The organism is Spirochaetota bacterium, from assembly GCA_004297825.1.
GTDB lineage: Bacteria > Spirochaetota > UBA4802 > UBA4802 > UBA5368 > FW300-bin19.
This window is the reverse complement of the sequence record SCSX01000006.1, coordinates 1-57,671: the sequence shown is the minus strand read 5'-3', so window position 1 is coordinate 57,671 and position 57,671 is coordinate 1. Positions and strand designations below refer to the sequence as shown.

Here is a 57,671-nt window from a genome sequence, read left to right as displayed (position 1 = left end):
TCCTGTAGTCCCTGCCGAGAATGAATACGGGAAGCGGGGTCGCCCTGAAGAGCCCCTTGTAATCATGGGTCTCTCCGCGTTTGTCGCCCGGAATGTGGTCTTTTTTCGTACTCATGTGCTCTGGTTATTCCGCTGGGTTGTGTTCCACGTCTTAGGGCCCTGGCACGAATGGATATGGAAGCCTGCGCCGGGTTTGCCGCTATTTTTATCCCGGACGCGCATTACTTATATTTCGGCGCGACGGACCGCCTCTAACACAAAATAATTGGGGTTCCTTCTCCAAAGATGAGGTAACAGGGATAATTTGCGGGAATTTCCGAATAACTCGCTTTAGACGGAGTAAGATGCCTCTTTTTTAACCAGTATCTCCTTGATCTTGGAGTCACCGGCGGAAAAGTAGATTATGTGGCTTTCAAGTATCTTGTACTCGCTCATGAGCCTGAGGAAATCGTCATCCAGACCGTACTCCAGGAGATCGACTTCCCGCATCCGCGCCTTGTTTATAAATATTGCCTTCATGTCACTCCTGTGCCAAGTGCGTATGCTTCCGGCGCCCTGGGCGAAGAATCGCGCGGAGGGCCGTCACGGTTCAACAAGCCTTTGCTCCGATTCGCGCGGCACTAAACGATCCCGGATGAAAACCCCGGATATCGAAAGACGCCATGCGTTAACATGCTAGGAGGCCGGTCGATATTTGTCCAGTCTTTTACAATTTTTCATTTCCCGGGGTCATTCGTGCCCCCCGGAGGCCGCATCGCGCGCCCGGTTCACCGCGATTTTACATATTTGTAATTGACAAATAGTTTTAACTTTTGCTTTTTTGCCTAGCAGCGCGTCGGATTGGTCCGTCCCGGCGGGGCGCGTGCCGCCCGTTCCATGAATGCCGTGTTTTTTCTTGATTATACCGCGCTCGTATGCACACATTTACTCGCAGGCGCTCGTCCGCCGAGGTGATACATGCCCAAACGTGAAGACATAAAAAAGATACTCATCATAGGCTCCGGGCCCATCGTGATCGGGCAGGCGTGCGAATTCGACTACTCGGGTTCGCAGGCGTGCAAGTCACTCCGCGAGGAGGGCTACCAGGTGGTGCTCATCAATTCCAACCCGGCGACCATCATGACCGACCCGGAGCTGGCCGACCGCACCTACATAGAGCCGATCAACGCCGATGTTGTCGAGAAGATCATCGCGCGCGAGCGGCCGGACGCGGTGCTCCCCACCGTGGGCGGCCAGACGGCGCTCAATGTCTCGCTCGAGCTCCATGAGCGGGGTGTGTTCGAAAAATACGGCGTAAAGCTTATCGGCGCGAATATAGATTCAATTAAAAAAGCCGAGGATCGCGACCTCTTTAAAAAAGCTATGATCGATATCGGTCTCGAGGTTCCCGATTCAATGCTGGCCTCGTCCATGGACGAGGCGTTGCTCGCGCTCGAACGGATCAAGCTCCCCATCATCATACGGCCGGCGTTCACCCTGGGCGGGACCGGGGGCAATATCGTCTACAACAAGGAAGATTTCACGGACCTGGTCCGCAAGGGCATGGACGAGTCTCCGATAAACCAGGTGCTCCTGGAGGAATCGGTCATCGGGTGGAAGGAATTCGAGCTCGAGGTGATGCGCGACACCCAGGACAACGTCGTCATCATCTGTTCCATCGAGAACCTCGATCCCATGGGGATTCACACCGGCGATTCCATAACCGTCGCCCCCCAGCAGACGCTCACCGACCGCGAATACCAGAACCTGCGCGACATGTCGATCCGCATCATCAGGGAGATCGGGGTCGATACCGGCGGCTCCAACATCCAGTTCGCGGTGAACCCGCGGGACGGACGCGTCATGGTCATCGAAATGAACCCGCGCGTGAGCCGCAGCTCCGCGCTCGCCTCCAAGGCGACGGGTTTTCCCATCGCGAAGATCGCGGCGAAGCTCGCGATCGGGCTTACCCTGGACGAGATTCCCAACGACATTACGCGGGAGACCCCCGCGAGCTTCGAGCCCACCATCGACTACGTCGTCGTGAAGATCCCGCGCTGGGCCTTCGAGAAGTTCGAGGGCGCGGACACGAGGCTGGGGACGCAGATGAAATCGGTGGGCGAGGCGATGGCGATAGGCCGCACCTTCAAGGAATCCTTTCAGAAGGCGCTGCGCTCGCTCGAGATCGACCGGTACGGCTTCGGCTCCGACGGGAGCTTCAAGCTCGACGACGCGCTCAAGGGGCTCTCGGAAAAGGTGCAGAGGGATTTCCTGGAACAGGGGCTCGTGAACCCGCGCGAGGACCGCGTGTTCTACCTCGAAAAAGCATTATCGCTGGGCTGGAGCGTCGAGCGCCTGGAGCAGCTCACGCGCATCGATCCCTGGTTTCTCGATCAGCTCAGGGAGATCGTCGAGGCGGGGAAGGAATTCTCGCGCGAATACGAGCAGAACGGACTGGTTCCCGAATCGGTACGACGCATGAAGACGCTCGGCTTCTCGGATATGCAACTGGGATTCCTCTCGAACGCCGCGCAAATCAAGGACCTGCACGAGAAGGGCATACCCTTCAAGAAGGAGCTCTCGAAAACCATCAAGCAGAAGGAGCGCGCGGTGCGCGAGTTCCGCTTTAGCAATGGAATAATTCCCGGCTTCCGGCTTGTCGACACCTGTGGGGGCGAGTTCGAGGCCTTCACCCCGTACTACTATTCGTCCTTCGACGACGAGGACGAGACCCGTGAATCGAAAAGGATGCGCGTCATGATCCTGGGTGGCGGGCCCAACCGGATAGGGCAGGGCATCGAGTTCGACTACTGCTGCTGCCACGCCTCCTTCGCGCTGCGCGAGGAGGGCATCGATTCCATTATGGTGAACTCGAATCCCGAGACGGTCTCGACGGACTACGACACCTCGGACCGATTATACTTCGAGCCCCTCACGCTGGAGGATATTCTTCATATCTACCGGCGCGAGAAGCCCGACGGGGTCATCGTGCAGTTCGGCGGGCAGACCCCGCTCCGCCTGGCCAAGGCGCTCGAAGAAAACGACGTGAAGATTATCGGCACCTCCCCCGACTCCATAGACCGCGCCGAGGACCGCGAGCGTTTCGCCCAGGTGGTGCACGCGCTGAAGCTCCGCCAGCCGGAGAACGGCATCGCCTTCACCGCCGAGGACGCGATCGCGACCGCGAACCGGATCGGCTATCCCATCCTGGTGCGTCCCTCGTACGTGCTGGGCGGGCGCGCGATGTCCATCCTGTACGACGAGAAGAGCCTGGTCGAGTATATAAGCACGGCGGTGACCCTTTCGCCCGAGCATCCCATCCTCGTGGACGATTTCCTCGAGGACGCGATCGAGATCGACGTGGACGCCCTGTGCGACGGGGAGCGCGTGTTTATAGGCGCGATCATGGAACACATCGAGCAGGCGGGCGTGCACTCGGGCGACTCGGCCTGTATCATCCCGCCGCTCTCGATAAACCGCTTCATGATGGACGAGATCGCGAAATCCACCGAGGCGCTCGCGATGGAGCTGGGCGTTATCGGGCTCATCAACATCCAGTTCGCGATCAAGGACAGTCTCCTCTACGTCCTCGAGGTGAACCCGCGCGCCTCGCGCACGGTGCCCTTCGTGTCCAAGGCGACCGGCATCCCGCTCGCGAAGATCGCCGTGAGGCTCATGCTGGGAAAGAAGCTCGCCGATTTCAAGCTCGTGAAGATGAAGGAGACGCCGTATATCAGCGTGAAGGAGGCCGTGCTCCCGTTCAATAAATTTCCGGGGGTGGACACCCTGCTCTCGCCCGAGATGAAATCGACGGGGGAGGTGATGGGGATCGCGGCGCATTTTGGCGAGGCATTCTTCAAGGCCGAGATGGCGGCGGGCGACCTCCTGCCCATGGAAGGGACCGTGTTCCTCTCGATCAACCCGCTCTCGAAGGAGGCGCTCCTGGGGGACATCCGGCTCCTGTACGATAACGGGTTCCGCCTGGTCGCCACCGAGGGGACCGCGCTCTATTTCAACGACAACGGCATCCCCTGCGAGCGTGTGTTCAAGGTGAGCGAGGGACGGCCCAACATTATCGACCTGATCAAGAACGGCGAGATCGACCTGATCATAAACACGCCCACGGGAAAGATTCCCAAGCACGACGCCTTCACGATCCGGCAGGCTGCGCTGCGCTATCACGTGCCCATTATAACGACGATATCCGCGGCGAAGGCTGCCGTACAGGGGCTGCTCGAGGTCAGGAAGAACGGCGAGATCACGGTGAGATCGCTCCAGGAATACCACAAGGAGGCCGATTAAATGGGCGAACAGATCATTCTGAACAAGGACGACATCGCGCGCATCCTGGACGAAACCGCGGACAAGATCCACGCGGAAATCCCGAACCTGGACGAGCTCGCGATCGTGGGGATCCAGACACGCGGTGTGGAGCTCGCCACCAGGCTCCTGGCGCGCCTGGAGCGCCTGTCCGGGAAGAAGATCAGGTCCGGCATCCTCGACATCACGTTCTACCGCGACGACCTCGCGACGCGGGGGGTGCTCCCCGTCATCAAGGAAACCAAGATCGAGTTCAATATCACCAAGAAGACGATACTGCTCGTGGACGACGTGCTCTTCACCGGCAGGACCACCAAGGCGGCGCTTGAAACCCTCACCACGTTCGGGAGGCCGCAGGCGATCCGCCTGTTCGTGCTCGTGGACCGCGGCAACAGGGAACTGCCCATCCAGCCCGATTATTTTGGCTTCAGGGTGGACACCACCCTTGAGGACAAGGTGCGGGTGCGCCTCAATATCCACGACAACACCGAGGACCACGTGAGCCTCACACGCCCCTGACGGGGGCGGTGTGGGAGACGATATCACCAGCCGAATTTTCACGGGATTGTAAAAAATACTCGCCCTCCCTTGAATATCCCGGGTATTGCACTATATTTCACGCATTGTATCTCGAGGGGAAGGCTTATTCATTCCGCGGAGAAACAAACAGAAAAGCGGAAACCATGTGGGGTGAATGGCCATGATGAAGGCAGTAGCGGCGCACCTGGACGATTTCGACAAGCTCCTTTGCAGAAAGGTATCTTTTTTGACCGGGGCGCGTTTTTTCGACCGGATCATGTACCTGCTCTCCGCAAGCGCGGACGGGTACCTCTATATACTCCCGGCGATCGCGATTCTGGTGTTCGACCTGCAGGGGGCGCGGACCGTCTTCGGGGTCACGCTCTCGGCGTTCGGGATAGAGCTCATTATTCAAAAGGCGGTAAAGAACCTGGTGAGGCGCGAGCGCCCGTGCGAAAGCGCAGGGATCCAGTGCCTGGTGAAGCCGCCCGACAAGTTCAGCTTTCCCTCCGGGCATACCGCGGGCGCGTTCCTGATCGCGGCCGTGCTCCCCGTATTCTACGGATTCAGCCCCATCCCGTTATATGCATGGGCCTCGGGGGTCGCGTTCTCAAGGGTGTACAACGGCGTGCATTATCCCTCCGATGTAATCAGCGGGGCAATTCTTGGCGTTGCGTCCGCATATGGCGCCATGTGGGTGATACTCTAGGCATTAAAGGGGTCAGAGCCCCGCAGTACCGGCCCTCCCGCGTATCATGGCAGGAGGGCCTTTCCGGCGAAACCATGATTTCAGCCCTTCCTGCGCGCCTCCAGGTTTTGACGCGCGGCGGGGTTGGGGATGAACGACAGGAGGCCGTCCAGCTTCGCGCAGGAATAATCGGCGCAGGCGGCACAGGTGTCGTGTCCCTTCTCCATCCCGCACAACCGCACGACGCACGACTTGCAGTGGCCGAAAAGCGTATCGGATCCCGAAAGACAGCCGTCGCAGTTTATCTCGTCGATCGTGAACGGACGGCCGAACATCTTCGACCAGAGTTCCGCGACCTTTGCGCGCTTCTCATCGTCGTTTTTTTGCGTCGCCCGGTACACGGGACATGCCGCGCAGTCGAGCCCGCACATTGCAATCATTTCACTCATGATGTTCCTCCCTGTGTGAATATCGGATCGTTAAATTCTTTTTAAATTGCGCATAACGGTCAAAGAAATCTCACTGAAGCATGAAAAGCTCCCGTACGTCCTCGCGCCCCATGATTTCCAGGATTCGTCCCGACAACTCCGTGTTTTCCTCAAAGGGCGTGTCGCGATAGAGGCGGAGCGCATTTGACAATTCCTTCGTGCGTTCCCGGGTCTTCACGACGACCACGTCCGCGATCTTCCGCCGGTGCGAAGCCGTGCTTCCCGCGTCCCCGTCCGGGAGCCACCGCGCGCGGATCATGTTCCCGACTTGAAGCGCGCATCGGCACGGGTTTGCGGGATCGATGAGCCCGCAGCGCGCCTCAAGGAAATTCGCGAGCTGCTTTCGCGCGCGGGAAAGGAGTGCGCGGAAATTGGACTCGCTTACGCCCAGTATCTCCGCGCCGGAGCGCGCGCCCGCCTGGAAGATTTCGCCCAGGATGAAGGCGAGCCTCTTGCGCCGGTCCAGGCAGAGCAGGAGCCCCGTCAGGCAGAGCTCCCGGGCTTCATCGGCGAGGAGCCGATAGTCGGGACGGTTCGAGTCGCGGGTGTCCTCCAGGTCATCCACCGCGGGCGTGAAGGCGTCCTTAATTCGCGCGCTCGCCACGAGCGTTTCGGGGCCCCTGGTCCGCATAGTGATCACGTGGTTGGCGGCGATACGGTAAATCCAGGTGCGTATCGATCCCTTCGCCGGATTGTAAGCCGACAGGTGCGTGACGATCTTCAGCAGTATCTCCTGCGTCACGTCCTCCGCATCGTGGCGGTCGAGCACCATCTTGAGGGCGATGTTGTATATCCAGGCCTGGTGGCGGTAGACCAGCCGCTCGAGCGCGGCGGCGTCCCCTTCGAGCACGCGCGCGACGATGTCCTCGTCCCTTTCGGTCTCGTCCCTGATCTCGACAAACGGGTTGTACATCGTTCCTCCCCCTGTCCCTTATACACAATAAACCCGTGTTCGTGACAATCGCGAGCGTTTTTTTTTGCGCCGGGCAGAGCGAACCGATCTCCGGAGAGCAGCCTCGCTGAAAACCATTACGCAACGATCACGATCCTTAAATTCGTGTTCATTCGCGTCCATTCGCGGTTAATGCCTTTGTATTTTACCGCGGATTTACACGGATTTCCACGGATTTCCACGGATCACGGAAGAGCAGGATAGTCGGTTTTCCACAAACCCGCTCCGCTGAAAACCATTACGCAACGATCAGGCCAACAAAAATCCGTGTTCATCCGTGTCAATCCGTGGCCAATGCCTTTGTATTTTGCCGCGGATTTACACGGATTTCCACGGATCACGGCGATGCGGGGGCCAATACGCCCGTCCATAAAGGATTTGCCGTCCCGCGCGGGTCATGCCTGAATGGCGCTGCGATGACGATACCGGAGGTAACGGCGTGAAGATGACGCTCGGATGCGTGACCTGCAGCGTGAGACAGATAGAGGCACTGCTCGAGCATGCCCCGATCGACCCCGATGCGAAGATGGCCTGCATGAAGGCCGCGCTCGCCGGCCTGGCCGCGTTCGACATGAACCTGTCGCCCCCGGCGGCCGCGGCGGCGTTTCACGCAAAGATCAGAGACCTGCTGGGCGACGAGGACCCCTACCGTGAATTGAAGCGCCGCAGCACGCAAGTCTCGCTCGAGCTTTTTCCCGCGATGAAGGCACGCGTCGATGCGAGCCCGGACCCGCTCATGGCCGCGCTCAGGGTCGCGATCGCCGGGAACATCATAGACTATGGCGCGCGGCAGGGGGCGGGGCGGGCCGATATACTGGAGTCCATGGAGCGCGCCCTGGCGGGCGACGCGGACGAGGACTTCGCGCGCGCGTTCCGGGAGGACGCCGCGCACGCGGAGCGCATACTCTACGTGGGCGACAACGCGGGGGAAATCGTTTTCGACCGGCTGCTCCTCGAGCGCCTTGGCCCTTCGCGCGTAGTCTTCGCGGTACGGGGCGGCCCCATCATCAATGACGCGACGCTGGACGACGCGCGTGCGTCGGGCCTGGACGGGTTGGTGCGCATTGTCACGACGGGGGCCGCGCTCCCCGGGGTGGACGGACGCGCATCGTCCCCCGAATTCCTGGACGCGCTCGCCTCCGCGGACATGATTGTCTTCAAGGGACAGGGGAACCTGGAAACGGTCATCGACGGCGAGCTCGATGGGTTCGCGAAGCGGGGGGCGCGGATGTACTTCCTGCTCAAGGTAAAGTGCGCGTACGTCGCGGCGCGCCTGGGAAAGGATCTTCTCGACATCGCCTGCCTGCCCGCACCGTCGGAGCCTAAAGGACACGGCATCCCACTTTGCCGACAAAAAATCCGCGTTCATCCGCGTCAATCCGTGGCCAATGCCTTTGTATTTTGCCGCGGATTTACATCGACCTGTACCGCCGGGAGCGTGAAAAAAAAGGTCGCTCCTTTCCCGGGCCTTGATTCCGCCCATACGCGTCCCCCGTGCCGGCAGACGATGCGCTGCACAATGGTAAGACCCACACCCGTGCCGGGGAATTCCTCCTGGGGATGCAGCCGCTCGAAAATTTCGAAAAGCTTATCGGCATCCTTCATGTCGAAACCGATACCGTTGTCCTTCACGAAATAGGTATTTTCGATCCCCTGGTTCCATCCCCCCATTTCTATTTTTGGATGGCGCTGCCGCGACGAATATTTGAGCGAATTCCCTATCAAATTTTTAAGAAGCTGCTCGATCATGACCTCGTCGCCGAAGCACGGGGGCAGGGTGCCCGCTTGAAGGCTGGGCTGCCGGTCATCCTCCCGCGGACCGAGCAGCGAGAATATGCGCGTCGACATCGCGGCAATATCGATCGGCTTGAGATCGAACTGGTGGTTTTCCAGGCGGGAAAGCTCCAGCAGGTCGCTTAACAGGTTTTCCATCCTGCGGACCTCGTCCCCGATTATCTTCAGGTAGCGGTGCGCCTCATCGGGGATGAGCCCGCCGAAATGACGGGCGACCAGGTTCGCGTACCCGCCTATGGTGAGGAGCGGAAGGCGAAGATCGTGCGAGACCGTGTAGTTGAACGCCTCGAGCTCCCTGTTCGCCTCCTCCAGCTTCGCGACGGCGCCCGTGAGATTCTCGTTGAGCGAGCGTATTTCCTCCTCCGCGCGCCTGGCCGCGGTAAGGTCGTGCACGAACACCACCACAAGCTCCTCGTCCTGGATGACCACGAGGCGCGCGCGCACCTCGCAGGGAAAGACGCTGCCGTCTTTTCTCATGTTTCTCGTCTCGATGAAAATGCCGTCGCCGGCAAGCCTGTCGCGGACGGCATCCGGATGGATCATGCCGGCGTCCCCGGGGAGCAGGTCCATCACGGTGATGCCGTGCAATTCCTCGCGAGTGTAGCCGAACTGGTCGCACGCCGACTGGTTGCAGTCCAATATGCGGCCGTCCAGGGATTCCAGGAAGACGGCGTCGGTCGACGATTCGAGTATCGTACGGTTCTTGATCTCGCTTCTCTTGAGCTTCTCCTCATAAAGCCGGCGCCCGGCGATCTCCCGCTGGAGGCTCGTGTTCGCGGCTTCGAGCTCCCCCGTGCGCGCGCACACGAGCTCCTCGAGGCGGTCGCGGTACCCGTGCAGCTCTTCCTCGGCCTGCTTGCGGCTGGTGATGTCCAGTACGAACCCGTCGAGGCGCGCCACCTCGCCCCATTCGTCCAGGATGACCGACGCGGTATTGGATATCCACCGGGTCTCGCCGTTCTTGTGGACGATGCGGTGCTCGATCGGGTCCGGGTTCAGGTTGGCGCGCACGTTCCCGAAAAACGCGAGCACGCGCTCGCGGTCCGCGGGATAGAGCATCCGGTGCCAGAGGTCGGGATCGGCCTCGTATTCCGCGGGGGTGTACCCGGTCACCTTTTCGGATTGCGGGCTGTGAAATGCGGACGAAAGCGTCCCGCCGGTGAAGTATACGCTGTACACGTATTCGTTAATATTCCGTATGAGCGTTCCCAGGCGCTCCTCGCTGCGTTGGAGCTCTTCCTCGGTGCGCAGGCGCCCGATTATACCGTCCAGGTTTCTCCGATAATCCTTCAGCATACGGAATACGACATACCAGGCGGACACCAGTCCGGCGGCTGTTCCCGCCGCGGCTCCAAGGAGCAGCCGGTACGGTGCCGGCAGGCCCGGCGCGAGGATAAATTCAAGAAGCTCCACGAGGAGGACGATCGCGAGGGCGCACAGCGCCGCCCCGGCCAGGGCCCCGGGAATGCCCGGGCCCTGCCTGTGGGGGGAAGCGCAGGGATCCCCCCGGAGGGCTGATTTTTCGCGCATGTCGCTGTCGTTCCCATTCCGCATGGGACACCTTCGCTTTCGGCGTCGCGGGGGATAGCACCCCGGAATCGGCAGCCTGGCAATGCGAATACGACATTGTGTACACGGGATAGGGAGATCGTTCCATACCGGGTGCGATATGGACGCCTGCAGAAAATATATGGATGTATCGCTATGAAGTCAAGGAACCGGGCTACGCGTCTCCTAGTGCGGCAAGCTCTTCGTCGAATCGGCGCGTTTCGTCCTCGTGGCGGCAGGTCGCCTCGTCCAGGTCCGCGTAGAGCGATTCGGCGCGCGAGGAGAGGTCGTGGGCGCGGATAGACAATTCCTGGATCCGCGCGCCCTCGCCCAGCCGGGAAGCCTCGATGAGCAGGCGGTTCGTCTCCGCGAGCTCCGTTTCCGCGGCGGCGATTTCCTCTTCGAGCGCGCCGATACGCTTTTCTAGGGGCTTAAGGGTGCGCGACCGCCGGGTGACGATATCGGACCGAATCCTCCGTAGCTCCTTGCGGTTCAGGGCTGCCTCCGATGAAGAGGACCCGTCGCGATCCGCCGCCGCAGACTCCTCCTCCCAGCCGATCTTCCCGAGGAAGTCCTGGTACGTTCCCTCGTGCACCTGCGCCTTGCCCCCCTGGAAGGCCACGATGCGCGTGGCGAGGGCGTGAAGGAACATCTCGTTGTGGGTCACCATGACCACCGCGCCGTCGAAATTGTCGAGCGCCGCGAGCAGGGCGTCGCAGGATTCCATGTCGAGGTGATTGGTGGGCTCGTCCAGTATGAGGATGTTCGCGGGCGCCGCGAGGATCCTCGCCAAAAGCACCCGGCTCTTCTCCCCGCCGGAGAGCACCGCGATCTTCTTGAGCGCGTCGTCGCCCTCGAAGAGCATCGCCCCGCAGATATTGCGCGCCGCCTGCCGCTCGCCCGAGGGCACGACCGAAAGGACCTCGTCCTCGATCGTCATCGTGGGCCTGAGGACGTGCATGTTCGTCTGCGCGTAATAGCCCATCCGCGTATTGGGATTCAGGCTCACCTCGCCGGCCGCCGGCGCGAGGTCTCCCGTCATGAGGCGGAGCAGGGTGGACTTGCCCCTGCCGTTTCGTCCGATCACGCACACGCGATCGTTGCGCCCGATCGTGAGATCGAACCCGTTAATGAGCCAGGGTTCCCCGCCGGAATACGAAAAGGTGATCCCCTGGGCCGTGAGCGTGTACTTGCCCGGGAAGGGGGCCTCCCTGAACGCGAAGTCGAGCGTCTTGATCTTTTTGAGCTTGTTCTGCTTTTCCTGCTTTTCCAGCGCCTTCACGCGCGACTGCACCAGGCTCCCCAGGCGCGCCTTCGCGCGGAACCTGCTGATGAACACCTCTATCTCCTTGCGGCGCCGCTCGTCGTTCACGCGCGTTTTTTCGTAGATCTCCTCGTCCTTGATGATCTGCGTGTAGAACTTGTCCGTCCCCCCGGCGATCTTGCGCGCCTTGCCGCGGTGCAGGCCTATCGTGTGCGTGATGACGCCGTCCATGAATCCGCGATCGTGCGTGATGAGCAGCAGCTCCGACTGCCACTGGTTCAGGAAGCGCGCGAGCCAGCGTATCGAGGTGATGTCGAGGTAGTTCGTGGGCTCGTCCAGGAGCAGGAGGTTGGGGGTCGATACGAGCGACTTGGCGAGATTGAGCCTCACCTGGAAGCCGCCGGAGAGCTCGCGCGGCGCCTTCTGCATGTCGGCCGCGGTGAACCCCAGGCCGGAGAGAATCTTTTCCACCTGCCACTTCTCGTCGCGGTGCGCCTCGGGCAGTCCCCGGCACCCCTCCTCGATGACCGAGGACTCCGAGAAGGTGAGGACCTGGCTCACGTGACCCACGCGGTAATGGCGCGGGATCACCACGGTCCCGGAATCGGCCTGTTCCTCGCCCAGGATGATGCGGAAGAGCGTGGTCTTCCCGTGGCCGTTGCGGCCCACGAGCCCCGCGCGCTCCCGGAAGCCCAGGCTGAAGCTCACGCCGTCGAAGAGCATGCGCGCGCCAAATGACTTGGAAAGGTTATCGACGGTGATCATGGGTTGGACTGTGCAATGGGTTTATCGGCGCTCCAGGGTCTCAAGGCTCCCGGATAGCCCGGGCCCATCCTGAAATCAACCCCATTTTTCCGGCGCGGTCCATTTTTTTTATGGCCGCCTCGCGCTTAAGGGCCGCGCTCCGGTCCGGGGCCCGCTCCTCGTAGGCGAGCTTGAAGGGAAGGCGCGAACGGACGTAGCGGGAGCCCTTTCCCTCGAGGTGCTCGCGCATGCGGGACTCGAGGTCGTTCGTAATGCCGGTGTAGAGGCTCCCGTCCCGGCAACGGAGCACGTAGACCGTCCAGGCCGCGGGCTCCCCGGCCGTCACGGCCTGCGCCTTCTAAGGAATAGGGTGCATGCGCACAGCGCAGGCAGGATGATTTTCAACGGTGCGTTTTGCATGGCGTCCGGCTCCTTTTTGTTTCGGGTCAGGGTATGCATGCGCGAGAAAAATCTCAATTGTTTTTCGGCGCGGAAACGTTTCCGCGCTTTCACCGCGCCAGTCCCAGGCAGATGCGCGTCGCCATCGCCGCGGCGTCCTCGGTGGAAAGAGCTTTCTTGATCGTCGCGTCGAAGTACACCTCAGCCGAGGGCGGAAACTCCGCGTCCCCCGTACGATACGCGAGTACAAGGTAGAGCGCGCCCACTCCCTGGATGCGCGCCCCCAGGTCTCCCAGGGCCGCCTCGCTCCACCTGAAGCGGTCGAGCCGTTTCCGGAGCACGGCAATGTCGTTCCCGATCGATTTCACGAGCGGTGCCGCGGTGCGCGCCAGGAAGGGCCCCAGGTAGAACGCGCCCCCCGGCAACTCGCGGAAACTCATGAGCTCGCCCGTTTCCCGCACCGGCGCGCGGTTCAGGAGGTAGTGCAAGGCGAGCACCCGGTCGACCGGGCGGGCCGGCTCCCCCGATTCCGCGTCACGTGCCGTGAATCCGGGCGGCCGGAGCACGATGACCCTCCCGAAAACCTCCAGGGAAACGGTCCCGTCCGGACACGGGGGTGCGAGCCCCAGGACGGCGCAGCGTTGGGCCATGTCCGCGCGAGCGAGCTCCTCCGCCGCGATCTCCGCGGCGCGCTCGCAGGCACGTTCCCTGTTGGTGCGATGCTCCATGCGCCCCCGGATTCGGTGAAGTGTAAGCGGGTAGTTCCCGGTTCGCGACAGGACCCGGGATATCAAACCCCGCACAGCTCATCAAGCATTATTAGGTGAAGAGGGCTGTCCGCAATTCGCGGTTCGGATCAACAATTGAGTTGAAATATCGGTCCCCATGCCCTTAATTAATCCTGCGAGGATGACACCCCGCATGACGGGAAACGGACCGGCCACATTGTGCCGGGGTCCCGCACTTTTTGGGAATCGGAAGCCGGGAATCGTCCGGGGTCCGATACAACCCGCACAGGAACGGTGAATAAACCCATGAAAACAAGATATGTACCGATTATAATCCTTTTAACGGCAATCCTCTCCTGTGGGGGCGGAGGCGGCGGGGGAGGCGGCGGCAGTACCGATATACAATACTGGACCGCGATTGACTGGCAGACGGTCAATGCAAATTTCTATGCCGGATACACCTACGACGGCCTCGCGCCCTCCTGCTCGGGGGCCCCGGGCACCTACAGCAGCGATTTCAGGTTCTTTTACAAGGAAGGCTCGGTAGACAAGCTCCTGGTTTTTTTCCAGGGAGGTGGCGCATGCTGGCACGGGAGTAATTGCCTGGATACATCAACCTATTCGGAAGAGCTGCAGCTTTACGATAACCAAAGCATCCTTGATATAATCAGCAACGGCGGTGCGCTCACCTACGGTCCCGGCTACGGGGGAATCTTTGATTTCACGGATGACCGCAATCCCTTCAGGGACTGGAACATGGTCTATATCCCCTATTGCACCGGCGACCTTCACTGGGGCGCGAATGACGCCAGCTACACGACTGCCGGTTCCGGCACGCAGACGATCCATCACCGGGGAAGCGTCAATTTCCATCTTGTGCTTCAGTGGATGATCGATACATTCGCCACGGATCCGGATACGGTTTTCGTAACCGGGATAAGCGCGGGCGCATACGGGGCGATCATGAACTTTCCCTTTATCCAGGGAGCATTCCCTTCTTCTCACTTTTTCGTCCTGGGAGACGCGGGAAACGGTATCGTAAACAATAATTTCCAGACTGTCGGCGTCCTTAACTGGGATATCCAGGCTCCAGTATCGACCGACATCCTCGTGGACGACGATTTCACCGCGTTTGACTCGGGTAATATAGAAACACTGGCGCTCTCGGACGTTTATGCCGCGATCGCGAACCACTATACCACCGCGAAGTTCGCGCAGTACACCGCCGCGTGGGACGAAAACCAGTCGTATTTTTTCAATGTCATGGAAAAGATTGCCGCTGCGAATTATACCGAGGCTGATTGGAATGCGGTAAGTTGCACCACGTGGGATTCCTGGAACAACCAGATGAACAGCATGGTGGACGATACGGTGACGGGCGTCACGACGGGCACCTACCACTACTTCATCGCCCCCGGCGACGTGCACACGATCCTCATGGACGCGGACCTCTACCAGACGTCGTCCGCCGGCGTGCTCCTGGTCGACTGGATCAACGCGATGCTGAACGGCACGGCAGGCTTCGTGGACGTCGAGTGCACGGGCAATTGCGGCGAACCCGCCGGGGCGGTGTGTCCCTAGGACATTTCGGCGATGGGCTGTGTCCCGGGTCCCGACTCACTCGTGTGTTACCGGGGCGCGGTTGGGAACGCGGTTAGCCGCACGCATACTGCTGCGCGGCCGATTCCAGGTGGGTGCGGATATCGAAATACGACTTCATATTGGTGATGTAGAAGACCGAGAGGATCGATTTGTCGACGCAGACTATGGAGAGGTCCCTTCCGTTATGAAGGAGGATGCTCTTGATCTCCATGAGCAGGCCCACCCCGGTCGAGCTGAGATCGGTCACGTTCTTCATGTTGATGATGGTGTTGGGGTAGCGGGTCTCTTCAAGGACGTGCTGGATACTTTTAAGGATGATCGAGGCGTTGAAGAAGTCGATGGAATCGGTACAGATTTCGACCTCGATGCAGCCGTCGCGCTGCACCCATACCACCTGACGTTTCATGAGAACCAGCTTTCACATGGATGATAGCATCTGCATTGGGCAGATTATGACTCTTTATATTTTAAACGATTCTGATAAAATGAACAAACATTAATGCACATCTGCCGATACTATTTAATAATTAGTCGATTTGTCAAGAAATGTTTTCCCGGAAGCGATTTTTTTTCGAAGACGGCATATTTTTCCGAATTTTTAAGCCCGGGTGGGCGGAGAAACCGGCTGGTGGAATACTTACCGGCCCTCGCGCAGGGGGCGCTCCTCTTCGGCCTCGATGTATTGTTCCATTTCTTCGCGCGTAATGCTGACCAGGAAAGGCTCCCCGCACATGGGGCAGGCGCCGCGGTTGTCCCCCGTCACGACCGATGAAATCGTGAGCCCGAGCCTGGAGCCGCACAGGAGGCAGGTGCAGTCGGCTATCTTCATTTTTCCCGGCACGAGCATGCGGAGGACCTCCGAAAAAGTGGTTTACAGCGCGCGATTCAGCAATTAGGGATTTCGTATGCCGCGTGCTGTCAAACATTTTTTCCGCGGCGGATAATCCGGGGGGAGGCGGGACGTGCGGGAGGAGACATCCGGGCGCGGTGAAGGGGGGGATCGGCTCAGGGAGCTCGAGAAGCGCGTAAGCGAGCTCGAATCCGTCGAGCGGAAGATGCGCCTTGCCGAGGAGACCCTCCAGGTCTCCGAAAAGAAATACCGCACCATATTCCTGAATACCGGGACCGCGACCATCCTCATCGAAGAGGATACCACCATCGCCATGGTGAACGCCGAATTCGAGAAGCTTTCCGGCTTTTCGCGCGGGGAGGTCGAGGGAAAAAAGAGCTGGCAGGTATTTATCGCCCCCGAGGACCTGGGCTTCATGCTCGAATACCACCGGCTGCGGCGCTCCGGCGAGGAACGCGCGCCGCGGAACTACGAGTGCCGCCTCATCGACAAGTCCGGGGGGGTGCGCACCTGCGCCATGACCGTCGCCATGATTCCCGGCACCGCGCAGAGCGTCGCCTCGCTTATGGACATCACCGAGCGCATCCGCGCGGGGGAGGCGCTCAGGGAGAGCGAGGAGCGCTACCGTCTGCTCGTGGAGACGATGAACGAGGGGCTGGGAATCCAGGACGCGCACGGGGTGATCACGTATGTGAATCCGCGCATCTGCGAAATGATGGGCTACCCCAGGGAGGAGATCATGGGGAAGCCCACGATCGAGCTGCTCGAAGAGCGCTATCGTCCCCTGTGGCAGGCGCAGATGGAAAAAAAGGGCGGCGACCGCTACGAGCCATATGAAGTCGCCTGGAAGGACAGGAGCGGCCAGCCGATCCACACCATCGTATCGCCCAAGCCGCTGTTCGATGCGAAGGGCAATTTTTCCGGAAGCTTCGCCGTGTTCACCGACATATCCGGGCGCAAGAAGGCGGAAAAGGCGCTCGCGCTTTCCGAGGAAAAATTTTCCAAGGCCTTCCGGTCGAGCCCCGTCGCCGTGACCATTACCACGATCGGGGAGGGGCGCTTTATCGACGTGAACGAGAGCTTCCAGAAGATCACGGGCTGGGAACGCGGTGAGATCATCGACCACACGGTGGCGGACCTGCGCATCTGGCCGGACGCGGAATACCGGGTGGACCTGGTGGGACGTCTCCGGGCGCAGGGAAGCCTTCACAACATCGAGGTGCAGTTCCGCGTGCGCAGCGGGGAGATGCGCACCGGCATCTACTCGGCTGAGCTTATCGATCTGCAGGGGACGGGCTGCCTCATCTCGGTGTTCGCGGACGTGACCGAGCAGCGCAGGCTCGAACGCGAGCTCGTGAATATCAGCGAACGGGAGCGCAGGAAAATCGGACAGGACCTGCACGACGATCTGCAGCAGCATCTTATCGGCATAGAAGCCCTTTCCGCGCTCCTGGGAAGGCGGCTTGCCCGCGGGTCCAGGGGGACGGGTCAGCTCGCGCGCGAGATAGGGGAGCTTATTCGCGAGGCGGTCGAGAAGACGAGGCGCCTGGCGCGGGGATTGTGCCCCGTGTACCTGGACGAAAACGGGCTTGTCGCGGCCCTGGGAGAGCTCGCGGCGTCCGTGTCCGGGGCGTTCTCGATCGAGTGCGTCTTCGCGCACGACGAGGACGTCGCCATCACGGACAACACCACGGCCGTCAACCTGTTTCACATAACGCAGGAGGCCGTGGGAAACGCCGTGCGCCACGGCCGCGCGCGGCGGGTGGAGGTGCGGCTCGCGCGCGCCGGGGACGATATCGTCATCGAGGTCTCCGACGACGGGTGCGGGTTCGATCCCCGGACGGTGAGCGCGGGCGGGATGGGGCTGGGCATCATGCGCCACAGGGCGCGGACGATAGGCGGGGGGTTCGATATTCTTCCGCGCGAGGGAGGGGGCACGGTACTGCGATGCACGCTACGTCAAAAATCCTGATAGTCGACGACCATCCCATCTTCCGCAAGGGACTCTCCCAGCTCCTGGGCGAGGAAAAGGACCTGGTCGTGTGCGGCGAGGCCGAGGACGCCTTCGAGGCCGAACGCCTCATCGCGAAGCTGAAGCCGGACCTCGTCATCGTGGACATCACGCTCAGGGACACGAGCGGCCTGGAGCTGCTGCGCCACGTGCGCGAGCGCTATGAAGACCTGCCGGTGCTGGTGCTTTCCATGCACGACGAATCCATTTACGCCGAGAGGGTGCTCAGGGCCGGGGCGCGCGGCTACATCATGAAGCAGGAGATGAGCGGCAGCGTGGTCCAGGCCGTGCGCCAGGTGCTCGCGGGCAAGATCTTCGCGAGCCAGGCCGTCGTGGAGCGCATGCTGGGGCGGCTCGCCTCCCCGGCACAGGGCGGGGGCGACGACCCCGTCGCCGCGCTCTCGGACAGGGAGCTCGAGGTATTCCGGCTTGTCGGCAGGGGATGTGCGCGCAGGCAGATAGCCTCGAAGCTCAACGTGAGCGTGAAGACCGTGGGCACCTACCGCGACAAGATACGGGAAAAGCTCGGAATAGGAAACTCGGCGGAGCTGGTCCGCCGCGCGATCGACTGGGCGAAGCGCGAGGACCGGGAGCCGTAGGGGCGAAGACGAGCCGTTATTGGTAATCGGTCCCATTAATGTGTTGCGCGAATCTTCATAACCAGATATATAGACTGTGTGAATATTTTATCCTTTACCGGCATAGTGGTCTTTACCGCGTCGCTGCTGGAGGGCCTTTACATCATTTCAAACGACGCCAGGTCGGGGGCGAACCGGCTCTTCCTGGCGATCAGCCTGTCGATCGCCGTGTGGCTCCTGGGCGCCTCGTTCGGGTATTCGGCCGGGAACCGGGACCAGGTCGTGTTCTGGGTCAAGCTTTGCTCGCCGGGATTCATTTTCCTGCATGCCTTCATCCTGCATTTCGTGAGCAGGTACACGGGTCTGCTCGGGAACCGCCTGATCTGTCTCGCCTACATCCCCTCGTTCGTTTTCCTGTATATAAGCGTATCGGACCATCTCGTCTTCGCCAATTTTTACCGGGAAGGGAGATACTGGATCGCGGTGCCGGATTATTTCTCGACGGCCTTTTACTGTCTCATGGCCAATTACCTGAGCTACTATGCCGTGTCCCTGGCGATGCTCTACCTGAACATGCGTAAAACTTCGAGCCGCAGGGTGCGCGCGCAAAGCAGGATTATATTTTTTTCCATCCTGGCCACGATCCTGAGCTACAATATCGAACCTTTCCTGGTGCCGCTTTTTTTCGGAAACAAGACCTACGCGATTTCACCCATTTTCAGCGTCATATGGCTCACGGGGATATGGTACGCGATGGCGCGCTACAGGTTTCTGAGGATTAACATCGATTATTTCCAGGGCGCGATACTGGGTGCGCTGAACGACATGGTGCTGGTGGCGGACCCGGAAAAAAGAATTCTTATTATGAACAAGAGCATGTCCGCGCGACTGAATATCGGCGCAAGCCCCGCGGGCCTTGAAGATATCATCGTTGAAAAAGAGATACTGGACCGCCAGATTGGCGTCCTCGCGGAGGACGAAACCGCGCATATCCTCCTGAATTTCAGGACATCCGCGGAATCGACCGCGCTCATGAGGGTGAGCCTTTCGGTGTTCAGTGATAAATTCGGGGACAGGGTGGGGTACCTTTTCGTGGCGCACGAGGTATCGGACGCCCTGGCCGCAGCGAAGCGGAAAAAGATCACCGATCGCGAGCTGGAGGTCATCAAGCTCGTGCTCGCGGGCAACGGTAACCGCGAGATCGCGGAAGCGCTTGATATCACCCTCAAGACCGTCGAAACGCACATAACGAGCGTGTTCAACAAGCTGGGCCTGAAGAACAGGATCGAGCTTGCGGGCCATTTTTTAGGCGAAAATCAGCCCGGTTAGGCGATTTTTTAACAATATTCAAAATATTTCACGCCCTCTCAGGGTTTACCCCGATGACAAAGCCGCGCCCGCGGCTTAGAATCCCTCCGGTTTGTAAGGCTTACCCGAAACCGGTGGATGATTCGAAATGCGCACTTAAAACCAATATTCAGAGGATGGTCCATCATGCGTACACTCATGTTCCTAATCTTGATCGTGTTGCTGATCTTGCCTGTCGCCGCGCGCGCGGAAAAGATGCTGGTCGCCGTCATCGACCTGGAGGCCAAAGGGGTCTCGAAGATCGTGTCCAGCGCGGTTACCGATATTATCCGGTCCGAAATGGTGAAGACGGGGCTTTTCACCGTCGTGGAGCGCTCGCAAATGTCGGAAATCCTCAAGGAGCAGGGCTTCCAGATGACAGGGTGTACGGACCAGTCGTGCGCGGTGCAATTGGGCAAGCTGTTATCCGCGCAGAAGATTCTCGTGGGTGAGATCAACCGCGTGGGCCAGGCGCTCATGATAACCGTGCGGATCGTGGACGTGGAAAAGGGCTCGTCCGATTTCGCGGCAAACGAAAAATCCCCCACCGAGGACGATGTCGACAAGGCCGCCATGGCGATCACCAAGAGCCTTGCGGAGAATATCGTACAGGGCAACCAGGATTATTTCACCCCGAAGAAGACCGCGGGCGGGTATTATACGCGGGCCCTGTTTCCGGGCTGGGCGCAATTTTACACCGATCACGACACGAAAGGTTACGTTTACATGGGCAGCTTCATGCTGGCGACAGGGTTCGCCGCATTCACCTATCTCAATTATGCCGATGCCGCCAAGGCGTACGACGCAGTGCCGGGAGGGGCGGATCAATCGGAGTTCGACAAGAAGTTCAAAGCCAAGAAAGACGCAGCGGGCATGTTCGTGGGCGCAGCCGGGATAATGGGCGCGGTGTTTCTCGTCAACTGGATCGATGTTTTATTATTTTCGAAACCCGATTCATCGAACAAGACGGCGTTTGGCGGGCAACACAACTATGTTGCGTTCAATGCCGGTTATCTGCTCCATGACCCTCGGCCCGAGAAGGCGATGCGGGTAAGCTGTGGAATACGGTTCTGATTCCGGAATTTTAATTTTTTCCATGCGGCACGGGAGGACGATACCATGAAGACCCTGATAAAGCAATTTTCCTGTTTTATAGCGATGACCATAATAGGCGGCATGTTCTTTTCATGCTACATGTTCGAACGCACGAACGAGAACGACCCTAAAAGCCCGAATTACCGGCCGAGCAAATGGAGTGTAACGGTTACAAACGCCCCGTCGAACCTCGAAGAAGAGAGCAACGAATCACGGCAAATCGGGATCAAGCTCGCTTCCATCGCCGACTCCGATTTTACCCTTACGGTTGCGAGCAGCAACGCGGCAATTACGTGCAGCGGCGCTTCTTCCGTCGACCTTGCCTTTACGCCGGCCAATTCCCTCGTCGAGCAGTATGTGACGCTTGCGGCGGTCACCGATCCCAATGCCGTATCGGAATGGAGCACGATCTCGATAACGTCGGAATTTACGAAGGAAGTTTCCTTTAATATAAGGGCAGTCGATAAAGATGCGGTCAATATCGTGTTGAGCGGAAGCGGCACGCTGGCCGAGGGCGGTACGGGAACAATAGGCGTGAAGCTCACAAAAGACCCCGTGAACGAAATTACCGTAAATCTCGTTTCATCAATCCCCGGTTCGGTCTCTTTGGGCTCCTCGTCAGTCGTATTCACCCAGGCGAACTACGGTGTCGTTCAGAATATAACGACCAGCGGAATTGAAGACGCGAATGACGTCACCGAAACCGCGATTATCACCGCGACTGCCCCCGGCCTGGTGGACATGACACATGATATTGCAACGTACGATAATGATACTACGGTAGTCTTTGGCGGCGCGACCTCGGTCGATGAACTGTCCACGGCGACGATAACCGTAAAGCTTTCCGGGAATCCCGGGGTCCAGCGTATCGTCGATCTGTCTTCGTCTATCCCCGCATCCCTGACCATTTCACCCGACCAGCTTACTTTCAACCCAGGGGATGCGACGACGGAACAGGAGGTCACTGTCATCGGTGAGGAAGATGCAAATATGACAGGTGAATCGGTCGTCATCACTGCATCCGGTGCGGGTGTCGTCACGAAGACGCAGTCTGTTTCAACGGTAGATGTGAATGCTCCCATGAGCGCCTCCTTTTCCCCGTCTAATGGCTCCAGCGGCATCGCCCCGGACGCCAATATTGTCATCACGTTCAGCGAAGGCGTGGAAACGGCGGATAACGGCTGGAGCGTGGTTGCGGGCGGAATCACTTACAGCAATCTTTCGAATTTTGCACTCTTATCATGGAGCGGAGATACGCAATTAACGATAAATCCGGCTTCCGATTTTACCCGAGGGTCCCAGGTTGTAGTCGGCGTCAGCGGTTTCATCGCATCATTCGATGGATACACATTCGGTTCCCAGAACATTTCCTATAGGATCGGCACTATTGTTACCTATGATGGAAATACCAACACCGGGGGGAGCCCGCCGACCGATGGTACTGCCAACTATTCAGTAGGGCAAACGGTGACGGTCCTGGGTCAGGGCACGCTTACGAAAACAAATTATTCATTTGCAGGTTGGAATACCCAGACCGATGGGAAAGGAACTACCTATTGGAATCCGCAAACGTTCCCGATGGGTACCAGCAATGTAACCTTATATGCGAAATGGACGTACAATTACAGCCTCCGCGATACCGGACCGGGAGGCGGCCTGGTATTTTATGATAAAGGTTCCTATTCGAACGGCTGGCGTTACCTTGAGGCGGCTGCCAGCGACCAGAGTACGGCGGCGTCGTGGGGAGATAGTACGGGGAACGATTGTGACAGTTACCTGATACCGGGGGCCGATGGAACGGCTGTCGGGACCGGAAACCAGAATACAATCGATATAGATAATTATTGTTCGTCCACCTTGCTGGCGGCACATATTTGCATTAATCTGGTTACTGGTGGATATAGCGATTGGTTTTTGCCGTCTAAAGATGAATTGGGATTAATGTATACGCAGTTAAAAGCGTACTCGGTCGGCGGATTTTCGTCCGGCGTATATTGGAGCTCGTCCGAAAGCGGCACGAATATATACGCCTGGTACTACTATTTTAGTGATGGCAGTACCGGTACGACATTTAAGTCCAATCAATACTATGTCAGGGCTGTACGGGCATTTTAAGGCTGTTTAAGTGCATTACATTGACGTCGATAATAATGCAGGAAAGCACTGATATCGATAACGTTTGACTAAAATATAGAGCTCACACCCCGGCTGTCGTCGGATTCAAACCGCGGCTGCCGGTATTTTTTCCCACTATGCCACAATGCGGTATCGGGCATGGTGTGCAATATAGGAGAAGCCGGGTCGTGGGATACGTGCCGTGTTGTGATTCATCTCGAAATACAGGGGATCGGGATACCCCTTCATCCGAGATGCGCAATGTCTGAATCCCCCGAAATGCCTTCCGGCGATTTCACGCCCCTTTGAAAATATCGGTCCCCCAAATTCTTTAATCCTTTCCCACGCGCCCTTCGCGCATAGGTCTTCCACCTATTGAATAAAAAGCCTATCGCCCCCACGGTTCCAATCCCGCCGCCGATTCCCAAAGCGTGCGAATCGAGTTACCTTGGCGCTCAGGAAATATATTTCACAAGGGGGGACGCATATGAACTACACAGAGGAATATAAGAACAAACTCTCAACCGCGGAAGAGGCGGTCATGCTGGTGAAGTCGGGCGACTGGGTCGACTACGGGCATTTCGCCTGTTCGCCCACGTACCTGGACCCGGTGCTCGCGAAGCGCGTGAAGGAATTGCGCGACGTCAAGGTGCGCGCGGTCTGTTATCCCGGTCTGGCCGCAGTCGCGATGGCCGATCCCTCGCGCCGGTCGTTCACGTACAACAACTGGCATTTTTCCGGCGGGGACCGTATGCTTCACGACAGGGGGCTCTGCAACTACATACCGCTCAACTACCACGAGGGGGCGGACTACTACCGGCACCTGCGGGCCGACGTGTTTATGGTGAAGGCGGCGCCCATGGACCGGTTCGGCTATTTCAATTTCGGGCCTTCAAATTCGATCACCCGCGCCATCGCGGAGAGCGCCTCTATAGTGATCGTGGAGGTGAATACGAACGTTCCGTACTGCCACGGCGGCCACAACGAGGGCATCCATATCTCGGACGTTCACTGCATCGTCGAATCCGACAACGCGCCACTCATAAGCGTGCCCGCCGCCGCGGTGAGCGAGGCGGACCGGCGTATCGCCGAACGCATTATCGCGCAGATCGAGGACGGCTCCTGCATACAACTGGGGATCGGCGGGATGCCCAATGCCGTGGGCATGATGATCGCGGACTCCGGACTGAAGGACCTGGGCGTGCACACGGAGATGCTCGTGGACGCCTATGTGGACATGTACGAATCGGGCTGCGTGACCAACCGCCGGAAATCGATCGATCCGGGGAAGATCGTCTACACCTTCGCGCTCGGGAGCAGGAGGCTCTACGATTTCCTGGACCGGAACCCCTCCTGTGCGAGCTATTCGGCGGACTACACGAACGATCCCGTGCGCATCGCGTTTAACGATAAGGTGGTTTCGATCAACAATGCGGTCGAGGTCGACCTGTACGGGCAGGTGGCCTCCGAGTCCAGCGGCACCAGGCAGATATCCGGTACCGGCGGGCAGTTCGACTTTGCCTTTGGCGCGTTCCATTCGAAGGGCGGGAAGTCATTCCTGTGCCTGTCCTCCACGAAACAGGACAAGCAGGGGAACATCCTCTCGCGGATCCGCCCTACGCTTGCGCCCGGAACCATCGTGACCGTGCCGCGTACCATCGCGCAGTATATCGTCACCGAGTACGGCATCGCGATGCTCAAGGGCAAGAGCACCTGGGAACGCTGCGAGGCGCTCATCGAGATCGCGCACCCGAGCTTCCATGAAGACCTGATACGCGAAGCCGGGGTCATGGGTATCTGGACAAAGGGACACAAGGAGGACGCGCTGGTCGCGTAACGGGAAACGGACCGGTCAGGGGGGCGTTCGTGCGTGCGTGCCGTAGAGACGCGATTAATCGCGTCTCTACGGCACGCACGCACGCCACACGCACACCCCAAATACGAAAATCTGCGCGCTGCTGAATTATTTTTTAATCCGCACCGACGGAAACCTGCGCGCGTCCGTGTGCGGAAGAAAGAGGGCCGCGGTGTAGTGGTCCATGTACGCGGGGTCGGCGCCCGGGTCGATGTAGGTCATGCGCGCGGCGAGCTCCCGCTGGAGCGCGCGCTCCCGTTCCGATACCAGCGCGCGGTAGCTTCCCAGGAGCGACGCGTTCCCCAGGTAGGTGAACCGGTCCCGGGGGAGATCGGGAAGCAGCCCCACGGTGATCGCGTGCTCCAGGTCAAGAAATTTCCCGAACCCTCCCGCGACGTACACGCGCGCGAGGTCGCCGAAATCAAGGCCAAGGTGCGAGAGGACGAGCGTGCAGGCCGCGTAAATGGCCGCCTTCGCGCGCACCAGGTTCCCGATATCGTTTTCCGAAATGGACACGGTCCGTCCGCCCGGCGCCTCATCCGCCAGCAGGTAGGACGCCTTTCTGTCCGAGACCGCGACGCGCCCCCGCGCGGGCTCGCGTACGAGCTTCCCCGAGGGATCGAGCATCCCGGCACGGAAGAGCTCCGCGACGAGCGCGATCATGCCCGATCCGCATATTCCCCGCGCGGGACCGCCGCCCATCACGTTCGCCGCCGGTTCCCCGCTTTCCGGGTCGACCGTCACGCGGTCGATCGCGCCCGGCGCCGCCCGCATGCCGCTGTCGATGCCGCCGCCCTCGAAGGCCGGTCCCGCGGAACACGCGCAGGTCATGAGGAATTCGCGCCCCCCGACGACGAGCTCGCCGTTCGTGCCGATGTCAAGGAAAAGGGAAACCCCTTCGCTCTGTCGCGCAACGCCGCTCGCGAGCAGTCCCGCGGTAATGTCGCCGCCCACGTAGCTTCCCACGCAGGGCGACAGCGCGAGCGCCGCCCCGGGATTGATGCGGATCCCGGCGTCGTGCGCGGCAAGCGGGGGGACCGATAATACCGTGGGCGTGTAGGGTGCCAGCCGGATGTATTCGGGGACGAGTCCCAGGAGGAGGTGCGTCATGACCGTGTTCCCGGAGATGACCGCCGCGTTGATTTCCATCGGATGTATTCCCTTCGCCTCCGCGAGCGCGCCGATTATCCCGTTGATGGAATCCCGCGCGGCCATTGCGAGCTCGTCCAGCCCCCCCGGCCGTGACGCGAAATTGATCCTCCCGATCACGTCGCGCCCGAAGCGTATCTGCCCATTGTACGCGCTCCTTGAAGCGAGCGGTATCCCCGATTCCAGGTCCACGAGGAGCGCCGCGACGGTAGTGGTTCCCAGGTCCACGGCAAGCCCGTAATTTCCCCGGGAAGAGCCCGCGCGTACCGCGCGTATCACGCGGGGAAATCCTTCGCGCGTAAGGGTCACCGCCAGGTTCCCCTCTTCCGCGCGCAGCTCGCCGGCGAGCGCGCGGAGGGCGCCGGTCGAGAATCCCAGCCCGTTTGCAAAGCCTTTCGCGGCGAGCGCCCTGAGGGTCCGGTCCATGTCCGAAAGCCCGTCGTCCGCGCCGGGTGCGGGTACGCTGAGTCGGATGATTGCGGCAAGGGGTCCGTCGGGATCGAGCGGTGCGGGCAACTCCTCGGGGGCTCCCGCCCCGTCCATCGCGATGAGGGCCGCTTCGTGGGTGGCGAGCACCTCTATGACGGCCGGCCCGTCGGCGACAAGCGATGCACAGGCGCGCACGGTCCCGGGATCGTCGGGGCTTTCGGTTGAGGGGAAAGAGTCGTTATGCGCGATAATTCCGTCCGCCACCCGTACCGCGCACTTGCCGCAGGTGCCCTTTCCCCCGCAGGGGAGGTCTATCGAAACGCCCGCGGCGCGGGCGGCCTCGATGAGTGGGGTGCCCGGCGCGGCTTCAGCGGAAAGGTTCGCGGGCATGAAGAGGATTCTGGGCATCGCGCTACGCCTTCACGTGCGCCTTCACGTAGCTTTCCAGATCCGATGCCTCCTGCGGTCCCACGAGTACCTTCCAGCCGGGAAGGGCCTCCTCGAGCTCGCCCGAGATTTGGGCCACGTAGCCGGGGATAATGATGTCTCGGCGCATAATCTTTTCCTCGATGCCCTCTTCTCGAATGAACTTCGCGATCGAGGTCGCGCCGAACTTCCCGGCGGCCCACGCCGTAAGCACGCTCATGCCCTCGCACTCGGGCACCAGGAGCCAGGCGCTTATCCCGCTGTTCTCGATCTCCGCCGAAACCACGAAATAGGTGAGCGAGAAGTTGGTGGTGACGAAAACCGGCGAATCCGGGCCCGGCTCCCCTATGGGATAGAGTTTGGGCTCCACCTGGATGGGTTTCTGCGGGTCGGTGAAGACGTTCTGGCGGAGCGTCATGAGCGGCGCGATAAGGGCCGGATCGAATGAGGGAAGCACTATTACGCCGTCGTATTTCGCGATCCCGGTCACCGCGCGCGCCGCGCCGTCCAGGAGGTCCGCATCGTCTATGAACGAGATAAAGGGAAGGCCCAGGGACTTGATATTGTCCATGATCGCGGCCCGCCGCGCGATGGAGTTCGTCTGGAATTTTTCAAGGAGTGAGTGCGTGGAAAAGTTGAGGAGCAGGGCGTTTATCCCGCCTTCGCGAAGCTCGCCGGCGAGCGCCGCCAGGGAATCCAGGTCGGGCGCCGTCAGGGCGAGCGCGCAGTGCGCATTGCGCGCGGCGTCGGCCAGGATCCGCGGGTCTGCGGGTCCCACCGGCGCGAGCACGCTTCCGGATCCCTTCAACACGCCTGCGGCCGCGGCGAGGACCTCCGCGCGGTCGCTCCTGAGTACCAGGGGAAGGCCGCATAGTTCAAACGCGCGTCCCGCGCGCGCGGTGAAGCCGGTCGCGTCGCCGCCCCGGTCGTCCAGCGCGATCATGTCGATGCCGAACGTTTCGCCCACGCGCGTGAAGCGATACGCGCGTATCGCTTCCAGGGCGCGATCGAATTCGGCTTCGGGCGCATCGGCGGGCACGGCTACGGCGATTATCGTGCGGTTCACGAATGTTTTCTCGTGGCGATAGAGCACCGTCTCGCCGCCCGTCACCAGCTTTCCATCCGGGCCCAGTCCCACACTGCGCACGGGGGGTTCGCCCGCCTCGCCCAGGACGCGCTTCGCCTCGTCCGAGGCGTATGGGCAGGCGGCGAGCTCCGCCTTTTTCGCCGCGAGTTTCATCGCGAACGCGAGGCAGGTATTCGATCCGCACTCCCGGCAGTTTGTGCCGGGGAGGAGCTTTTGTATCTGCAATCCTGTAAGGGCCATATTCTTCTCCTTGATAATAAAAAAATCAGCGCTGCTGTTGCGACGTTGAGACGTCCCGGCTACATCACTCCACGACAGATGAGCCTTCCCGATATCTTCATGGCCGCACCCGCCCGCCGCGTTCCGTGAGGCCCGCGTCACGGATCGCGCGTTCGATCTCCGCGTAGAGGGCTTCCGTCCATCCAGGCAGCCCGGAGCGGACGGGAATGCCGTTTTCGAAACGTTGGGGGCCGATAATTACTTTTATTTTTCCCGGGCCCGTGCGCGCCGCGAGCGTGAACAACTCCTCGATGGCGCGGTCTCCCACGGCCAGGCAGCCCTCGGAATAATCACGCCCGTGGATGTAGATGTCGCTCCCCGGATTTGTCCTGCCGTCCGCACGCGCGTTGGCGAGGTCGGTGCTATTGGGATAGTCGAGCTTGAGGCCCAGGTAGTAGTCGCTGTTCGGCTCGAGCTCCATGACGCCGTAGATACCCTCCGGCACCTGCAGGTCGCCCTCGCGGAGCTTTGGCCCCAGGGTGCCGCTCGCGGCGGTGACGGTATAGGTGTGCACGAGTGTAGTGCGTATCGGCCCCCGCGCCCACAGCTCGAGTACGCGCTCCTGTTTGTAGGCTACCAGGTAGGCCCCGTCGGGGGGATATGCCTCTCCCGCATCCGTGAAGCGGCGCAGCAGCCTCGCCTCGGCCCCGGGACCGATATCGGCGAGCACCTCCTCGACGGTCCTGGAGCCCTTGAGCGTTTTATAGATCGATTTCCAGAACGACATGCACGAAAGGTGCGGCAGGGAGCACGCCGCGGCAAGGAGCACAATCGCGAGCCGTCCCGCGGCCGATACGCGCGGAGATGTGCGGGGCCGGACCGGCATGTCAGCGCCTGTTCATGAATATGTTGACCGCGACGAGCGCGAGGGCGAGCGGAAAGAGCACCTTTGCGATAGTGCGGAGCCGGGTGTCGCGCTCCCGCACGCGCGGCTCGTCGAGCCCCTTGCGGGGCCGAATCACGGCCACGACGGCAAGCGCCGCGAGCACTATGATTGTGGCGATGGTGAGCACGTGGGGCATATTCCTCCTGTGGCGCGGTCTTACGGGACCCTGTCCCGTAAGACCCATGCATGATGTCATAGCACCCCTGCGCATCCAATTATCAAGCAATTTTCAGATAAAAGCGGGGTGTATCTCATGCGGATCATGGACGATTGCGGATGATACCAGAGCGCGATCACGAAAAATTATTCCCTCGCGTAACTATAAGGTGCTCAGGCGCCCCAATCCTCCCGTACAGTACTTCAACCGGGTGCGGCTGCACGGCTGAATTCGAGCCGGCAGGAGGCGCCTGAAATTTTGGGAGGATATATGAGTACCATATCATCCATCGCCGGAGCTATGCCGTTCGGTCGGGGTCAGAGCCCTTCGGGAACCCGGCGTATGGTCGTCGCCGCGGTCGTCACCGCGGCGTTCATGCTTTCATGCGGGGGGCCCAACCTGGGCGGCCAGGGAAAACGGGCGGAGAAGATGTACGCGCCCCAGTACGCGGCCCAATCGAAAGACGCGAAGGCCGGCAAATCGGCGCCCAGGATGGACATGATGAAGGAGCGCGCGAAGGACGAGACGGAACTCAACACCGAGGAATACGACAGCATTAAGGAAAACGAATTTCTCGACGCGCAGAAGAACCCGCTCTCGACCTTCTCGGCCGACGTCGATACGGCCTCGTACAGCAACGTGCGCCGCTTCGTGGCCCAGAACCAGATGCCGCCCAAGGGCGCCGTCCGCGTCGAGGAGATGCTGAATTATTTCACCTATGAATACCCGCAGCCCGGGAACGACGCCCCCTTCTCCTTCACCACGGAGCTCGCGCCGTGCCCCTGGAACCAGGCGAACAGGCTCCTGCTCATAGGCCTCCAGGCGAAGAAGATCCCGGTCGAACAGATGCCGCCCTCGAACCTGGTGTTCCTCCTGGACGTTTCGGGCTCCATGAACGCCGCGAACAAGCTCCCGCTTCTGAAAAACGCGTTCAAGCTGCTCGTGAACCAACTGCGCGCGAAGGACCGCGTGGCGATCGTCGTGTACGCGGGCGCGGCGGGGGTGGTGCTCCCCTCGACGCCCGGCGACAAGAAGGATATGATCCTCGACACCCTCGAAAACCTGCGGGCGGGCGGCTCGACCGCGGGCGGCGCGGGGATACAGCTCGCGTACGCGGTCGCGAAGGAGAACTTTCTCCCCAACGGAAATAACCGCGTGGTACTCGCCACCGACGGCGATTTCAACGTGGGTGCCTCCAGCAACGACGAGCTCGAAAACATGATCGTCGAGAAGCGGAAGGACGGTATTTTCCTCACCGTGCTCGGTTTCGGTATGGGGAACTACAAGGACGCGAAGATGGAGAAGATCGCCGACAAGGGCAACGGCAACTTCGCCTACATCGACACCATCCACGAGGCGCGCAAGGTGCTCGTCCAGGAGATGGGCGCCACGCTCTACACCATCGCGAAGGACGTGAAGGTCCAGGCCGAGTTCAACCCCGCGCGGGTGAAGGCCTACCGGCTCGTCGGTTACGAGAACCGCCTCATGCGCGCCGAGGAATTCAACGACGACAGGAAAGATGCGGGAGAGCTCGGTTCCGGGCATTCGGTGACGGTACTGTACGAGATAACGCCGGCGGGGGCGCAGATACAGCTTCCCGGTGTCGATCCGCTCAAGTACCAGGCATCGAACCTCACCGATGCCGCGAAGACCGGGGGCGAGATCATGACGCTCAAGTTCCGTTACAAGCCCCCGAAGTCCGACCAGAGCATACTCCTTACCACCGTGGTGAACGCGGACGAGGTGCAGCCCGGGAAGGAGAGCGCCAATTTAAGGTACGCCGCGGCGGTGGCGCAGTACGGCATGCTTCTCAGGGACTCCCCCTTCAAAGGAAGCTCGAGCTACGCGGACGTGATCGAGCGCGCCCGCGCCGCGCAGGGGCGCGACGCGGAGGGCTACCGGGCCGAATTCATTCGGCTCGTGGATGCGACGCGCGCGATCGCCGGGAAATAACATACGGGCGCGGAACACAAAAACGAAGGCGCGGATATATATCCGCGCCTTCGTTTTTGTGGAGCCGGAATTCGTAATTACGCCACCTTGACCTCGATTCTCCGCGGCTTCACGGCCTCGCTCTTTGACAGCGTCAGGGTGAGCACACCGTTCGCCAGGCTCGCCTGAATCTTTTCGCGGTCGATACCGTCTCCCAATTGAAAGGAGCGGCCGTATTGGTAACGCCCGAATTCCGTGTACCTCAGGTTTTCGGGATCAACGTCCGCCATCTTGCCGCTGATCCTGAGCTCGTTGTTTTCCACGGTTATTTCCAGGTTTTCCCTGCTCACCCCGGGCATGTCGGCCTTGATGACATACTCGTTCGGGGTTTCGTACACGTCCGCGGCCGGGCTGATCATTATCGCTTCGCGTGCCGTCGCGGTCTTATTATCCGATACAATTACGTTCGACATATCTTTCCTCCTTTAATGAATTTCGATCTTCTTGGGCTTCGCGTCTTCGCTCTTGTGGAGCCTGATTCTGAGTATGCCTTCACTGACCGATGCCTCGATACGTTCGTGGTCCACGCCGTACGGCAGCGTCACCGATTTCTTGAAGCTTCCGAACATGCGCTCCTTGCGGAGGTAAGGCTGGTCCTCATAGTCGGCCTTCTTCTCGCCTTCGATGACGATGCTCTTGTCCACCAACTGAAGATTAAGGGACCCGGGGCTTACCCCCGGCATCATCGCGGTGATTTCCACAATGTCGTCGTGTTCCGCCAGGTTTACGCGCGGGAACTCCGCCCGCCCCGTGCTTACCGGGTACTCACTGAAAACCCTGTCGGCCAGGGTGCTGAGCCCGTAGAGATCCTCGAGAATTTCGTAAGTGCTGTACATATTCTGCCTCCTGTTCGATCGTTATTGCAGTTCGATTTTGATGCTTTTCGGCTTCACCGGCGCTTCGCAAAAAGCGGCTTTTCACTCCTTTTTGCAAGTCCCCATTTCATGATGGACCTCCTCTCTACCCAGTGTATGTTAGCACTCATCTATAATGAGTGCTAACACTAGTAATATACCAAAAGAACATAAAATCGGCAACAATCGGGGAGAAATTTTTAGGAAAATGCACAAAATTCGGGATTCAGCTTAAACGGCCAGGGATTAGAGGATTTGGGGGCCGATTCGCGGGAAGCCAGGGTGTTATCCGCCTGAAATTGAGCAAAGCTGGGGAAAAAATGAAGAATCGATCCCCGCGAATCCCACCGGGCACGCTATCTGCCTGCCGCCGACATGCGCGCCCGGGCGCTTTCCAGCACCGCCTCGATGCGGGTGCGCAGCTGCTCGATGTCGCCGGTGGAATAATCGGTGACGATTTTTAGAAAGGGCAGTCCGTGTTTTTCCATGACGTGCTTCCCCAGCTTGTGCGATTCGATATTGTAGGAATGACAGGCGTGCAGGACCACGTCCACCACCACGTCGGGCTTGAATTGGGCGACTAGGCAGTCCATGGTGTCCAGGCGCCGCCGGTTCGGCGTCATGCAGGAACAGGGGATTTTCAGATAGCGCCGGGCGAGGGCGGCCAGCGGATTGCCGGTGTTCTCCTCTATGTCGTCCATGAAGCATTTCATGCCGGTGCAGTTGTCGATCGCGTTCACTACGCCGCCCGCCTCCTCGATCACCCGGAATACCTTCGTGGCATCCCCTCCCAGGGGACTCCCCGTCACGAGCACGCGGGGCGCGCCGGGCGCGCCGTGACACTCGTTGCGCGCCACGCGCTCTTCAAGCCGCGCGAACGCGGTATCGAGCAGGGGCTTTAAATCGCGCCCGGATGACGGGGTAGCGGTGAAAATGATATCGTAGAGCTCGCTCCATCCTATCGCCGACGGCACGCGCGACGCGTAGGAAAAGAGCTTTCTCATCATTCGGTTCTTTTCATTGGTGTCCTTGATTTCCTCTTCGATACGCTTGTCGGTTATGGTCGTCTTAAAGGTATTCTCGAGGAACGCTTTCAGCTTGCCAATCATCGCCGTCCAGTTCTGCTCGGCCTCGGCGGCGTCCGGGACCTGGGGGAGGTCCATGACGTGGAGCGGCTTATACCCGGTGATCAGCTCGAACATCTTTTTTTTACCGTCACAGGTCGTCTCCGCGATAACGGCGTCCGAAAGGGAAAAGAAGGGGCAGGTGTCGGATATGATGAACCCGTAGCTCGACTTGATGAGTGGGCACAGGTTGGAGGGCAGCACGGCCTCCGCTTTTTCTATGGGCCCGTTCGCGAACGCGCACAGCAGCGCCGGGACGGCGTCCATCGCGCGCACCAGCTCCAGCGGGGCGTAGGCGCAGTAGATTCCCACGACGGGCGCTTTATTTTCGCGCTTCGACTGGACGTAGGCGAGGGCTCTCTTGGAAGGCGCGCCCGTATATTCGTCTTTTATCAATGCTTCGGTCGTCTGTTTCATGCCGTATCTCCATGTGTGGTTAATCGCGTGAATGAAAAGCCCGGTCATGCTAACAAACGCCCCTGCCGTGTCAAATATTAATAAATTGAATATAATGAATTCAGATTATAGATATAAAAGTGCCCGTTGGAAGGGCACCCCGATTCCGGGAAAATTCATGCCCATTAACGGAAAGGGAGAAGAGGAGATATGAAGAGAGTTCTTACACGCCTTAGCCGTAGCGTGTATGGCCGGATAATTTTTGGGTAATAGTAAGGGTACGGGGTATGGGGGGATCGCCCTGCGGGCTGACGCGGAATTCGAGTACCGCGCCGCCTGCGGGCGCGCCTACAGGTTGAGAAGCCTTCCGGCGCCGAGCATGGTTTCTGTAATATCGTACATGTTGGAGACGGTCCCCGCGGCAAGCGCGCCGGCGAGGTCAAAGTAGTTGATGCATGTCCCGCAGACAAGAATCCTCGTCCCCGCGGTTTCCATGGCTGCCAGGTCGGGCGCGGTATCGGCTCCCCGGGCGGCGAGTTTCACGCCGGTGTTGTACAGGACCAGGATGTCGGGCCGGGCTGTCTCGGCGAGGGTGTGGACGAAGCTCCTGATCAGAACCGAACCAAGCTCGTCATCGCCGCGGCCCATCGTGTTTCCGGAGAGCACCACGACCGTGGGGCCTGCCGCCGGCACGTCGCAGCGGGTATACGAGGCGATGTCGTCGACGGCGGTATCGGTCGCCGGCGTCTTCGTGATCATGATGCGGTATCCGCCCGCCTGCTGCGCAAGCTCGAAACCGCAGGCGAGCGAGGACGCCATGCGCCTCAGGTTCTCGACCGCGGTCGTGGAATCGACGAGAATGACTATGGAATCGTGCTCGTCGAGCGCCTTCCGGGCGTTTAGTACGGGCTGCGGGCACGCGAGCCCGCGTGCGTCGATCTCCTTCATGAAAAGAACCCCCTGGCGAAATGTCGGCACGCCCGCCGTCGCCGCGGACCCGCGGCGGCGGGGCATGCGTACCTCTGCCGATACGCCGGCAGGGCAGGGGTGTCAATGATAAAATATCAATGAAAACTATCTAAAATATGAATAGGAAGCGCGGGCGGATGCGCAGGCGCACCCGCGCACACCGCACCCGCGCAATCTCAGGCGCTCAGCTTCAGCAGCTCGCCCATACCGAACGCGCTGTAAATATGTCTCTGGATCTCTTCTATAGATTTGTTGTAGGGTTCGATCGCCTGGCCCATTCCCAGTCGGTCGACCGTAGTGCGGAACGGCCGCTCACCGCGGGGCATATCGACCAGGCCCGCCACGGCGTCCGCGACCCACTGGGGGTTGGGCGCCTGGGGACCCTCGAACATCTTACCAAAAGATTCAATGCGCCGCTCCGGGTCGTCGGCCATCGCGCCGTAGTCCTTCCTGCGCTCCTCGTCCGACGGGCGCATAAGGTGCTTTTCGAAACCGGTCCCGTACGCGCCCGGCTCCACGATGACCGACTCGATCCCCCAGGATGAGAGCTCGATGCGGTAGGCGTCCGCGAGCGCCTCGAGCGCCGCCTTTGAGGCGCAATATGCCCCGAAGTAGGGAAGGACCATGCGTCCCAGGAGACTCGAGATGTGGATGAGGAGCCCCGCGTGACGCGCACGCATGTGCGGGAGAATGGCGCGGTTGACACGCTGCACGCCGAACACGTTGATGTCGAACAGGCGCTTCCAGTCCTTTGAGGTAAAGGTTTCCTGGAACCCGAGCACGCCCACGCCCGCGTTGTTCACAACCACGTCGATCCCCCCGCTCCATTCGAGGGCGTTTTCCATTCCGTTGACGACGCTTGAATCGTCGGTCACGTCAATTTCGACGACACGCGCACCTTCACGCGTGAGCGTATCGGCCACCCCCTTATTTTTTCCCGAGGGGTCCCGCATCGCGGCGATTACGGTATGACCCTTGCGCAGCAGCGTCGAGGTCGTAAGGCGGCCGAAACCCCCGCTCGCCCCGGTAATAATGATTTTTTTTGACATTTAGGTTTCCTCCTGTTGTCTGCCTCATACAACGGCCGGCCATCCGGCCTCCGTCTTCAGCCAGGTTGGGATCCATGCAATTCGAAAACGCGACTATCCTGACGGCAGCGGCTTAATGTATAATAATAATCCCGGGCGCGGGGAAAACAAAATCCGGATCGGAAAAGAATGCCGCGAAATCGCGGGGAAACGAATTATTTACGAAAATTTCATACAAAGCTGACAGCGCGCCGATAGCCTTATACGATTAGAACGAGACGCCTGATGCGTTGACAGGCGGGATTCATTTCATGGTTTGATCAAGGGAATAAGCATGAGCGATAAAATACGATGTACCCGCAAGGGCGATGAGTTCCAGGTTTCATTCCTGACGGCAAAGCTTGATATCTTTTGCGCCGCGGATATCACCGAGACCTTTGCAGGAGAATTCGAGAAGTCCGGCAGCGGCGCACGCAGGGTCGCCTTTCTTCTCCACAATGTCGAGCAGATTGATTCCACGGTCCTGGGCTTCCTGGTGCGCACGCATATAAGGCTCGGCAGAAACGGCGTTCGGACCATCCTCAGGAATCCGAGTCCCGGAATCGCGGGGGTTCTGCGCACGTCCGGCCTTGACCGGGACTTCACGATTGAAAACGCCTGACGATTGCGGCCGATCATATCCTGAATCCGTCGACCTTTTGCCGGAAGGTCTCGGCCATTCCGGCGACCTCTTCGGTGCTGCTCGCCAGCTCTTCCGCGCCCGCGGTGATGCTGTTGCTGCTGGCGGTAATGTTGGCGATGAGCCTCTTGATGTCTTCTATCGCGATCCGCTGCACCTTGGTCGTCATCCTGATCCCCTCGGACATGAGCTGGATCTCATTGGCCTCCTGCTGGACGTCCTCCTTGGTGCCCACCTGCTCCATGACCATCCGGCCGATTCCCTCGATCATCTGACCGATGGCGTTCACGCCGTCGATAATCGTCCTCATGGCATTAATGGTCCTTTCGACCCTCGCAAAGCCGCCGTTGATCTCCCCGTCGTTTTCGGCGATGATCCTGGTTATATCCCTGATGCTCGCCGCCGTCTGGGCGGCGAGCTTGGCGATTTCGTCGGCCACCACGGCGAAGCCGCGGCCCGCCTGTCCGGCCCGGGCGGCCTCGATGGCCGCGTTGAGCGAAAGCAGGTTTATCTTGTCGGATATATCGCCTATAATGGTAGTGATTCCGTTCATCTCGAGCGATGAATTGCCGATTTTCTTCATGCTCTCGTTCATCTCACCCAGGGCGGACTCGCCCTCGCGCGCCTGGCCGGTTATCCGTCGTATGACTTCCTGGGCGCTCCGGGTCTCCGCGCTCAAATTGTTGATAAGATGAGAAAGCTTGTCCATATTGAGGATCATCGCCTTGAGGTTTTCAAATTCCTTGTCTATGTCGGTCGCGATGCGGTCCATTTCGTTGGTGATCTCGCCGATCGTTATGGTGACCCGGTCGGCGCTGGAGTTCTGGTCGATGGCGTTCTGGGAAAAGGCCATGCTTACCGCCGACATCTCCTCCGCCGATGCCGCCAGGGTATTCGATGATTCGCGTATCCCCACAACGACGTCCCTGAGCTGCCGGGTAAACGCATTGAAGGCCTCCGCCATGTCCATGATTTCGTCCTGGCTTTCGGCGGTGAGCGTCGTGTTCAAATCGCAGGTCTTAAGGCTTTCAACCATGACATTGATGGGTGTGGCGATGCGGCCGGCCGCGAAAAAGAGAAAAACGGCGGCAATGATTATAATAATCCCCGTGATGCCCGCGGTCTCGAGATAGGCCTTGAGCACCTTGTTTTCCAGCTCGTTGAGATATGCCCCCGTTACCAGCATCCAGCCCCATTCTTTAAATTCCTTGGCATAGGCGAGATAGGGTTCGATGCGCGCGGGCTCGTTTTTCCATTGCCATTGGAATATATGCGCGCCCTCGCCGTTATCCCCGGACCGTACCGCCTCCATTAATTTTTTAAACGGGAAGGAGCCGTCGGGTCCGGGATAATCGCGCAGCATGACGCCCTCGAGATCGCTCCGGTAAGGGAAGACCATGGCCATGGAATCGGCGTTCATCACCAGGAGGGTGTCCGTATCGTCGTCGCCGAAACGCATCTTGTTGAACTGGTATTGGGCCTCCGTCTTCGCTTTCTCCTCGTCCATGAGCTTCATGCCGGATTTGAGGTGATACGTGGCGGCGATGCTATACGCCGTTTTGATGAGGCTCCTTACCTTTTCCTCTTCCTTCTGCAGAATGGTTGCGCGCATGGCGGGAATAAAATACAGGAATTGAAACGATGAAAACAGGAGAATGACGAACACGCCAATGGTGATTATCTTGCCGCGAATGGGGAGTCGATTCCAGAATCTGGCCATATCGGTACGGGTCCTCGTGTATCCGTGATTCATGAAAACCTGAAACAAGGTGATCATGGGGGTGCGTCGACGGACTAGGGAGAATGAACATCCTTATATGCCCAGAATATGAAGATTTGATTATTTTTTCGTTCAATTTGTATGACGCCGGATCCGGCGGGCCACCCCGCGGGGCGGAACCGCACGGAACGGCCGGGTATGATAGTGCGGATCAATAAACGGGGACAGGGATCAGAGATCGAAGTCCTTGTCGATCGAGATGCCCGACATGGCCTTCACGGGGCAGGCGATCTTGCACATCCCGCAGGCGACGCACAGGTCGGGGTCGAACCGCACCTCCATCCCCGGGCGTTCGATGGAGAGGGCGTCGGTGCGGCACACGGCGGTGCAGGCGCCGCACATGACGCACCGGGTCTCGTCCCGCTTCATCTTGTCGGCGAGGACTTCAACCTGCACCTGTTCGGATTCAAGGTAGCGGATTCCCTGTTCGATCTGCTCGGGGGTGCCGGCCAGCTCCAGGATGAGGCGCCCCTCCTGCTTGGGAAGTATCTTCGCCTCGAGCACGTTGAAGACGATGTGGTGTTCGGTCGCGAGCCGGTATATGAGGGGCTTGTACATTATATTCTGCTTGAATATGAGCAGCACGTTCCTGGAATTCATGGTCGACCTCTGAAAAGCAAGTATAGCGCGGAATTGCGCGATCCCGGCGCCGGGCGCGATTTTTACGCCGCGGATTCGGGCGCCGATTCGCCCGCGTGCCCGAATCCGGCCCTGATTTACGGGGAAACCGCATAATCCGGCGGCCTGAAATATCGGACACCCCTGACTTTACTGTTCCCGTTCGGAGCGGGCACTGTGCCCTGCCGCGCGCATTTCAGGAGTACGCAGGGGGCCCTCTATTGCAACAAAAAATTGTCCCCCATCAATCCGTGCGGCCGCTTAATGGAAGATGACCCTCACCAAATGCATCGCGGCAGCGTGCGGTACGGCGCTGCGCCTTACAACGTATACATCACGCTCACGAATATCCCGTACAACCGGTCATCCATCCAGCCGGAGGTAATATCGCTCGCCTCGGCGGCCGAAAGCCCCACGAAGCGGATGCGGTTCATCTGGATCCTGAGTCCCAGCGTGACGATCGGGAGACCCTCTCCCGGCATGATTCCCACCGTGGGCTCGAAATTGAATCCGTAGAGCTGCATCGGGCTGGTGAATTTTTCCACCCCCTGGTTGTTCCGGGGAGCGCCCACGGTGTTGTAGCTGTAACGCTTTTGCGGGTTCATCTCAAAATCCCCCCACATATAGATCGCGGACAGGTTTGCCGCGAAAAAGTAGTTCCGGCCAAACGGCAGGGAGTAACCCACCCCGAGCCCCGGGCCGTGGAAGAGCTGGTTGATGTTGAGGTCTTCCACGTACACACTGTTGAAGTTGTCGGGGGTCGCCAGGTTTATTTCAATCTGGGAAAATTTCGAGTTCAGGGAGTACAGCTTGTACCCGGCGAATACCTTGAACGACTCGGTCAGGCGATAGATGAAGGCGCTGTCGATATCGATCCGTTTCGTGGTGAAGGTGAATTTTGTGGTCCGCGCCGTTCCGGGATCGTGCGGCTTGTCATAGGAAGTGTCTTCCGCTTTTTGCGACCCGTACAGCCCCGATAGGGAGAACGACAACTCCGGGGTGAAAAGCAGGCTCGCGAGGGGGCCGTACATGGCGCCGTCGCCCATCCCCATGTCATTGAACTGCTCCGGACCGATATCCTTGATGAGCGGGTCCCACAGGAAATAGCCGCCCCGCGCGCCCAGGATCAGGTCCAGGGCATAGAGTGAAGAAAAGGCGCCCGTCGCGAGCAGGATCGCTACGATCGCCGCCAGTATCTTTTTCATCGCATACCTCCGGGTGTGATTAAAAATTAAATCAACAAAGAGCCATGTATGAATATAATAAGGCGGCGGGCGCGTTTTATTTTTTTGGGCCCCCGCACCCCCGGAGGGGGCAAGGGCCTAAGGTGAGAAAAACCTTTGGTTTTCAGGCAGATAATGAAGGCTGAGATATTCAGGTCTCCCACTGGGGAATTCAGGGGGCGGTGAGCTCGATTTCACCCTGGACGATTATCGAATCGCCCAGCAGCACGAGCACGCCGCGGACCCCGGGTACGCCCATGGCATAGCTGGCCGCGCGCTCCAGGTCCCTGTCGTCATTGACAAGGTTGCCCGCCCCGGTGGCGACGGCGTCGGCGAGGGCGGCGGTGTCGGCGAAGATGGTGGCGGCGTCGGCCCTGCCGAAGGAAAAGGAAGGGCCCACCTTCCCCGACGAGGTGCATACCCCCAGGGGCGTTCTCTCCGGCTTTACGATAAGCCCCATGCGCCCGCTGAAGGGGGAATGGCCCGCGAAGACCGCGATCCTGACCGGTTGATTGACGCGAAGCCAGATGTCGCCGCCGTTCTCGACGATTACCTCCTCCGAAAGCCCGGCGAGCATTCGTCCCGTGCGCTCCGCGACGGCGCCGGCCACCGCCGCCATGGGTCCCACGCCGGCGGCCTCCGAGGCGGCGTACATGTCCTCGACGATGCCGGGGGCCCCCGGTACCCGGGGGACGGGGGAGAACGAGCTCAGGAATTCCGGCTGGATATCCATGTGCGCACGAAGCGCGTCCCGCAGTCCGGCAACGAGCGCGGTGAGGGGTTCTGTGTAATCCCCGCGGGTGCGTACGTAGAGGTCGGTGGTTTCGACCTTCACGCGGTAGCTGGTCCATCGCGCCGAGTCCCCGAAATCGCGATACACCCGCTCGCCGCGGCGAAGCTCCATGCTCAGGACTTCCGGGAAGGCACCGTGAGGAGCGGAATCTGGGGTACGCCCAGGGTGAACCCGCCTTCCTGTATCCAGCCTTTCAGCCGGTCGGCGATTTTTCTCGCCATGGGATAGCTCGAGAGGGGCGCACTGGGAATGCTCTTGCCCATGACCTCGATCTTTCCGGATTTAAGCTCCTCGTAGCTCACCTCGGCCAGGGAGCGGTTCACGGCGTTGGGGTAGTCCTCGCCGTAATCGACGACCTGGCAGAAGATGTCTTTATCCGATACGCCGGTGAAGCGCGCGAGCTCCTCGTTGAGTATGGGGATGGGCACGCCCACCCCCACCATGAGCGAACACCCGTAACCGGTGAGCGAGGCGCCCCGTATGAACTCGGGCGACATCTCCTTCATGTCGCCCGTCACCGCGAGGGTGCCGGCCCCCTCGCGGACCACACCGTTTTCCCCGCGCATCGCGGCGGGGTTGTGCTGGGTGCCGCGCCAGCTTATCGCGCCCGCCGCGCCCCCCAGGAAGATGCGCGTCCCCGTGCCCAGGGTCCAGTAGTAGGGATCGTTCAGGAGGGGGGAGAGCTCGCCCGCGCTTGAGTAGGTCGCGTTCGCGAGCTTGGGGCGGAGTATGCCCATATAGGTATAGATAGTGCGCCGGGAAAGATTGACCGCGCAGTTGTAATTCTGGTAGGCGTTGCGCGGGTTGTACATGAACGCGTCGCGGAGGTCCTTGAGCGTGACAGTCGTCTCGTATTCGCGCAGGGGATAGCAGTCCGTTCCGTAGGACCGGGCCTTGAGCTTGATGCCCTTGCCCGCGATGAGGTCCTCGATCACGTGTCCCCCGCCGTACCTGAACTTCCCGGGGTGAACCTTGTTGAGGGGATCGTCCTCCTGCACCTGCGTCGCGCCGATATACAGGTCCACCGCGGCGAGCCCCCCGTAGGCCTCCACGTCGTTGAGCCACGCGCGTTCGGCCTTCATCTTGGGCCTGGTGTGCCCGAAGTTGATGAATGCCCCCGAGGAGCACATCGTTCCAAAAGTGCCGGTGGTCACCACGTCGACCTTCTTGAAGGCGCTTGCCGCCCCCTCCGACGCGACGAGCTTCGTCATCTCGTCGGCGCGGAGCACGACGGCCTTGCCCTGCCGTATCTTGTCGTTGATCTCCTCGTAGCTGCGCTTGATTTCGCATTCGCTCATGGGGCCGTCCTCCGGGCCGGTGCCGTAACACGGGCCAAAATTAAAGCGTATGCTATGAAAATCCGGTGGACAGTCAAATTAATATTTGAATTTCTGATCTTTTTAAACGGGCGGGGTCCGGGACGCCGCCCGGCCGGAATGTAGTTGCCATTTTCCCTTTAATGAGAGAATCTGCCTGTATGAAATCACGAATCCTTCACGGTCTAATATGGTCCATCATCGCGTGCTGCGCGGCATCCCCGAACCGCCCCGCGGCGGCGCAGGCCCGCGACGAGGCATTGCTCATCCCGGCGCGCGCGCTCCTGTACGCGCATACCGCCGGGGCGGCGCGCGTTCTCCCGCTCGCCTCGTACGCGCTCGAAAATCTTGCCGGGGCGGGGGAGGGGGCGGAAACCTGGATCCGCGACTTCAAGACCAGGACCGGCATAGACTTGCTCGATCCCGGGTCGATCACGCGCGCGGGCGTTGACGCCGCGCGGCCCGCGGCGCTCGCCTTCGTGCCGGGGGAGCGCGGGGACCGGCAGATCATGATACTGATTCCCGTTACCAATGAAAGCGAGGCGCCGCCGGCGTTCGTGAAACTGGTAAAGCAGTATCACGCGGACAAGCAGGGACTGGACCTCAATCCCGCGATGGTCATGCACCAGGGGACCGCGATCTACCAGATGCTCACCGACGTGTACTTCGCGGGCGTGGACGGATGCCTTCTCTTCGCCAACACGGACGCGCTCATAAAGGAAGCGATCGGGCTTCGCGCGATCGACGCGACGGCATCGCTTGCGGGGGACCCGGTGTTCCGCGCGTACCGGGAGCAGGCCGCGCCCGCGGAAGATATAAACGTGTTCATCCGGGGCGCATTTTTCCGCGACGCGGGCGGCGATGCCAAAACCGAGGCCGCTCCCTCCATTAAGCAGAAAAAGAAGAAAAAGAGAACTGCGGGCGGGAAGAGCGGGGGCGAGGTGATCGAGGAAGACGCCCCCGACGCGCGCAAGAACGCGATGGGTGCCCTTGAAAATTCGGGGATCCAGGGGATGGACTATGTCGCCGCCGGGCTTTCCCGCAAGGGCGGGGCGATCAGCCTTGTCATAGGCGCGGCGCCGGGGAAGGGGACGCAGGCCGAGCAGTTCATCCGCACCCTGTTCCGGCCGGGGCTTCCCGCGAACCTGCTCCCGGCGGCAAACCCGGTCGCCTATCTCTATTGTTCGCTCAACCTGAAATCGCTCGACGAGGCGTGCGTGAAGGGGCAGGGAGCCTTTTCGGCCGTGTGCGAAGAGTATCGGAAATCGCTCGCGTCGTTCGGAAAGGATTCCGGTATCGACCTGCGCGAGGATTTCATTAAGCGCTTTGACGGCTACGTGAACGTCGCCGTCCGGCCCGCGACCGCGTCGGGGTCCATGGACGGAATCGCGCTCATGCTTCCCCTGCACGACGCCGAGGGCGCATCGGCGCTGTGGAAAAAGCTTAAGGCCAACGGGAGGAAGAAGAATCCCGGGGACCGCTACGGGGAAACGGAGATAGGGGGCTATTCCGCGTTCTGGTTCCTGGACGAAAGGAGCAACCGGTTGTACGCGCTCGCCTCCGGGAAACAGCTCTATTTCTCGAATGACGAGGGGATGCTGCGCGAGGTGCTTTCCGGCGGGGCGGGCTTTTTCTCCGTGACCGGGGAGGAATCGATAAAAAATCTTGACGCGTCCGTGTTCCTCGCGTGGTATCTGAACCTTCGCGGCGAAAGCTGGCTCAAGGCCATGCTTCTCCTGGGCAGTTTCAGCGCGGGGCCGCAGGTGGTCGGGGTGCTCAACAGGCTGAAGACGGCGGCCGTTATCGGAAGGATGCAGGGTCAGTTCGTCTCGATCAGGATGCAGGTGGAGCTCTCGCCCGCGGGGGCTCGGTAGTGAATGAAGTATCTTTTTGGACCCGTTAACTCGCGACGCCTGGGGCTTTCACTGGGGGTCGACCTGGTCCCCTTTAAGACGTGTTCTTTGAATTGCGTATATTGCGAATGCGGGTGCACGACCGCGCTCACCGCGGACGTGGCCGAGTACGTTCCCACCGCCGCGGTGATCGCGGAGCTTGACGCGTACCTGGCCCCCGGGCCCGGGCTCGACGTGATCACCTTTTCCGGATCGGGGGAGCCTACGCTCCACAGCGGCCTGGGCCGCATCATCCGGCATATCAGGGAGGCGTACCCGTCCTACCGCACGGCGGTGCTCACCAACGGCACGCTCTTCTGGCGTGAAGACGTGAGGCGCGCGGTGCTGGACGCCCACGTACTCGTTCCCTCGCTGGACGCCGCGGGGGAGGAGGCATTCGCGTCCATCAACCGGCCCGCGCCGGGAATCACCGCGGCAAGAGTCGTGGACGGGCTCGCGGTGCTCGCGCGGGAATTTACGGGGGAGCTCATCGTCGAGGTCTTCCTGGTCCCGGGCATCAACGACGGCGCAGAGGAGCTTGCGCGGATACGCGACGCGTGCGGGAGAATCCGCCCCGCGCGCATCCAGATAAACGCGCTGGACCGTCCGGGGACCGAGCCGTGGGTGCGCCCGGCATCGAGGGAGGACCTTGAGCGCGCGGCGGCGTTTTTCGCCGGGTTCACGGTGGAGATCGTGGCGCGGCGCGCGCTCAGGGACGTACAGGCCGGGGGCGCGGCGTCCGGGGACCTGGCGAAGCGCCTGCTCGCGACATTGGAGCGCAGGCCCTCGACGCTGGACGACCTGGAGCGTACGCTCGGGGCTGCTCCAACCGAGATTCGCGCGGCGCTGGACGGCCTGGTGCGGGACGGCGCACTCGACTGCAAGGGCATGGGGGGCGAGGAGTACTATATCGTGCCCAAGTAACGGCGGAAAATATAAAACTCACTACACGTGGAATGACATGACAACGAGAAACGCGGAAAAAGAAGAAAAGAGAAGGATGCAGATTTTGCAGGCGGCCTATGACGTCATCGCGCAGAAGGGCTACAACAATTTCACGATCGAAGACATCGCGAACATGGCGGGACTCTCGAAGGGCGGCGTACTGCACTATTTCAAGACCAAGGAAGACATCCTCGTCTACCTGCTGGAACAGATGTACCGGGTGATCGAGGACACCATCAGGAAGCGCTCCCAGAAATACCGTTCCGCCGAGAAGAAGCTCAAGGCGATACTCATCGCCTTCATCGTCACCGCCAAGGGGCATCCGGCCCTCTACACGGTGCTCGTCGACTTCTGGGCGCAGATTCCCATCAACCCGCGTGTGCAGAACATACACGCGAAGATCTACAGTATTATCTGCGACGAGGTGAGGCTGACCATAGACGCGGGGGTCCAGGCGGGGGAATTCCAGCCCGTGGACTCGAAGAACACGGCCTTTGCCGTGGTGGGCATGATCATGAACGCGGCCATCCAGTGGACCTTCCACAAGGAGCTTTATAATATCGACCACGTCACGAAGACGAGCATGTCCATGGTAATGGCGTATTTAAGGAAGAAAGGCGCCTGAATCAGGCGGTGGCGAGGGGGAACACGATGCGGGCGAAGGTCTTGCCGCGCTCCGTGACCACGCTGAAGTTCCTGTAATTGACGTTGATGCTTTTCAAGAGCACCACCACCATTGAAAGCCCCAGCCCCATGCCCTCGGCAGCCGGGTCGGGGTTCTCCAGGTAGAATTCCGCGATGCTGTCGTACTTGGACGACTTTTCGATCCTGTCATGGATGCGGAAGAGCTCCCTTTTCTGAAGCGGCAGGTTGTTGACGACCTCGACGACGAGCCTGTCGCCGTGAAGCCTCAGGTAGGTCCGCGTCGTAAGGCGGGACTCCTTCGCCTTGATCCCGTACGCGAGCAGGGCCTCCTCGTTCAGGATGGTCCGGATCTTCTGCACGACCGCGATCACGTCGTCGGTATCGGAGATGACTCCCTCGTTTACCAGGATATGCTTGGCGTTCGCCTTCGTGGCGTTGGCTATGAGCTCCTTGATGCAGGAGAACACCGGGGTGAGCAGCTCCTCCTTCCCGAATTGCTCGAGGAGCTTCAGGAGTGCGAATTTGATCTTGTCCTCGGTGGAGGAGAGTGTGGCGTAGGAGATGAACACGATCTCGCTGCCCTTTTTGGCGGCGGTCAAGAGCTCCGGGTTTATGTTGCGTCCGTGGGCTTCCATGGCTGTCAGGTATACTATCGAACCTTTGCGGCTTCTAATAAAACGATTTTTAGGCACGCCCCGCCGCGCGTCAATCCCGATATTTCAGGAATATCCTCCGGAACGATTGGATGCTCCCGCCGAAAAGCCGAGCGAGGGCGGGGTCGAAGTGCTTCCCGGTCTGGCCGTCTCTGGTCTTTACGGGGTTTAAGGGGCGAAGCCCCTTAAAAGCCCCCCGCAGGGGCTCCCCGCGAGCGCGAGACGGCAGTTTCGCAGCAAGTCTAATATATTTTAGGCGCGTGCCGGTTTCAAAAGGATTGACAGCAGCCGTCATTTCAATTTAAAGATATGGTGATGAAAGAATTCGACGAAATGTCCGGCACCGAAAAGGCCGCGGCGCTCTTGGTGGCGCTGGGGACGGGCGTTGCCTCGGAGATTCTCCGGTACCTGGACGACGAGAGCATCGCGAAGATAAGCGAGGGGATCGCGAAGATAGAAAAGCTCTCGGCCGAGGAGCGGGAAAACCTGATAGGCGAGTTTCTCCTGCAGCTCAAGAAGCGCCGCTTCGAGGCGGTGGGGGGCGAATCCACGGCGAAAAACCTCCTGGTCACGGCCCTGGGGGAAGAGAAGGCCGGGGAGATTTTAAAGAAGCTTTCGCACCGAAACCTTGAAAAGGGCTTTGAATTCCTGAACGAGATCGATTCCGAGATCCTCGCGGGCATGATCCAGAAGGAGCATCCCCAGACGATCGCCGTCACACTCGCGCACCTGCCGGCCCAGAAGGCCGCGCAGCTCATGCAGAAGCTTCCCCCGGACGTCGCGAAGGACGCGGCGCGGCGCATGGCCCGCATGGACAAGACCTCGCCGGAGGCGATACTCGAGATCGCGCGGGTCATCCGGAAGAAATACGAGGCGGTAAAGTCCGCGGGGCACGATTTCGTCACCCCCGGCGGCGTGGGAAAGCTCGCCGATATCATGAACTACATGAGCGGGGACCAGGAGAAGCGCCTCATGGACCACTTCGAGGATTCGATCCCCGACGTGGCGCAGGAGATCCGCGACAGGATATTCACCTTCGAGAATACCGCGACCCTCTCGAACCAGGAGATGCGCCTGCTCATAGACGAGTTGGGCGACGACATGCTCGTCGTCAGGGCGCTCAAGGGAGCGGGGGACGAGATACGCTTCAAGTTCCTGCGCAACATGAGCCGCAACCGCGCGACCGACATCCTGAACGAGATTGATCTCATAGGCCCGCTCCGGGTGAGCGAGATCCAGTACGCCCGCGACCAGGTCGTCGCCGTGATGCGCGAGCTGAACGAGCGGGGGCTTATCGTGCTCCGGAAGACGAAAGAGGGGATGATAGACTGACCCGCACTACCTGCCGAAAATCTCCAGCGTGCCGTCCGCCCGGACGCGCGTGTAGAGCCTCGTGATCTTCTCGCCCACGTCTTCGGGCGCCGTCATGTAGTAATAGCGCGTAACGACATTCACGTAATTGATCGTGGACTGGATGGGGGGGACGGCGTAGCCGCTCCGCTGTACCCTCCCGAGCCCCGCGTGGTAGGCGGCGAGCGCCAGGGTGACGTCGCCCGCCAGCGCGTCTAAAAGGTAGCGGAAGTGCCGGATTCCCGCGGCGAGGTTCTGCCCGGGATCGAAGGCGTTTGTCACGCCGTAGGAGCGCGCGACCTCCGGCATGAGCTGCATGAGTCCCATCGCCCCCGCGTACGAGACCGCGTCCGGGTTGAAGTCCGATTCCACCTTCACGATGCACTTGACGAGGTCCGGGTCCACGCCGTGCTCCGCCGCGAGCCGCTCGATGAGCGCGTTGTAGACGCTCGCGAAGACGACGGGCCTGCGCTCCGGCTCCGCAGGATTGGAGTAGTGAAGGGTGCCGTCCCTGCCGGTCTCCTTTTTCACCTGGGCGGGAGCGCCCGCCGCGACAGCGAGAAAGGCGGCAAGCGCGCCGATGCGCAATGCGTTCTTATTCATGGCGTGGGCAGGGTATGGCGAGGCTTTCACGGCCGCAAGAAAAATTCGGGGGGCCGATGCGCCCGGTCCATCCCCCCGGCCTTAGTCGTTGTGTTCGGCGATCTCGCGGTTGAGCGCGTCGACCATGGCGAGGAGCCCCTGCGACGAATCCGACATGTCCTCGATCTTGGTCGAGCTGTTCTGGGAGAGCTCGTTGATGCCCGCGAGGGTCCTTGAAATCTCGTCGATCGCGTTCTTCTGCTCGTTCATCGCGCCCGAGATCGCGCGCGAGCGCTCGCGGACCTTCTCGGCGTTCTCGTTCACGGTGACGCTCGATTCGATCTGGAGCTTCATGTACTCGGCCATGGCCGACTGCTGGGCGGCGACCTCCTCGATCCCGCCTATGATGGCCTTGATCGTATCGACGGCCGCGGAGACGTTGCGCGTTCCCCCCTCGATCTCCGTATCGTTGGCGCGTATGAGGCGGTCGATCTCCTTGATGCTCGTCGCGGTCTGGTCCGCGAGCTTGGAGATCTCGTCCGCCACCACGGCGAATCCGCGCCCGAAGTCTCCCGCGCGCGCCGCCTCGATGGCCGCGTTGAGCGAAAGCAGGTTGATCCGGTCCGATATGTCGTTGATGATCTGGATGATGCCCGTCATCTCGCCCGAGCTCTTCCCGATATTGGCGATGCTCTCGTTCATGACCCGCAGCGAGTGCTCCCCGGACTTCGCCTTCCCGGCGATCCCGTCGATTACGGTGAGGACGTCCTTCATGCGCGCGCTCATGTCGGTGATGAGGCCGGAGAGCCCCTCCATGGCCTGGGCGAGCGCGGAGAGGCTTGCGTTCTGGTCGTCGGCGCTCGTGTAGACGTGGTCCATCCCCGCGGTGATCTGCTCGATGGAGGCGGACACCTCCTCGATCGCGGCGGCCTGGTTCTGGGTGTTGTCGGTGAAATCCGACAGGTTGGTCGCGATGCCCTGCGTCGCCCCCTTGATGCTGTCCGAGCGCTCCAGGAGCACCTGCTTGATGAACTCGGTCTTCGCGTCGCTCTTGATGGTCTCGATGTTCGCGAACTCGGTGGCGCGCCGGAATATCCTGAGCGTGAATAATCCCAGTATGAAAATGAACGTTTGCGAGAACAGGGAATCGACAAACGAGAGGGATATCTGCTCGTGGTATACCGGGTCGGCGCCCGGCTTCGCGATGAGGAAGGTGAGCACCGTGGCCGCGACGAGGGCCGCGTAGACGCCCGTGAGCATGCGCTTGCCCGAGAACATCACCGCGAAGGCGTAGGCCGCATAGGTGAAATGGATGAAGGAATTGAACGCGAGGTGCGGGGAGCGGATGCCGTAGCTGATAAGCCCCGCCATGATCACCACGGTCGCGCCGCCCACGAAGACGTTCGCCGCGAGGGTATAGCGCCCCTTCCTGAGTATTATGAAGCTCGCCAGGAGCACCAGGAAGAAGAACGGCGTGACCCGCAGGGAACGCAGGAGGCCTTCCACCGACAGGATCGCCAGGGCGATATGGACGAGGACGAGGAGCGGCAGGAAGATTATCTCGAAGAGGTATAACAGCCGCGCGCGCGCCTTGAGCAGGTACCCCGCGTCCGCGTAGGCGCTGAGCAGCCTGTTTCTTAAATCTTCCAGCATAAGGATCCTCCGTGTCAATTTGCGCTTGCAGAGCGTACCAGCACCGGGTGAAATGTGCAATAATAATTCTCGAAATCCCCTCAGGCTCCGCCAGCTCCCCTTTAGGTAAAGGGGAGCCATTAGGGGGCGCTGGTTGGTTTGGGGATCGGCGGATTTAAAAGACAGGCAATAAACATCCCCTGTAGCCCACCTTTATCAAAGGGGGGATGCCGGAGGCAGGGGGGATTTGAACAAACGCGAGGAAATGCAAAGCCATGAAAGAATTCCTGGACGGGACCCAATACCTGGACAAGGACGAGCCCGCGATCGCCGCCTTCGCGCGCGAGACCGCCGAAGGGGCGCGTGACGATGCGGAGAAGGCCGTGCGCCTGTACTATGCCGTGCGCGACGGGGTGCGCTACAATCCCTACGCGCTGTCGGCCGATCCCGCGACCTACCGCGCGAGCTTCGTGCTTGCCCAAAAGGAGGGCTATTGCGTGCAGAAGTGCATATTACTCGCCGCCGCGGCCCGCGCGGCGGGGGTCCCCGCGCGCGTGCGCTTCGCGACCGTAAAAAACCACCTGGCCACGGCGCATCTCCGGGAGCTCATGCGCACCGACCTCTTCGTCTTCCACGGGCTCACGGAGTTTTTCCTGGGGGGCCGCTGGGTGAAGGCGACCCCCGCGTTCAACCTGTCGATGTGCGAGAAGTTCGGGGTGCTCCCGCTCGAGTTCGACGGGACGGCGGACTCGGTGTTTCACCCGTTCGACCGCGCGGGGAACCGGCACATGGAGTACGTCCACGACTACGGCCCGTTCGCGGATTTCCCATTCGAGTATATGATGGAAGAATACAGGAAGTATTATCCGCATTTCTTCGAGGCCGGGGCGATCGAGGCGGCGCGGAGGGGGGATTTTGAGAGGGAGGCGGGAGGGGGTTGATATGTCCTGGGCGGGGGACAGTCGCCGATAGCGATTGTTGCACATAACGAGTGCGCGGCGGTTCACTTGACCCGCTGGCAGGGGGAGGCTTGCCGGGGGTGTTGTTCCGCGAACACCCCCGGCACCCCCGCGCGGCTCGCTCAGGCGCCGCGAGGGGCTGGCGCCCTACTGTTTCGGCCCTGCGGGCTCCCCTGCGCTTCTCGCGCGCGGCGGGCCTGCGGGAAATCGCCCATAAGGCCGGGCGATAGGTCCTCGGCCCTTTTATAGACAAGACATGGCTCAATCAAGGAAATTCTTTTTCCGGTCTCCGCCGCGCGCTGCGATGCTCGGCGAAACAGGATGGCGCTTGTTTTGCAACAATGCTATTGACTGATGTTTGCTATTAACACTCTGTAAGTGGGGCGATATCTGGATAGAGAAAGGGGAAATTTCAAATTGTCCCTATGTCATTCTAATGCAACAACCGACCTTCGCCTTTATCTCATCCATCTCGTCCATCCCCACATCTGCCCCTTTTGCGTAGTTCGTTTTTTATGATGCCATATTCCTTTGACGTCGTAATGTTGGAATCCAGCATGGAGGATGAGACGACGAAATTACTATTCATCATGGTCCAGCCTCTCACACTCATGGAGCGCTTCTTTCATTTCCTTAATGGACTTTTTATCAAATGACCCTGAAAAACGAAGCAATTCCGAACCACTTGAACCCATTGGCCGCGATACGAGCATGGCCCGGGCATATTCATGAAGCTTTTTTTGCTGGCCCAGTGATAGTTTATTAACATCCTCGATGATGATTTTTTTTAAACCGCGTTTCATCATGAAATTTTTCCCCTTATGGATCACCCTTTCTTCTTGTTCCAAGTTAACATTTCCTCCAATTTTTTACAACGACTTTCCCGGCAACTGTTGAAATTGGAAAGTGCGTGAGAACGTACGTAACATGCCTTTGTTCGAAATATACAACCGATTATGCGGGAGCACGAGAAGGCGCGAAAACGTGCGAAACGAAGGCGCGCAAGCGTTTGCGCGCCTTCGTTTCGCACACGGGTATCACGCACCATAATCTGCGGACCCCGATGCCTTTTTAAGTCCTTCGCGCATGAAGAGATTGTAGCCCGTCATCCGGCGCCGCTTCGCCTTCGTGTTCCATGCGGCACGCTCTTCGGGCGGCAGTGATTTCCACGCGTGGACGCGTTCCGTGAAGGCGCTCCTTCCGGCCTGCTGCGCGGCCGTGCGCGGGTTCGCCGGGACGACGTGCCTGCGGACGCACTGCCGGCCCTTCCGCGAATAATAGACCATGCCGTCCAGGGACCCGGTGAATTCGTTGAATGCAATGTTGAGCGATATCAATGCCATGTCGTACATCCTCCTTCGATGGGTACGCGCTCGTGCGCGTCGTCGTTTATACGAACGGGGGGAGGAAAATCGAAATAAATTTATGGGCAATAAGGAACATCCGCCGGACCGTGACCGGAGCGAAACTACACGAGCACGGGAGCGATGAATGAGGGGAAGAGGACCGGAATGAGAGGGAAAAGGGAGGGGAAGGGGCGGCCGGGGGAAACTTTAGGGGACAGTGATTTGAGGAACCGCCGGGAGCAGCGGGCGGCATTGGGGCATTGTCAACAGGGCCCTCTCTATTAGTACGCCTTAATAGAAGAATTATTGAACGGTTTTTTAAAAAATTCCCATTTTTGCCATTGGTCAAAATTCACAGGGCAATCACCACATTCTTCTTGACAATTTTCCGCGATTTATTTCTGCTTTTCAATGAAACGTGGAGAAGGGAATTCAAGGATCCCGATCCGGCTGTGTCGCAACACGAGCCCGACAAATATATATACGGGATTCGCTCACCGGGACGTTCATACCGGCATCACCGTCGCACGCGGTTGAAAAAGCAGATAACGCCGCTGTTCGCTCAATGATCTCGTAGTTAAAGTCGTATTACCCGAAACGATTCGCCGGGATTCGCACCGGCGGCGGAGTGCCGTTCACTCCGCCCGGCCCGTTATGCGCGAATATCCCCCGAATCCGGGTCACGGAGGTACAGGGCGAAAAATCCGCCTTATGCCGGCCGGCGGAGCTTTGCGTTCGCATAACGGGATGCCGGTCAGTCCGTTATGTGAAAATTGGTAAACCGGATACGCCTTTTGTTACCGAAATATAGCCGCCTTAACTGGATTAACTCAAAATTTCCGGAGGGACGTATGAAAAAGCTCATCCTCGTCATGATCGTTCTGCTGACCGCGGGCCTGCTGGCCTGCGGATCGAACAACTACCTTGCGACGGAGAAGATTGATACCGTGATTCCGGACGATGGCGGGGACGGGACGGTTGAGGAGCATGAGCTTTTTACGCTTGCGCCCGGGAGTTGGGTGCCGCTCGCGAGCGTGGGTGGGACAGTTGACCCGGTGGGGACTGCGCTTGAAGAGGACTTTGATGGGGATGGGATTAAGAACGAGGACGAGACGACCACGAATATATGGGTGGCGGATTACCCGGTGATTGAGACGAATATTGCGACCCCGGTGAGTATGAGGATTGAGATTTTAGAAACAGGGACGACTACGTATGAGACGGTGTCGTCGGAAATAAGCTCGGATGATATATCGCGCACCATGGACTTTTCCAGTGAGGCGGCGCACAGGGAAGAGGTGAATCTGAAGACGGTGCAGTACCAGGACTCATACAATTGGTCGAAAAGCGATAAAGTTTCTAAATCAAAAAGCGCAAGCTATAGTGCGAATGCCAGCGCAGCGGGATTCGGCGGAGGCCACAGCGGTTCATATTCCAGCTCCGTGTCGAGGGAACATAGCAGGTCGTATGGTGAAACAAAAACGAAATGGAAGGACGTTCCTTTCAAAAACAATGTAAAGAAAACCGGTTGGGAGCTAAAACGAAGCGAAGCTGCGAAAAATTCAAGGCAGCTACGCAGCGAAATTCGCAGTAAAACGAACGGACAATTCGAAACGAGAGCAAATGCCGGATATATTCGTGCGGCGCTGTATATCACCAACCTGACCGTCAATATCCCTGTAAAACTTTCAAACATTTTATGCTCGTTTCTCCTGGAAGCACCTGATGGACAATTGATCCCCATTGAGAGCTTTCGGCTTCGCAACGATGACTATTCGAAATTCGAAATTGACCTCTATGGCGACAGCACATTTGGACCGTATGTTATTGAACTCAAGAACCTTAATACCAATGAGATAAAAGACGCGATCGCGAAGGGGTATAACCCGCGCATATTTATCGTCGATTACGATATGACCCATGTCGAAGATTCAAATTACAGGCAAGCGCTTGGTGCAAATTTTCCGGGTGATAATCTTAAAATAATTGAGGAGAACGCGAAAGGGCGATCCGCAGGGGTTAAGTTCGTAGCTCAGAACTTGCGTGAATTTTACCGTGTAGTGGCATTCGAGACAAACGGAGTCGAAGGTAGAAATACCGCGACAGGTGTAACGGAAGTTGCTCCCGGAGTATCGCTCGAAAAAGCCCTGGAGCGCATCAGCTATTCGGGGGCCAGCATCGAGGTTGCTAATTATGTCTTCGATTTTACCGGTGCTATGAAACGAGATTTTAAAATCAAAGATCTCAACGGCGCGGAATTTAGCTGTGGCGGCCGTTTTAAAATGCGCATGGTCCATTCGATAAACGGAATTACCGCCAATGTTCCTATGGACCCCAGGCTCGCGCCAATCCATGAAATCGATGGAACCTATACTTATATCATGAAACCCATCCCCCAATGGACGGAAGAGGAGATATCGAATTTTGCACTCTGGATTGTATACAATAAAAGCCGTTACTATGAACCGTCAGCTTTCAGTTTAGCCAACGATGCTGTTCGCCTGTATACCTATACCGACGGGGACGGTGTTCAGTGGAGCGTTCCTGAGACAAAAGGCATAGGCGATATGATATGGCCGGGCGACCATTACGATATCGTTTACATGAACATGATTGAGTATATCGGCGAAACGGAACAGTTCGGGCATAACCCGGTAGAGACGTACGATCCTATCACCATGAACACCCGATGGAACCAAAGCGACTTTCCCGTGGATGAATTGGGAAACAAGCAATATTACAAACCCGACGTGAATTCGATCTTCCTGGGAGAGGCAATTCTGGGGGACACCGTTGAATTCAAATTCAAGCTGAACGGCACGTGGGGATTAAACCCGGTCTTTGGAAACCATCTTTTAAGCGACGGCATAGAGTCGTGGAATGATTTCGACTACCGCTGGCTCAAGAGCACGAAGCAATTCGATTACCGGCAGGCGCTCGATTTCGAGCTGAACTTCGGCCTGGGAGGGGAGTACCAGGACTGGGTTAATTTGATTCCCGAGCGAAGCCCCTTCTCCAGGCATTACACGTTTTACCAGGACGGTGCTGCTATCGATTATTCGTGGGACTACCTTGGGCAGGAGTTCACCGTAAAACTGAAGATTCCAGGCGCCCTTGAGGGAGTAGGCGACGACGGGATCGTGCGGCTCTATTTACGCCCCGCGTTGAACGGCGCCTACAGGGAATCGATCTGGCCCCTCTCCAATACCGAGGTCAAGAAATTCCGCGGCGTGCTCGCCCAGGATTTGGTCGACGGCACAACTGTAGTAAAGCTAAAATATCCGGTAGGTTCGATTGCATCGGGGGATACGATACGAATTCAGGCAGGATCCGGCGCGGTTTCAGGGACCATTTCCACCTATGCGCCTAATGGTGATACCATAGAAATTACCCTCTTGACCGCGCTTTCCCTGGACGACCCGATCCGCAAGGGCTCCCAGGCCTATGTCGACTTTGCCGCGGGAGGGGGGCCGGATACGCAGTACCTTGCGCTTGAAATGGACGGTGGTTTATGGAGCGATTGGAATGATTTGTGCAACCAGCTTTCGGGAGGTTGGGAGGGCAATAATGCACCCCTTGCGGCGGGAGACGGGAACAATCTTGGATTTGGGCTTGCCACGATAGTCGAGAACTGGCTGGGGCATAATTTTTACAGCAACCCGGAGTACAACGCCTGGACCGACTCGAAAAAGATTGGGGACTTTATTCATGGGGCGGTAACGCCACTGGTTCAAGCGGGGACGAAGCTCTTGCGGCTGGTAATGCCGATTGAGTTTGAGGGCAATGATTTTCTGGTGAGCACGAGCAATGTAGGTGACCAGATATTTCCCTATGTTTCGATCGCTGATGGACGTGCGCTAGTAGTGTGGCGATCATTTGATAGTGGGAGCACTCCCGATATTCGCGGGCGCGTCATAGATATGACGAACGGGGCGCCGGTAGGAACTGATTTTCTGGTGAATACGACTCAAGCAAATGAACAAATAGATGCTCAAGTATTGATTGCGAATGGACGTGCGATTGTAGTGTGGAGTTCAAGGGATAATGGAAGTAACTATGATATCCGTGGACGCATGGTGGACATGGCCACAGGAGCGCCGTTGGCTACTGATTTCCTGGTGAGCACAAGCAATGCGGGTGAGCAACTAAATCCGCTAGTCTCGATCGAGGACGGTCGCGCGCTGGTGGTGTGGCATTCAAGTGACAATGGGAGCAATTATGATATCCGCGGACGCATGGTGGACATGGCCACAGGAGCGCCGTTGGCAACTGATTTCCTGGTGAGCACAAGCAATGCGGGTGAGCAACTAAATCCGCTAGTCTCGATCGAGGACGGGCGCGCGCTGGTGGTGTGGCAGTCAATCGATAACGGGAGCAATTATGATATCCGCGGGCGCGTGGTGGACATGGCCACAGGAGCGCCAGTGGGGACTGATTTTCTGGTGAGCACGAACAATGCGGGTAATCAATCTGCTCTTGAATTCTCGATTGGGGGTGGTCGCGCGCTGGTGGTGTGGCATTCAACTGATAACGGGAGCAATTATGATATCCGCGGGCGTGTAGTGGACATGTTTACAGGGGCGCCGGTGGCAACTGATTTCCTGGTGAGCACGAGCAATGCAAGCGATCAACAATTTCCCCAAGTATCAATTGCGGGCGGACGTGCACTGGTAGTGTGGCGTTCAAGGGATAACGGGAGTAATTATGATATCCGCGGGCGTGTAGTGGACATGGCCACAGAAGCGCCGTTGGCAGGTGATTTTCTGGTGAGCACGAGCAATGATGGCGAGCAAGAAAATCCCCAAGTCACGATTACGGACAGCCGTGCGCTGGTAGTATGGCATTCAAGGGATAACGGGAGTAATGCCGATATCCGCGGGCGCGTAGTGGACATGGCCACAGGAGCGCCATTGGCAACTGATTTCCTGGTGAGCACAAGCAATGCAGGCGATCAATGGTTTCCTCGAGTATCGATTGCGGACGGCCGTGCGCTGGTGGTATGGTATTCAAGTGATAACGGGAGCAATTATGATATCCGCGGGCGTGTGATTGATTTCAAAAGCCAAGTTCCTTTTGGTGAACAAAACTTTTTCGTCTCCCCGCTCATCGAGCGCGATTACGAGGTGAAGGCGAGGATCGTGGAGTGACCTCACCCCCCGGCCCCCTCTCCCATAGGAGAGGGGGAGATCAAAGGGAAGCTTTTTATAGGAATCAGGATTCATTTGAAGAACGGATCAGATAATAGTGGAACGAGCACCATTACGGGCACCCCTCTCCCCGTGGGAGAGGGGCCGGGGGTGAGGTCAGGCATCATCCGCGGCCAGCGCGTAACCGGGGATAAAATTATCGCGTCGCGGACTTATCGCTCCGAGATGACCGATGCGGAAAAGATCATTTGGGAGCTCGTGCGCAACAGAAAGTTTCGCAATCTGAAATTCCGGAGGCAGCAAATTATTGACGGGTTCATCGTCGACTTCTATTGCGAAGAGCTTCGCTTGTGTTTGGAGATAGACGGCGGGGTGCATGACGATGAAGAGCAACGGAAATACGACAGGGAGCGCGACGCGGTGCTCGCCCAACGGGGAGTACGGATCGTGCGGTTGAGG

The 57,671-nt window shown here is 59.4% G+C and carries 49 protein-coding genes (1 of these 49 running past the window's edge); 20 read left to right on the top strand and 29 right to left on the bottom strand.

The window, feature by feature from the left end:
* Nucleotides 1–115: the beginning of a PAS domain S-box protein gene (locus tag EPN93_00785; protein ID TAL39812.1), read on the bottom strand. Its footprint begins 2,312 nt before the window's first position; only the first 115 of its 2,427 coding nucleotides appear in the window; the start codon lies at nucleotides 113–115; its stop codon lies beyond the left edge, outside the window.
* A 215-nt stretch (nucleotides 116–330) separates the two neighbouring features.
* A complete protein-coding gene (locus EPN93_00780) occupies nucleotides 331–519 on the bottom strand; it encodes a hypothetical protein (GenBank protein ID TAL39811.1) in 189 nt (62 codons plus the stop codon).
* A 438-nt stretch (nucleotides 520–957) separates the two neighbouring features.
* Here EPN93_00780 and carB point away from each other — a divergent pair, with 438 nt between their 5' ends.
* From carB to EPN93_00765, 3 genes are all read left to right on the top strand, one after another.
* Nucleotides 958–4,281 carry a carbamoyl-phosphate synthase large subunit gene (gene carB, locus EPN93_00775; protein ID TAL39810.1) on the top strand — a complete coding sequence of 1,108 codons (3,324 nt, stop codon included), beginning with the start codon at nucleotides 958–960 and terminating at the stop codon, nucleotides 4,279–4,281.
* Nucleotides 4,282–4,818 carry a bifunctional pyr operon transcriptional regulator/uracil phosphoribosyltransferase PyrR gene (pyrR, locus tag EPN93_00770; protein TAL39809.1) on the top strand — a complete coding sequence of 179 codons (537 nt, stop codon included), beginning with the start codon at nucleotides 4,282–4,284 and terminating at the stop codon, nucleotides 4,816–4,818. It abuts the gene before it with no gap.
* Nucleotides 4,819–4,993: 175 nt separating this feature from the next.
* On the top strand, nucleotides 4,994–5,527 hold the full coding sequence (locus tag EPN93_00765) for a phosphatase PAP2 family protein (protein TAL39808.1): 534 nt from the start codon (nucleotides 4,994–4,996) through the stop codon (nucleotides 5,525–5,527).
* 80 nt (nucleotides 5,528–5,607) lie between these two features.
* Here the strand turns inward: EPN93_00765 and EPN93_00760 are convergent, their stop codons facing one another.
* Both EPN93_00760 and EPN93_00755 read right to left on the bottom strand, forming a co-directional pair.
* On the bottom strand, nucleotides 5,608–5,946 hold the full coding sequence (locus EPN93_00760) for a DUF3795 domain-containing protein (protein TAL39827.1): 339 nt from the start codon (nucleotides 5,944–5,946) through the stop codon (nucleotides 5,608–5,610).
* Nucleotides 5,947–6,025: 79 nt separating this feature from the next.
* Nucleotides 6,026–6,907, bottom strand: coding sequence for a sigma-70 family RNA polymerase sigma factor (locus EPN93_00755; protein ID TAL39807.1), 882 nt, complete (start codon nucleotides 6,905–6,907; stop codon nucleotides 6,026–6,028).
* Between the two features lie 436 nt (nucleotides 6,908–7,343).
* Between EPN93_00755 and EPN93_00750 the strand changes: the two genes are divergently transcribed.
* Nucleotides 7,344–8,585 (top strand): DUF89 family protein, encoded by a 1,242-nt coding sequence (locus tag EPN93_00750; protein TAL39806.1) that lies wholly within the window; start codon nucleotides 7,344–7,346, stop codon nucleotides 8,583–8,585.
* Here EPN93_00750 and EPN93_00745 read toward each other — a convergent pair.
* The 4 genes from EPN93_00745 to EPN93_00730 all read right to left on the bottom strand — a co-directional run bounded on the left by EPN93_00745 (nucleotide 8,321) and on the right by EPN93_00730 (nucleotide 13,423).
* A complete protein-coding gene (locus EPN93_00745; protein ID TAL39805.1) occupies nucleotides 8,321–10,294 on the bottom strand; it encodes a PAS domain S-box protein in 1,974 nt (657 codons plus the stop codon). The two genes, EPN93_00750 and EPN93_00745, sit on opposite strands and share 265 nt — an antisense overlap.
* Before the next feature lie 169 nt (nucleotides 10,295–10,463).
* Nucleotides 10,464–12,317 (bottom strand): ABC-F family ATP-binding cassette domain-containing protein, encoded by a 1,854-nt coding sequence (locus tag EPN93_00740; protein ID TAL39804.1) that lies wholly within the window; start codon nucleotides 12,315–12,317, stop codon nucleotides 10,464–10,466.
* Nucleotides 12,318–12,357: 40 nt separating this feature from the next.
* Complete coding sequence (locus tag EPN93_00735; protein ID TAL39803.1) at nucleotides 12,358–12,642, bottom strand: GIY-YIG nuclease family protein; 285 nt, start codon at nucleotides 12,640–12,642, stop codon at nucleotides 12,358–12,360.
* Between the two features lie 163 nt (nucleotides 12,643–12,805).
* Nucleotides 12,806–13,423, bottom strand: a complete 618-nt coding sequence (locus EPN93_00730) for a DUF3786 domain-containing protein (GenBank protein ID TAL39802.1) — start codon at nucleotides 13,421–13,423, stop codon at nucleotides 12,806–12,808.
* A gap of 306 nt (nucleotides 13,424–13,729) precedes the next feature.
* Here EPN93_00730 and EPN93_00725 point away from each other — a divergent pair, with 306 nt between their 5' ends.
* Complete coding sequence (locus EPN93_00725; GenBank protein ID TAL39801.1) at nucleotides 13,730–15,004, top strand: hypothetical protein; 1,275 nt, start codon at nucleotides 13,730–13,732, stop codon at nucleotides 15,002–15,004.
* 73 nt (nucleotides 15,005–15,077) lie between these two features.
* Here the strand turns inward: EPN93_00725 and EPN93_00720 are convergent, their stop codons facing one another.
* Both EPN93_00720 and EPN93_00715 read right to left on the bottom strand, forming a co-directional pair.
* Complete coding sequence (locus EPN93_00720) at nucleotides 15,078–15,431, bottom strand: STAS domain-containing protein (GenBank protein TAL39800.1); 354 nt, start codon at nucleotides 15,429–15,431, stop codon at nucleotides 15,078–15,080.
* A gap of 231 nt (nucleotides 15,432–15,662) precedes the next feature.
* The gene (locus tag EPN93_00715; protein ID TAL39799.1) at nucleotides 15,663–15,872 is read right to left on the bottom strand and encodes a hypothetical protein; all 210 of its coding nucleotides are present in this window, start codon (nucleotides 15,870–15,872) and stop codon (nucleotides 15,663–15,665) included.
* Between the two features lie 115 nt (nucleotides 15,873–15,987).
* Here EPN93_00715 and EPN93_00710 point away from each other — a divergent pair, with 115 nt between their 5' ends.
* The 6 genes from EPN93_00710 to EPN93_00685 all read left to right on the top strand — a co-directional run bounded on the left by EPN93_00710 (nucleotide 15,988) and on the right by EPN93_00685 (nucleotide 24,858).
* A complete protein-coding gene (locus EPN93_00710; GenBank protein ID TAL39798.1) occupies nucleotides 15,988–17,847 on the top strand; it encodes a PAS domain-containing sensor histidine kinase in 1,860 nt (619 codons plus the stop codon).
* Nucleotides 17,823–18,485 carry a response regulator transcription factor gene (locus EPN93_00705; GenBank protein TAL39797.1) on the top strand — a complete coding sequence of 221 codons (663 nt, stop codon included), beginning with the start codon at nucleotides 17,823–17,825 and terminating at the stop codon, nucleotides 18,483–18,485. The genes EPN93_00710 and EPN93_00705 overlap by 25 nt, the downstream gene beginning before the upstream one ends.
* Nucleotides 18,486–18,563: 78 nt before the next feature.
* Entirely contained in the window at nucleotides 18,564–19,793 is a 1,230-nt protein-coding gene (locus EPN93_00700; GenBank protein ID TAL39796.1) for a hypothetical protein, read from the top strand.
* Nucleotides 19,794–19,910: 117 nt separating this feature from the next.
* The gene (locus EPN93_00695; GenBank protein TAL39795.1) at nucleotides 19,911–20,885 is read left to right on the top strand and encodes a hypothetical protein; all 975 of its coding nucleotides are present in this window, start codon (nucleotides 19,911–19,913) and stop codon (nucleotides 20,883–20,885) included.
* A gap of 45 nt (nucleotides 20,886–20,930) precedes the next feature.
* Complete coding sequence (locus EPN93_00690) at nucleotides 20,931–23,021, top strand: DUF1566 domain-containing protein (protein ID TAL39794.1); 2,091 nt, start codon at nucleotides 20,931–20,933, stop codon at nucleotides 23,019–23,021.
* 487 nt (nucleotides 23,022–23,508) lie between these two features.
* Nucleotides 23,509–24,858: a 4-hydroxybutyrate CoA-transferase gene (locus EPN93_00685; protein ID TAL39793.1), complete on the top strand. Its 1,350-nt coding sequence runs from the start codon at nucleotides 23,509–23,511 to the stop codon at nucleotides 24,856–24,858.
* Between the two features lie 126 nt (nucleotides 24,859–24,984).
* On the opposite strand, the gene EPN93_00680 is transcribed toward EPN93_00685, so the two are convergent.
* From EPN93_00680 to EPN93_00665, 4 genes are all read right to left on the bottom strand, one after another.
* Nucleotides 24,985–26,862, bottom strand: coding sequence for a DUF4445 domain-containing protein (locus EPN93_00680; protein TAL39792.1), 1,878 nt, complete (start codon nucleotides 26,860–26,862; stop codon nucleotides 24,985–24,987).
* Nucleotides 26,863–26,866: 4 nt separating this feature from the next.
* Nucleotides 26,867–28,207 (bottom strand): acetyl-CoA decarbonylase/synthase complex subunit gamma, encoded by a 1,341-nt coding sequence (locus EPN93_00675; GenBank protein TAL39791.1) that lies wholly within the window; start codon nucleotides 28,205–28,207, stop codon nucleotides 26,867–26,869.
* Nucleotides 28,208–28,304: 97 nt separating this feature from the next.
* A complete protein-coding gene (locus EPN93_00670; GenBank protein ID TAL39790.1) occupies nucleotides 28,305–29,072 on the bottom strand; it encodes a hypothetical protein in 768 nt (255 codons plus the stop codon).
* A gap of 1 nt (nucleotide 29,073) precedes the next feature.
* Nucleotides 29,074–29,268 carry a hypothetical protein gene (locus EPN93_00665; protein TAL39789.1) on the bottom strand — a complete coding sequence of 65 codons (195 nt, stop codon included), beginning with the start codon at nucleotides 29,266–29,268 and terminating at the stop codon, nucleotides 29,074–29,076.
* Between the two features lie 363 nt (nucleotides 29,269–29,631).
* Here EPN93_00665 and EPN93_00660 point away from each other — a divergent pair, with 363 nt between their 5' ends.
* A complete protein-coding gene (locus EPN93_00660; protein TAL39826.1) occupies nucleotides 29,632–31,242 on the top strand; it encodes a VWA domain-containing protein in 1,611 nt (536 codons plus the stop codon).
* Between the two features lie 77 nt (nucleotides 31,243–31,319).
* Here the strand turns inward: EPN93_00660 and EPN93_00655 are convergent, their stop codons facing one another.
* The 5 genes from EPN93_00655 to EPN93_00635 all read right to left on the bottom strand — a co-directional run bounded on the left by EPN93_00655 (nucleotide 31,320) and on the right by EPN93_00635 (nucleotide 35,673).
* Nucleotides 31,320–31,694 carry an Hsp20/alpha crystallin family protein gene (locus EPN93_00655; GenBank protein TAL39788.1) on the bottom strand — a complete coding sequence of 125 codons (375 nt, stop codon included), beginning with the start codon at nucleotides 31,692–31,694 and terminating at the stop codon, nucleotides 31,320–31,322.
* 12 nt (nucleotides 31,695–31,706) lie between these two features.
* Nucleotides 31,707–32,117, bottom strand: a complete 411-nt coding sequence (locus EPN93_00650; protein TAL39787.1) for an Hsp20/alpha crystallin family protein — start codon at nucleotides 32,115–32,117, stop codon at nucleotides 31,707–31,709.
* Nucleotides 32,118–32,491: 374 nt separating this feature from the next.
* Entirely contained in the window at nucleotides 32,492–33,676 is a 1,185-nt protein-coding gene (locus EPN93_00645) for a 2-hydroxyacyl-CoA dehydratase (protein TAL39786.1), read from the bottom strand.
* A 327-nt stretch (nucleotides 33,677–34,003) separates the two neighbouring features.
* On the bottom strand, nucleotides 34,004–34,669 hold the full coding sequence (gene yedF / locus EPN93_00640; GenBank protein TAL39785.1) for a sulfurtransferase-like selenium metabolism protein YedF: 666 nt from the start codon (nucleotides 34,667–34,669) through the stop codon (nucleotides 34,004–34,006).
* A 131-nt stretch (nucleotides 34,670–34,800) separates the two neighbouring features.
* On the bottom strand, nucleotides 34,801–35,673 hold the full coding sequence (locus EPN93_00635) for an SDR family NAD(P)-dependent oxidoreductase (protein TAL39784.1): 873 nt from the start codon (nucleotides 35,671–35,673) through the stop codon (nucleotides 34,801–34,803).
* 313 nt (nucleotides 35,674–35,986) lie between these two features.
* Between EPN93_00635 and EPN93_00630 the strand changes: the two genes are divergently transcribed.
* Nucleotides 35,987–36,313 (top strand): anti-sigma factor antagonist, encoded by a 327-nt coding sequence (locus tag EPN93_00630; GenBank protein ID TAL39783.1) that lies wholly within the window; start codon nucleotides 35,987–35,989, stop codon nucleotides 36,311–36,313.
* 13 nt (nucleotides 36,314–36,326) lie between these two features.
* Here EPN93_00630 and EPN93_00625 read toward each other — a convergent pair whose 3' ends face one another.
* The 5 genes from EPN93_00625 to EPN93_00605 all read right to left on the bottom strand — a co-directional run bounded on the left by EPN93_00625 (nucleotide 36,327) and on the right by EPN93_00605 (nucleotide 42,043).
* Nucleotides 36,327–38,108, bottom strand: a complete 1,782-nt coding sequence (locus EPN93_00625; GenBank protein ID TAL39782.1) for a methyl-accepting chemotaxis protein — start codon at nucleotides 38,106–38,108, stop codon at nucleotides 36,327–36,329.
* 174 nt (nucleotides 38,109–38,282) lie between these two features.
* The gene (locus tag EPN93_00620) at nucleotides 38,283–38,711 is read right to left on the bottom strand and encodes a 4Fe-4S dicluster domain-containing protein (GenBank protein TAL39781.1); all 429 of its coding nucleotides are present in this window, start codon (nucleotides 38,709–38,711) and stop codon (nucleotides 38,283–38,285) included.
* A gap of 338 nt (nucleotides 38,712–39,049) precedes the next feature.
* Complete coding sequence (locus EPN93_00615; GenBank protein TAL39780.1) at nucleotides 39,050–39,934, bottom strand: hypothetical protein; 885 nt, start codon at nucleotides 39,932–39,934, stop codon at nucleotides 39,050–39,052.
* A 190-nt stretch (nucleotides 39,935–40,124) separates the two neighbouring features.
* Nucleotides 40,125–40,856 (bottom strand): UPF0280 family protein, encoded by a 732-nt coding sequence (locus tag EPN93_00610; GenBank protein TAL39779.1) that lies wholly within the window; start codon nucleotides 40,854–40,856, stop codon nucleotides 40,125–40,127.
* A 2-nt stretch (nucleotides 40,857–40,858) separates the two neighbouring features.
* The gene (locus EPN93_00605) at nucleotides 40,859–42,043 is read right to left on the bottom strand and encodes a hypothetical protein (GenBank protein TAL39778.1); all 1,185 of its coding nucleotides are present in this window, start codon (nucleotides 42,041–42,043) and stop codon (nucleotides 40,859–40,861) included.
* Nucleotides 42,044–42,222: 179 nt separating this feature from the next.
* On the opposite strand from EPN93_00605, the gene EPN93_00600 reads away from it, so the two are divergent.
* The 3 genes from EPN93_00600 to EPN93_00590 are packed head-to-tail and all read left to right on the top strand — an operon-like array spanning nucleotide 42,223 to nucleotide 45,523.
* Nucleotides 42,223–43,935, top strand: coding sequence for a hypothetical protein (locus EPN93_00600; protein ID TAL39777.1), 1,713 nt, complete (start codon nucleotides 42,223–42,225; stop codon nucleotides 43,933–43,935).
* Nucleotides 43,936–43,938: 3 nt separating this feature from the next.
* Nucleotides 43,939–44,877 carry a radical SAM protein gene (locus EPN93_00595; GenBank protein ID TAL39776.1) on the top strand — a complete coding sequence of 313 codons (939 nt, stop codon included), beginning with the start codon at nucleotides 43,939–43,941 and terminating at the stop codon, nucleotides 44,875–44,877.
* A 37-nt stretch (nucleotides 44,878–44,914) separates the two neighbouring features.
* Complete coding sequence (locus EPN93_00590) at nucleotides 44,915–45,523, top strand: TetR/AcrR family transcriptional regulator (protein TAL39775.1); 609 nt, start codon at nucleotides 44,915–44,917, stop codon at nucleotides 45,521–45,523.
* Nucleotide 45,524: 1 nt separating this feature from the next.
* Here the strand turns inward: EPN93_00590 and EPN93_00585 are convergent, their stop codons facing one another.
* Complete coding sequence (locus tag EPN93_00585) at nucleotides 45,525–46,178, bottom strand: hypothetical protein (GenBank protein ID TAL39774.1); 654 nt, start codon at nucleotides 46,176–46,178, stop codon at nucleotides 45,525–45,527.
* 327 nt (nucleotides 46,179–46,505) lie between these two features.
* Between EPN93_00585 and fliG the strand changes: the two genes are divergently transcribed.
* Nucleotides 46,506–47,528, top strand: coding sequence for a flagellar motor switch protein FliG (gene fliG, locus EPN93_00580; protein TAL39773.1), 1,023 nt, complete (start codon nucleotides 46,506–46,508; stop codon nucleotides 47,526–47,528).
* 6 nt (nucleotides 47,529–47,534) lie between these two features.
* On the opposite strand, the gene EPN93_00575 is transcribed toward fliG, so the two are convergent.
* Together EPN93_00575 and EPN93_00570 are read right to left on the bottom strand one after the other, a co-directional pair.
* Nucleotides 47,535–48,149 (bottom strand): lytic transglycosylase domain-containing protein, encoded by a 615-nt coding sequence (locus tag EPN93_00575; protein TAL39772.1) that lies wholly within the window; start codon nucleotides 48,147–48,149, stop codon nucleotides 47,535–47,537.
* A gap of 81 nt (nucleotides 48,150–48,230) precedes the next feature.
* Nucleotides 48,231–49,901: a hypothetical protein gene (locus tag EPN93_00570; GenBank protein TAL39771.1), complete on the bottom strand. Its 1,671-nt coding sequence runs from the start codon at nucleotides 49,899–49,901 to the stop codon at nucleotides 48,231–48,233.
* A gap of 134 nt (nucleotides 49,902–50,035) precedes the next feature.
* Here EPN93_00570 and EPN93_00565 point away from each other — a divergent pair, with 134 nt between their 5' ends.
* Nucleotides 50,036–50,701 (top strand): transglutaminase family protein, encoded by a 666-nt coding sequence (locus EPN93_00565; GenBank protein TAL39770.1) that lies wholly within the window; start codon nucleotides 50,036–50,038, stop codon nucleotides 50,699–50,701.
* A 599-nt stretch (nucleotides 50,702–51,300) separates the two neighbouring features.
* On the opposite strand, the gene EPN93_00560 is transcribed toward EPN93_00565, so the two are convergent.
* The gene (locus EPN93_00560) at nucleotides 51,301–51,567 is read right to left on the bottom strand and encodes a hypothetical protein (GenBank protein ID TAL39769.1); all 267 of its coding nucleotides are present in this window, start codon (nucleotides 51,565–51,567) and stop codon (nucleotides 51,301–51,303) included.
* A 189-nt stretch (nucleotides 51,568–51,756) separates the two neighbouring features.
* Nucleotides 51,757–52,062, bottom strand: a complete 306-nt coding sequence (locus EPN93_00555) for a hypothetical protein (GenBank protein TAL39768.1) — start codon at nucleotides 52,060–52,062, stop codon at nucleotides 51,757–51,759.
* Between the two features lie 854 nt (nucleotides 52,063–52,916).
* Between EPN93_00555 and EPN93_00550 the strand changes: the two genes are divergently transcribed.
* Together EPN93_00550 and EPN93_00545 are read left to right on the top strand one after the other, a co-directional pair.
* Entirely contained in the window at nucleotides 52,917–57,212 is a 4,296-nt protein-coding gene (locus EPN93_00550; GenBank protein TAL39767.1) for a hypothetical protein, read from the top strand.
* 225 nt (nucleotides 57,213–57,437) lie between these two features.
* Nucleotides 57,438–57,671: DUF559 domain-containing protein (locus EPN93_00545; GenBank protein TAL39766.1), on the top strand; the 234-nt coding region annotated here is incomplete at its 3' end.

Excerpts from the sequence above, each read along its gene's own strand:
- EPN93_00665 (TAL39789.1), bottom strand. The coding sequence starts at position 29,268 with ATGCCCCACGTGCTCACCATCGCCACAATCATAGTGCTCGCGGCGCTT.
- EPN93_00745 (TAL39805.1), bottom strand. The coding sequence starts at position 10,294 with ATGCGGAATGGGAACGACAGCGACATGCGCGAAAAATCAGCCCTCCGG.
- EPN93_00625 (TAL39782.1), bottom strand. The coding sequence starts at position 38,108 with ATGATCACCTTGTTTCAGGTTTTCATGAATCACGGATACACGAGGACC.
- EPN93_00690 (TAL39794.1), top strand. The coding sequence starts at position 20,931 with ATGAAGACCCTGATAAAGCAATTTTCCTGTTTTATAGCGATGACCATA.
- fliG (TAL39773.1), top strand. The coding sequence starts at position 46,506 with ATGGTGATGAAAGAATTCGACGAAATGTCCGGCACCGAAAAGGCCGCG.
- EPN93_00600 (TAL39777.1), top strand. The coding sequence starts at position 42,223 with ATGAAATCACGAATCCTTCACGGTCTAATATGGTCCATCATCGCGTGC.
- EPN93_00685 (TAL39793.1), top strand. The coding sequence starts at position 23,509 with ATGAACTACACAGAGGAATATAAGAACAAACTCTCAACCGCGGAAGAG.
- EPN93_00680 (TAL39792.1), bottom strand. The coding sequence starts at position 26,862 with ATGCCCAGAATCCTCTTCATGCCCGCGAACCTTTCCGCTGAAGCCGCG.
- EPN93_00760 (TAL39827.1), bottom strand. The coding sequence starts at position 5,946 with ATGATTGCAATGTGCGGGCTCGACTGCGCGGCATGTCCCGTGTACCGG.
- EPN93_00630 (TAL39783.1), top strand. The coding sequence starts at position 35,987 with ATGAGCGATAAAATACGATGTACCCGCAAGGGCGATGAGTTCCAGGTT.
- EPN93_00585 (TAL39774.1), bottom strand. The coding sequence starts at position 46,178 with ATGGAAGCCCACGGACGCAACATAAACCCGGAGCTCTTGACCGCCGCC.
- EPN93_00575 (TAL39772.1), bottom strand. The coding sequence starts at position 48,149 with ATGAATAAGAACGCATTGCGCATCGGCGCGCTTGCCGCCTTTCTCGCT.
- pyrR (TAL39809.1), top strand. The coding sequence starts at position 4,282 with ATGGGCGAACAGATCATTCTGAACAAGGACGACATCGCGCGCATCCTG.
- EPN93_00705 (TAL39797.1), top strand. The coding sequence starts at position 17,823 with ATGCACGCTACGTCAAAAATCCTGATAGTCGACGACCATCCCATCTTC.
- EPN93_00720 (TAL39800.1), bottom strand. The coding sequence starts at position 15,431 with ATGAAACGTCAGGTGGTATGGGTGCAGCGCGACGGCTGCATCGAGGTC.
- EPN93_00740 (TAL39804.1), bottom strand. The coding sequence starts at position 12,317 with ATGATCACCGTCGATAACCTTTCCAAGTCATTTGGCGCGCGCATGCTC.
- EPN93_00605 (TAL39778.1), bottom strand. The coding sequence starts at position 42,043 with ATGAGCGAATGCGAAATCAAGCGCAGCTACGAGGAGATCAACGACAAG.
- EPN93_00715 (TAL39799.1), bottom strand. The coding sequence starts at position 15,872 with ATGCTCGTGCCGGGAAAAATGAAGATAGCCGACTGCACCTGCCTCCTG.
- EPN93_00550 (TAL39767.1), top strand. The coding sequence starts at position 52,917 with ATGAAAAAGCTCATCCTCGTCATGATCGTTCTGCTGACCGCGGGCCTG.
- EPN93_00590 (TAL39775.1), top strand. The coding sequence starts at position 44,915 with ATGACAACGAGAAACGCGGAAAAAGAAGAAAAGAGAAGGATGCAGATT.
- EPN93_00670 (TAL39790.1), bottom strand. The coding sequence starts at position 29,072 with ATGCCGGTCCGGCCCCGCACATCTCCGCGCGTATCGGCCGCGGGACGG.
- carB (TAL39810.1), top strand. The coding sequence starts at position 958 with ATGCCCAAACGTGAAGACATAAAAAAGATACTCATCATAGGCTCCGGG.
- EPN93_00730 (TAL39802.1), bottom strand. The coding sequence starts at position 13,423 with ATGGAGCATCGCACCAACAGGGAACGTGCCTGCGAGCGCGCCGCGGAG.
- EPN93_00620 (TAL39781.1), bottom strand. The coding sequence starts at position 38,711 with ATGAATTCCAGGAACGTGCTGCTCATATTCAAGCAGAATATAATGTAC.
- EPN93_00780 (TAL39811.1), bottom strand. The coding sequence starts at position 519 with ATGAAGGCAATATTTATAAACAAGGCGCGGATGCGGGAAGTCGATCTC.
- EPN93_00635 (TAL39784.1), bottom strand. The coding sequence starts at position 35,673 with ATGTCAAAAAAAATCATTATTACCGGGGCGAGCGGGGGTTTCGGCCGC.
- EPN93_00655 (TAL39788.1), bottom strand. The coding sequence starts at position 31,694 with ATGTCGAACGTAATTGTATCGGATAATAAGACCGCGACGGCACGCGAA.
- EPN93_00610 (TAL39779.1), bottom strand. The coding sequence starts at position 40,856 with ATGGAGCTTCGCCGCGGCGAGCGGGTGTATCGCGATTTCGGGGACTCG.
- EPN93_00755 (TAL39807.1), bottom strand. The coding sequence starts at position 6,907 with ATGTACAACCCGTTTGTCGAGATCAGGGACGAGACCGAAAGGGACGAG.
- EPN93_00555 (TAL39768.1), bottom strand. The coding sequence starts at position 52,062 with ATGGCATTGATATCGCTCAACATTGCATTCAACGAATTCACCGGGTCC.
- EPN93_00595 (TAL39776.1), top strand. The coding sequence starts at position 43,939 with ATGAAGTATCTTTTTGGACCCGTTAACTCGCGACGCCTGGGGCTTTCA.
- yedF (TAL39785.1), bottom strand. The coding sequence starts at position 34,669 with ATGCCCCGCCGCCGCGGGTCCGCGGCGACGGCGGGCGTGCCGACATTT.
- EPN93_00695 (TAL39795.1), top strand. The coding sequence starts at position 19,911 with ATGATTCGAAATGCGCACTTAAAACCAATATTCAGAGGATGGTCCATC.
- EPN93_00615 (TAL39780.1), bottom strand. The coding sequence starts at position 39,934 with ATGAAAAAGATACTGGCGGCGATCGTAGCGATCCTGCTCGCGACGGGC.
- EPN93_00660 (TAL39826.1), top strand. The coding sequence starts at position 29,632 with ATGGTCGTCGCCGCGGTCGTCACCGCGGCGTTCATGCTTTCATGCGGG.
- EPN93_00570 (TAL39771.1), bottom strand. The coding sequence starts at position 49,901 with ATGGCTCCCCTTTACCTAAAGGGGAGCTGGCGGAGCCTGAGGGGATTT.
- EPN93_00725 (TAL39801.1), top strand. The coding sequence starts at position 13,730 with ATGAAAACAAGATATGTACCGATTATAATCCTTTTAACGGCAATCCTC.
- EPN93_00565 (TAL39770.1), top strand. The coding sequence starts at position 50,036 with ATGAAAGAATTCCTGGACGGGACCCAATACCTGGACAAGGACGAGCCC.
- EPN93_00750 (TAL39806.1), top strand. The coding sequence starts at position 7,344 with ATGCCTGAATGGCGCTGCGATGACGATACCGGAGGTAACGGCGTGAAG.
- EPN93_00765 (TAL39808.1), top strand. The coding sequence starts at position 4,994 with ATGGCCATGATGAAGGCAGTAGCGGCGCACCTGGACGATTTCGACAAG.
- EPN93_00675 (TAL39791.1), bottom strand. The coding sequence starts at position 28,207 with ATGGCCCTTACAGGATTGCAGATACAAAAGCTCCTCCCCGGCACAAAC.
- EPN93_00650 (TAL39787.1), bottom strand. The coding sequence starts at position 32,117 with ATGTACAGCACTTACGAAATTCTCGAGGATCTCTACGGGCTCAGCACC.
- EPN93_00645 (TAL39786.1), bottom strand. The coding sequence starts at position 33,676 with ATGAAACAGACGACCGAAGCATTGATAAAAGACGAATATACGGGCGCG.